Raw genomic sequence first — 57671 nt, forward strand, 5'->3', positions numbered from 1 at the left:
TATTATGCGATAAATACTCTCGGTTCTTTATTCGAATCTCTCGATTCTATTACTCTTATTTCTTTGTTCTAACATCTCTGTTAAAACGGCTGTCAATTCAATATGTCTACGAACGTAATTTCTTGTTTTCCGCTTGTTTCTCAAAGCGGGTGCAAAACTAAAACTTCTTTTTGTTTCCTGCAAGAAAAATTTAAAAAAATTTGAAACTTTTTTTTCGTCTCCTTTTTGTTAATTTCTCTTCCAGTATTTCAATGAGCGTTTTCGTTGTTGCGGGTGCAAAAATAGCACCTTTATTGAGTTACGCAAGCTTTTTTCTCAACTATTTTTATTCTTTTTTTTATTTATTTCTTAACTCACTGGAAACATATTATTTACGATTAAACATTTTTCCTTACCCTGTAGGTTTTTTCTTTGTTTCGCTGTTATTTCTATATTTTCCGCTTGTTTTCTATCTTCGTTTTTATGGAGTTTTTAGTTTTCAGCCGTGCTTTTTTAGTTTTAATATCCTTTTTATCCCCTAAAATTTCTTTTGAAAACTACTGCCCTAGCCCTGATGAGAGGGAAAATCCTTTGGGGCCGGGGTTCGGCCCCAAAGATTGGAAGGAACAGCAGGTATCAGCTCCTTATTATTATTGAAATTCCATTTTTTAAATTCCAATTCAAAATCGCCTTCGTTTGACTCTGATCAAAATTCTTTACATATATAATATGTATTAAAAACTTAACCGATTATTAAGACCTGTTGGCAGACCAAATAGTTCTACTTATATATGTATAAAAATAAAGCTGGATTTTTTGATATATTATATAAGGAAACGAGAAGTTACTTATTAGGTATATCTCGTTATTTTTAGGTAATTCTGAATGCACAGTAAATGAAATTAATCTATTCAATAATTTCAATGCTGATTAAAAATGAAATAGTTTTGCATTTATGAATTTAAATCGAATAGAAATAAAAAAGCATATTCAGAAAATGGAAGATCGAAATTTGTCTTTTCGTGTCTTTGATTTGAATAGCAGTTTTAATCCCGCATATTTACAACCTCATAAAAAAGATCATTTCTGTATTTTAGTAATTGAGGCTGGTACTATGGAAGTACATATAGAAGATCGAAAGCATTTTTTGAAAGCAGGAAAAATTTCGATTGTGTTTCCTGATCAAGTTCATTTTATTTCGAACGCTAGTTCCGATTTACATGGTAAAGTAATCTTATTTGAAGAAGTACTCTTTTGTTCTGATATTCTTAAAAATGAACTCAGCGCATATAACGTAAATCTTTCTGTTCATCTAAACTGCATTTTACTTTCTGAAAAAGAATTTAAAAACAGTCTTAAAATTACAGCAGATATTGAGAACATTTACGATGCTCCAACATTAATCAAAAAAGAACAGGCGCGTTTTTACATCAAGGTGCTTCTTCTTGGACTTATAGAATCTATTCACGGTCAGCATCCTGTTTTACACCAGGAAAAAGAAGCAGATAAAGTAATTTACTTTCGTTTCAAAAAATTATTGAATCAGCATTACAAAACACAGCGAACTGTTCAGTATTATGCAGACCAACTAGCGGTCAGTACAAAAAAACTCAACAATGTTACCAAGAAACATTGTCGCGAAACCGCTATTAATGCAATTCATAACCGAATTTTAACTGAAATAAAACGACAATTGCTTTTTTCAGATCTGTCTCATAAAGAGATTGCTTTTGATTTGGGATTTAGTTCTCCATCTGCATTAAATAAATTCGTTAAAGCAAAACTCAAAGAAACTCCAACCGAGCTACAGCAGGAATTGGCGCAAATTTATATCGCATAGTACTGTTTGTATAACAGCACCGCCTACACCTCTTTTACCTTTGTCTCATAATTAAATTAGGTATAAAAATGAGCAAATTATTTATTGCTTCAGAGGTTTTCCACGGTGCTGGTAGTCTTGAAGAGCTAAAAAACATTAAAGGGAAAAAAGCAATTATCGTTACAGGCGGCAGTTCTATGAAAAAAAGCGGTACTCTTGACAGAGCTGTAGCTTTTTTACAAGAAGCTGGTATTGAAACTAAAATATTTGATGGTGTGGAAGAAGATCCGTCATCTGCAACAAGTCTTAAAGGTGCTGAGGCAATGTTAAAATTTCAGCCTGATTGGATTGTAGGTTTAGGAGGTTGTTCTGCAATTGATGCGGCTAAAACTATGTGGATTTTTTACGAATATCCTGATACCGATTTTGATTCGCTTATTAAACCTTTCAGCGTTCCTGTTTTAAGAAACAAAGCTAAATTTATTGCTATTCCGTCTACAAGCGGAACAGGAACAGAAACAACTGGTTTAGCTGTTATTACAGATCGCGAAAAAGGAGTGAAATATCCAATCGTATCTTACGAATTAACACCAGACATCGCTATTGTTGACGGAGAAATATGCGCTTCAATGCCTGCGCACATTACAAGCAATACAGGTCTTGATGCATTAACGCACTGTGTAGAAGCATTTGTTTCTAATATTGATAACAATTATGCTGATGTGCTTTCTAAAGGAGGTTTAGAAATTGTTTTTAATAACCTGCCAGAAGCGGTTAAGAATCCAGAAAATATCGCTGCACGCCAAAACATGCACGACGCTTCTTTTATGGCTGGACTTGCTTTTAATAATGCTTGGCTGGGTATTGTGCATTCTCTTTCCCATCAAGTAGGTGCTCTTTATGGAATTCCCCACGGATGTGCAAATGCTATTTTCCTTCCAAACGTTATTCGCTACAACGAATCAGCAACAGATAAATATCCGGCATTAGCAAAAGTTATTGGAGAAGAAACTGCTGAAGGCTTAGCAACTGCTATCGAAAAACTTAGAAAAGATGTCAATAATATTGGATCTCTTAAAGAATTTGGAATTTCTAAAGAAGACTGGATCAAAAACCTTGATTATATTGCAGGCAATGCTTTAGTTGATCCTTGTACCGGTTTTAATCCTCGTGTTCCAAGCCTAGAAGATTTAAAAGCTATCTATAATGCTTGTTACGAAGGTATTGTTTATAGTGAAAGTGCAGTTTTAAACTAAGATCTTTTTACTAATTACCATAATAAAGCCTTTCATTTTCAAAGTCGAAAATGAAAGGCTTTATTTATTCAAAGTGCTATCTTATTGCTCATTATACATTCAATAAGTCCGTTATCCTCTAAATATAACTTGAGTTTATTGATTTTATCTTCACTTCCTAATACTTCAAAAATGGTATGCTCTTTTTCTATAATCAAAGGACTGGCATTATATACTTTAAATAATACAGCTGTTAAATCTTTATCCATCACGGTATTTGTACATACTTTAAATAAAGCCGCTGTTATTGAAATTTTGAAATTATAATCTTCTTTCATTTAAATTTTAGTATTGATTTTTCTTAATTTATTTACCTTGATGTCAAAAAAAAACCTTTCTCATTTTGACATTGAGAAAGGTTTGCAAATGGCAATAAAATCCTCATTCGTCATAAAAGACCAATAATGATAATTGCAATAATAATAGTTCCTAAATTTTTCATAGTTGTTTAAAACAAAAAAGCCTCCCAGATTGGGAGGCTTTCAAAATTATATCTTGATTAATTTATACAACGCTCCTTCACATAATTATCTAATGATAATAATGCTGTTAATAATTGCGCTGTTAATTAGGTTTTTCATTTAATACTTATTTGCTTGACAAATATATGCATTTCTTATGTATTGCAAAATAAATTAGAAATTTACAACCCAAAATGTTTTACTCAAAATTTTCTCTTTATCTAACTCTAGAAGTTTATATCAATTCTCATTACTACGGCCGTTTATCTAGATCTATTTATTCCTTAATTGTTTGCAAAACCAGACTTTTTACTCTGTAACTATTAAAAATCATAAACAAAACGGTTACGATTAAAAGCAATGAAAGATCTGCAGCACCAAGCAACAACTGACTTTTTACTTCGAATAAATTAGCAAATCCGTAACTGAAAATAGAACTTATCATATACATTACGCCGCCTGTAAGTCCGCTGGCAACTCCGGCATTTTTGGTAAAACGGGTTAAACAATAGCCATAGACTATATTAAAAATAAAGCCGCCTGCGATGTGAATTCCGATTATAAACCCAATTAAAGTATACAGATTACTAGTATATGAGGAAGTAAAAATCATTAGTAAAACCAAGATAATCTGAATTCCAAACGCTGTTCCTACTTTTTGAGCCAAAGGTTTTTTGATTAAAGATTTAGCGATAATTCCGCCGATCATTAATGAAAAACCAGACAATAGAGAACTATAACCCGTTGTAATTGCCGAATAACCCAAAACGCGTTCTATAATAAACGGACTTGATAAACTGTACACAATTACGATTCCGAAACAAATTCCGATAATAAGAAGACCTAATGTGAAATCAGCAGTTTGGAGCATTCCTTTATAAGTTGCTGCAATTGATTTTAATTTAAATGGCTGATAATATTTTAAAGATTCTCCGCTGTAAATCAATTCTAAAATCAGGAAAGCAAATGATAATCCGCCTAGAAAATAAAAATTAGATTTCCAGCCAAAACTACTTTGCAGATAACCTCCTAAAAATGGAGCCATAATAGGTGCCGTTGCCCAAATAATTGAAAATAAACTAATATAACTTTTTAGTTTTTCGCCCGAAAAAAGATCCACAAAATAAGCTCTTTTACCCACAACAATAAGCGCAATCGTGATTCCCTGAATAATTCTCATCGCATAAATCACATAAATATTTGGGACTAATGCAATCACAAAACTGGTCAAAGAAAATAATCCAAGCGAAACGAGACCAATTTTATATCTTCCAAAACTATCTAGAATACTTCCGATAAAAAACTGGCTTATACCAACACTGAACATAAATACTACCAGCGAAAGCTGTACAGCCGACGCAGAAACATTTAGATCATTTGCCATGGCAGGCAAAGACGGTAAATAAATATCGGTCGCAAAACCAGATAACGGAATCAAAGCCAAGGCCAGTATAGTACTAAAACCTTGGTGATTTTCTTTTAAAATTCTCATTTTTTTTTTTTTCTAAATTATGCTCCGTGTGCTTCTAGAGAAACTGTTTTCCATTCATCAAAACTTTCCAAACGTTGTTTGTACGTTTCTGTTACGGCTGCATAAGCAACTGAACCAAACAATAATCGCAATGGTGGATTTGGATTGTCTACCAATTTTAGAATTACATTGGCAGTCGCTTCTGGATTCCCAAAAATTCCTGGCGCAGAAGATGCTTCATTAAAACCAGCTTTTACAGCATCGTAAACTTCCATACTTTGGGTTTGAAAAGCCGATGCGCCCGACCAATCTGTACTATAGCCGTTTGGTTCTACCAGCGAAACATTGATTCCAAAACCTTTAACCTCTGATGCCAGCGTCTCGCTTAAACCCTCAACAGCAAATTTAGAAGCATTGTAAAGTCCGAGAACTGGAAGTGTAACCAATCCTAAAAAGCTGGACACTTGAATAATATGACCGCTTTTTTGCTCGCGCATAATCGGTAAAACCGCTTGAGATAACCAAAGCACACCAAAAAAGTTTGTTTCCATTTGGTTTCTTGCTTCTTCTTCAGTAGTTTCTTCAACTGCGCCAAACAAACCGTATCCAGCATTATTTATCAAAACATCTATTCTTCCAAAATGATCTTTGGCCGTTTTAACCGCTTCAAAAGAGGCATTTCGATCATTAACATCCAGTTTAAGAGGCAATACCAAATCGCCATATTGTTTTTTAAGATCCTGAAGTGCCTCGGTGTTTCTTCCCGTTGCTACGACTTTATCACCGCGCTTTAAAAATGATTCTGCCCAGATTCTTCCAAATCCTTTTGTGGCTCCTGTTATAAAAATTACTTTAGACATTGTTTTTATATTTAATTATTAAACTTTTATTTTAAAAAAGACCGATCGGTCTAAAATTGAGCAAAAAAAATATGTTATAACACATATCTTTTAAATTCCTCTTTGATACTATCCAAAACGATTACCATTTGTTGATTTCCAACCAATTTACCGCACAAAATCGCTCCTTCAACCATTGCAAAAATCTTGATGCTGAATGCTTCTGGATTTAAATCTACTGCTAATTCTTTGTTTTTAATTCCATCCTCAAGTATTGTAAAAAATCTCTTTTGAGAAGAAAAAGCGGCCTTTTTTACATGTTCTTTCATTACAGGATTCGTGTCATCAGCTTCTGTACCAAAATTTAAAATCGGACAGCCTTCCACCATGTTCATATCATTTTTATAAACATCCATTAAATTAAAAAACTTACTTTGAGCCGAATTTCCTTGAGAAACTGCCAAATCCAATTTGTTGGCTAGATTGGATCTTAAATACAAAAACGCTTCGACACAAATCTCTTCTTTACTTTCAAAATTACCATAGATGCCGCCTTTGGCTAGTTTTGTAGCTTCCATAATATCAGTCAAAGAAGTTCCGGCAACTCCCTTTTTATTAATAATAGGTGCTGATGCTTCGATAATAAATTGTCTGGTTCTTTCTGCTTTACTCATCACTTTCTCATTTTTGACTCTGCAAATATAAGACCGTTCGGTCTAAAATAAAAATTATTTTAACTTTTATTTAATTTCGCATTATTAATTTTGAAGAGAATACCTGCCGAATTATCTTAAATACTACTTTTACAAGATCTAAAAACTTCAAAAATGGATGCAAAAACAATCTTAAAAGAACACGTATTAAAAATTGCATCTTTAACGGATAAAGAATTTGATTATTTCTTTTCGCATTTTAAGCCAGAAACTTTTAAGAAAGGGCAAAGTATTATTACTGAAGGACAAATAGTTGAAAAAGAATATTTTGTAATTGAAGGTTGTCTAAAAGCATTTTTTGTCAACGACGAAGTCAAAATGTACATCTTGCAATTTGCTATGCCAACTTGGTGGGCGTCTGATTATGCTGCGCTTTACAACAATACGAAAGCGACCATAAATGTAGACTGTGTTTCTGATGTTGAAATTCTTTCGCTTTCTAATGCAAATCGTGAAAAACTTTGCAGTGAATTGCATCAGGCGGAACATTTTTTTAGATGGAGAACCAATCGCGGTTATGTAGCTTCTCAAAAAAGATTGCTTTCTTTTATGAATAACGACGCGAAAACAAGATACGAAGAACTATTAAAGCTCTATCCTGCACTTTATAATATGGTTCCAAAACATTTAATTGCTGCTTATCTCGGCGTTTCAAGAGAAACTTTAAGCCGATTATACAACGCTTCAAAATAGTTGTTTACGAATGTGATCTACATCACGTAACCCATCTCTGATATCGCCATTCCTTTGTACTGTAAATTAATAACAATTTAAAAGTACACTATTATGGAAACTCAAAATTTTAAAATTGAAAATGCAAAAAGCAGCGTAAACTGGATCGGTAAAAAAGTAACTGGTTCTCACAACGGAACAATTGCTATCGAAAACGGAAACTTCACTTTTACAAACGGCGATCTTACCGGCGGAAATGTAGTTATCGACACTACTTCTATCAAAATCCTTGACGTAACAGATCCTGCAACCAATCAACAATTTGCTGGACATTTGGCTTCAGATGATTTTTTCTCTACAGACAAATTCAACACAGCGTTTTTAGACATCACTTCTGTAGAAAAACAAACTGCTGACCATTATTTTGTTGAAGGAAATTTGACTATCAAAGCAATCACACACCCAATCGGATTTAATTTAGAAGCAAAAACTGTTAACAACGAACTTAAAGCTTCAGGCAAAATCATCATCGATCGTACCAAATACGATATGAAATTCCGTTCTGGAAATTTCTTTACCAATCTTGGAGACACACTAATCTACAACGAGTTTGAACTTGACGTAGCGCTTACAGCAACTCTTTCTTAATCAATAATTCAAAATCAAAAAGTCATGCCGTACGTAAAAATTGAGGTTACACGCGAAGGCGTTACCAGAGAGCAAAAACAGCAATTAATTGCCGGAATTACCCATCTTATTACCGACGTTTTAGACAAAGATCCCAGCCTCACACATGTAGTGATTCAGGAAATAGAATTAGACGACTGGGGTTTTGCGGGCGAACAAGTTTCTGTTCTCCGCGAAAAAGGAATCACAGCTCAAAAAAATAAGTAATTATTCTAACACATAGAGACATAGTTCTAAAAACTCAAAAAAAAGCGTTTCACTTGTTATAATTCACATAGCTCTGTTTTGTGCAGAAGAAAGAGATTGCTCTTAAATATTCCTTACAAGCAAAAAACTATGTTTCTATATGCTAAACCATTAATACATAAAAAAAATGAAAACAGTAATCATAACTGGTGCTTCAACCGGAATCGGAAAAGCAATTGCCCAGCTGTTCTTAGAAAAAGGACATAATTTAGTCATTAATTCGGCAAACGCAGCCAATCTTGAAAACACTTACAACGAATTAAATAATACAGAAAAAATAGCAATGGTTTCTGGCGATATAAGTCTTATTGCAACTGGAAAAAAACTCGTAGAAACTGCCATAGAACGTTTCGGAAAAGTAGACGTTTTAATCAATAATGCAGGGATTTTTGAACCAAAATCTTTCTTAGATGTCGAAGAAAAAGACTTAGATCGTTTTTTAAGCATCAACCTAAAAGGAACATTTTTTACTAGTCAATCGGCTGTAAAACAAATGCTCAAACAAGGAGAAGGAAATATCATCAATATCGGAACAGTTTTGGTTGATCACGCTATTAACGGTTTTCCCGCAACGGCTCCCATTTCAAGCAAAGGCGGTATTCATGCCTTTACCCGACAATTGGCTGCAGAATTCGGAAAAAACAATATCCGCGTCAATGCCATAGCGCCCGGAATCATCAGAAGTCCGCTTCAAGCAAAAACCGGAGTCGACAACGCCGATTCATTAGCAGGTTTACACTTACTAAATCGCATCGGAGAAACGCAAGATGTCGCCGAATTGGCACTATATCTAGCTGAAAGTAATTTTGTTACCGGAGAAATTATTAATTTAGATGGCGGACACGTTGCCGGACACAGCATTTGATAGCAAAAACATTTAATCTAATTGTCACGCTGAGCGAAGTCGAAGCCCGCAAAGTAGAGCCACAATCTAAAATCTAAAATCTAAAATAATTAGGGCGAGACACCATTAGAAAAAGGGGCATGCCAAACTTTGTCTTCATTTGCCCCTTTCCCTAATGCTGTCGGGCTGTCCGCGCTACTTCGGTAGCTTGCTCCCATCCCTCTCGCGGGCAAACGGTTTCACAAGACGTAATTCGTTCTTTCACAATCCTGTCATCCCGAGGAACGAGAAATACAAAAAAGAGAATAAACTTTGCGTTTTAGCGACTTTGCGAGATTTTATTTCATGCTCCCGATAGCTATCGGGATAAAAAAATTAATCAGATGCAACAGATAATCAATTTAAATCTGCTTTAATCTCTAAAATCTGCTTGAAACAATCAAATATGAATTTCAAATAATCTAAATCAACAATCTAAAATAAAAAATCATGGAAAATTTCAGTACAAGCGCGGCTTTAATTACTACGCTGCTTATGAACTACTTTAACGGAATTTACAATGGTGACACCGCTTTGTTAGAAAAAACATTTCATCCAAAAGCTTTAATAGTGGGAGACATCAAAGGCCTTCCTTATTTTAAAACTGTAGATCAATATCTAGAAGGCGTAAAAAATCGTAAAAGTCCGAACGAACTTGGAGAAAAATTCAAAATGGAAATAATTTCTTTAGAAATCATCAATCATACTGCTGTTGCCAAAGTTAAAGTTCCGATCTTTGAATATAACTACTACGATCAATTAAGCCTTGCTGTTGTTGACGGCAAATGGGTAATCGTAAACAAATTGCTAACACACGTAAACAAATAAGTAATGTGGAATTCAACTAAAATAACCGAATTACTAAACATTCAATATCCAATTTTACAAGGTCCAATGGGCGGTGGTTTTTCAACTCCCGCTTTATTGGCTTCTGTAAGCAACGCCGGAGGATTGGGAAGTTTTGGCGCTTATACATTAACACCAGAAGAAATTCGTCAAGCTGGAAAAGCAATAAAAGAAGTCACCAATAAACCGTACAACATCAATTTATGGGTAAATGATGTAGACAAAACTTTAATCGATTATCCGTCAGAAAAAATAGAAAAAATCAAGCAGCTTTATAAGCCTTATTTTGACGAATTAGGGATTCCGTTACCGGATTTAACTGCAGATATTCCATCAAAATTTGAAAAACAAGTTGAAGTTTTATTCGAAATAAATCCTGCCGTTTTTAGTTTTATTTTCGGAATTCCATCAAAAGAAATTCTCAAAGAAAGCAAGAAATTAGGCATCAAAACCGTTGGAGCGGCAACAACTTTAGATGAAGCGTACGCACTTGAAGAAGCGCAGGTAGACGCCATTGTAGCTGCGGGATTTGAAGCCGGTGGCCATAGACCGTCGTTTCTAAGACCTGCTCAAGATTCTTTTACAGGATTATTTTCGCTTTTGCAGCAACTTAAAGCCAAAATAAAAACACCCATTATTGCTGCTGGTGGAATTGTAGACGCAAAAGGTATTAAAGCTGCATTAACTTTAGGTGCTGATGCTGTACAATTAGGAACTGCATTTATGGTTACAGATGAATCAGGTGCGCATCCGCTTCACAAGGAAGTTTTGTTTTCTGGAGCTTTGAATCATACTACAGTTTCAAAATCCTTAACAGGAAGAATGGGCAGAATGATTAGCAATAAAATTTCTGAAGGTGTTCCTTTTGAGGCAGAAGTTTTGCCTTTCCCCTTACAAACCAAATTAATTGCTCCGCTTCGAGTTGCCGCCATAGCACAAAATAGAACTGATATGATTAGTTTTTGGTCCGGACAAAATAACGGTTCCCTAAAATATCACAGCGCTGATGAATTGATGAAATCTTTGATTAATGAAACTTCTGCTTTGCTTAATCGCTGAGTTTTTTTAACGCAAAGTTCGCTAAGATTTTTTTTTAAGATACTTTGCGTATAGTTTAAGTTCGCAAAGCTTTGCGGACTTAAACTGAGTTCAAAATACTTCAAAAAAACCTTAGCGAACTTTGCGTTAAAATCTCAATAAACTTTGCGTTAAAATCCTCAACAAACTTTGCTGTAAAAACCTCAACAAGCTCCTCTATTTCAAAGGCAATATCCCTTCAAGAGTCGGTTGTACTTCAATTATTTTTCCATTCGCATCAAACTCCAATTTATCAATGCAAACCTCTCGATGAAAACCGCCTGCTCGCCCCATTTTGATGCCTGTTGGATAAGAGAATCTGTGATATACAATATACCATTCGTCTTTTCCCGGAATCTGTAAAACCGAATTATGTCCCGTGGCATAAATTACCTGCTTCGGAATTCCCTGAATAACAATATTATTTTCAGGAATTTCTAAAGGTCCCAGCGGTGAATCTGAAATCCCGTATCTTACTTTGTAATTCGGGCTTCTCGTATCGTCTTCACTCCAAAAGAAATAATATTTCCCGTTTCTGTAAATGACATATGTTCCTTCTCTAAAGCTTTTATTTACTTCAATTATTTTAGTACTTCCCTCTTTTATTGAAACCATATCGGGATTTAATTCTGCAACGGCCATATACATATTTCCCCAATACAAATAACTTTTTCCTGTTTTTGGATCTGTAAAAACATCAGGATCAATTTCCTGACCGTCTTTTATGCCTTCTGGTTTTGAGGCAACAATCGCTTTTCCGCTGTCTTTGAAAGGTCCCGTTGGATGATCCGAAACCGCAACACCAATTTTCTGTGCAGCTGTGAAATAATAGAAGTATTGGTATTTTCCTTTGATTTTTTTCTCCACAATACAAGGCGCCCATGCATTTCTGTTTCCCCATGGCACGTCTTTTTTTAGATCCAGAATTATACCTTCGTCTTTCCAATCTACTAAATTATCAGACGAAAATGTTTTGAAATAATAGCCAGACCAATCATTAAATCCGTCGCTTGTTGGATAGATATAATATTTTTTTGTTTTGTTTGAATACAGAATTTCAGGATCTGCGTAATAACCTTCTAAAACCGGATTATTATTTATTTTTGGAAGCTGTGACGGCATTCCCCATTTTGCAGTAATTCGTTTTAATTCAGAACGCGTTATCGGTAGAATCGTTCCGTGACGCGGTTTAAAATCCATTGAAATATCATTGTCTATAACCGTAAAATTTTCTAAATCTTTGGTTTTCGTAAATTGATATTTCCCTTTTGAATACAAATCGTACATCAAAATATATTCATCGGAATTATTGCGTTTAAAAATACTCGAACCTTCTACTTTTTCTTTGGTTTGCTGCAGATAATTATCATTTTCAGTCCAATTTCCAGAAGTCAAATCAGTGGTTACGGCAGTTTTTATTCCTGCCGTTTCCGATTCTGTTTTATAAAAAAGATGATAAACTCCATCTTTCAAAATTATGTCGCCATCAATACAAGCGCCTTTTGATTTTGGAACGAAAAGCAGTTTTGGAGCACTTTCTAAAGCCGTGAAATCTGCATTCGCGTAAGCGTAATAAATTTTATCTGGCTCATTACCATGTTTCATACTAAAATAAATCATGTATTTGCCCACTTTTGCATCGTAAATAGTCTGTGGCGCCCAAACTCGTTTTAAATCTTCATTTCCCAAAAATGCTTTTTGAATATTAACCACACTGCTTTTCCAGTTTACCAAATCGGTACTTTTCAGCAAAACCATTGCACGATTGCTGTCCCAGCCTTTTGAAGAAGTCATATCGGTCAAAACCATATACAACGTCTTCCCGTCTTCACCACGCAAAATATGCGGATCACGAACGCCGCCCGTTGAACTGATTATTTTACTGTCTAAAATTGGCTTGTTATTATTCAGGCTGTAATAATGATAACCGTCTGTGCTTACAGCATAATTTACCGCTTCTTCTTCGATTTTATTTCCGACAAAATAAACGAACAAATAAGCTGTCAAATCTTTCTCTGCAAGGGCTGGCGGAGCATCTTTTACATTATTCTGAGCTTGACAAAAATTAAAAGCGGCGAATAATGAGAACAGACTAAAAAATATACTTTTCATTTATTTTTTACTTTTTAATTGATATAAAACAGAACTGTGCGGTTTTAAATCGGCACCAATTTCTTTTGAGGTTACTTTTGATTTTCCACCTGTCCACATATTTATAACTTCTGCAGAACCTACAATTCCAAGATCTGAGAGATTTACAGAGACTTTTTGCGAAGCATTGTCAGCAATATTAAATAATGCGAGATAGATACTGCCGTCTTTTGCTTTTGAAGTCACAGCAATTTTTCCGTCTTTCTGAAAAAGTTGTTTTACATCTGTGCTTTCGTTATGCATTTTCACGACTTCTTTATTCGTTAATAATGAAAGTGTAAAAGCATCATTACTAGGTAAATCACCTCCAAAAAATAATGGTGATTTGAAAATATTGAAAAACGTAATTAAAGTATATTGTTCGTCTTTTGTTAAACGCGTCATTCGATCTTTTCCGCGCTCGCCTCTGATTGAAATTCTTCCTAACGGAATCATATCACAATCCGGCCATGTTCCCGGCGCGATATACGGATACCATTTTTGGGCCACATCCATTAAATGGGTGATGTGAGGCCATGTATCCCAAACATCGTCTACCATACGCCACATATTAGCATGCGTGCTTACGTGTTGAGCTGCAGAAATCGGTGTTTCTCCCGGCGAAGTACTTAGGACAATTTTACGCCCGCATTTGTCAATGGCGTTTCGAATTAAATTGATTTCGCCTTCGTGATATGGTCTTGATAAATCATCAATTTTAATGAAATCTACGCCCCATTGTGCGTACAATTCAAAAATAGAATCGTAATATTCCTGTGCACCTGGTTTGTCTGCCAAAACAGTATAATTATCTCGTAACCACTCACATTGTAAAGCTGTTGTATAAATCTGGTCAGCTGTAATTCCGTTAGCGCCTTTAATTGGTAATTTATCTTCAACCGCTTTTTTAGGAATGCCGCGCATGATATGAATTCCGAATTTTAATCCTTTTTTATGAATATAATCGGCTAACGGTTTAAAACCCTTTCCGTCTTTCGCTGATGGAAAACGATTTACTGCTGGCAGATATCTCCCGTATTGATCTATTACATATCGCGGATCGGTTTGGTTGTAACCTCCTGCTTTATCATTTTCGACAAACCATCGAATATCAACCACTATATATTCCCAGCCAAATTTCTTAAGCTCTTTTGCCATATAATCGGCATTGGCTTTTACTTCATGTTCTTCGACTGTTGGTCCGTAACAATCCCAGCTATTCCAGCCCATTGGAGGCGTTTGCGCCCATTGTTTAAATTCTTCTTTTTGAAATGTTTTATTTTGCGAATGTGAAGCGATCGAAACCAAAATGATTCCTAATACCAATGTTATTTTATTTTTCATAGTTGATGAGTTAATAAGACATTGAGCTCTGGATGAGCGTTATATATGTAGTTGATTAATCTATTCGTTTTAAAAAGCTCCACGGGAGCGACATATCATCCCGCTGGAAATCTGCTCTTTACCTATTTTATTTCTATAAATATTTAATCCCTCTGGGATTTTGACCTGCGAGTTCTTCTCACAGGAAGTTTTAATTATTTTACATTAATGGTAACCTCAACAGGTTTTAACCATTGACTTGTGAATTTCACTTTAATTGGTTCTGTCGAATCGCCATTTGCCTGAATATATGCTGCAATATGTCCATGAAAAACACGCTGAACATTATCTGTATAATCGGTCATGTCGCTGTTGTTTCCCGCTTCTAGACCTAATAAAGTTGCAGAGCCCGAAATCGTACAAGTTATTTCATTGTCTGAAAGCATAACGGGAAGTCCGTTTTGGTCTTTTACTTGAACCATGATTTTTGCCACTCCTTTGTCTTTGCTTATGCTAATATTTTTATCCGCAATCGTTAATTCAAAAGGCTGTTGTGTGGAATTAATTGCATAACGGCTTACTTCTTTGTCATTTTTATCCAATCCAACTGCTTCTAATTTTCCTGATGTAAATGGAATATCCCAATAAATAATTCCAGTTTTTTCATCGTATAATTTTGTTTCGCCGACAACTTTTCCGTTCAATTCCAAACGTGCTTTTGTTGCATTCGTATAACAAACCACACGGATTTTTTGTCCTTCTTCGTAATTCCAAATTGACCACGCATCTTTCGAAATATCTTTTTCATTTATAAGCGGATAAGTTCCCAAATAAATCATTGGTTTATCGGACCATAACGACTGACGGAAATATCCTCGCGGTTTAATAACGCCCGCAAAATCAACCAAACCAGAATAAAATCCTCTAGAGGGCCATTTTCCTGATTCTCCCAAATAATCAATTCCTGTCCAGAGAAACTGTCCGAAAATATGTTTGTTGTTTTTAACTGCGAGCCACGGCTGCATGTCGTGTGTATTTTCACTTCCGTAAATAACGCGATTTGGATATTTCTCGTGATCTGACTGGTATTTACTTTCGGTATAATTATATCCCGTAATATCCAAAGCGCCTGGATATTCTGTTTCGTTAGACATGGCCACTCCAGCCAAACCTGCCGTTGTGGGGCGTGATTTATCGTATTTCTTAACTGCTGCAACCAGACGTTTTGCAATTGCTCCAAGACGCATGGCATCGGGAGCATCTTTTTTGTATCCGCCGTAAGTGGCTTGTCCGAAACCATCTTTTCCTTTGTCTAAAACTGGATGCGAATACGGATCGTTTGGATAATCTACTTCGTTGCCAATACTCCATGCAAAAACCGAAAGATGGTTTCTGTCGCGTCTCACAAAATCTTCTAAATCTTTTTCTGCCCAATCGGCAAAAATATCAAACGAGCCTTCATAACCCGGCGTACCGTAATTCCAGCCTTGTAACCATTTGCGTTTTGGAAATTCCCATTCGTCATAAGCTTCATTCAAAACCAATAAACCCAATTCATCACAAAGTTCATAGAAATCCGGCGCCTGCGGATTATGACTGGTACGAATGGCATTTACGCCAATTTCTTTCAATGTTTCTAATCTCGTTTTCCAAACTTCTCTTGGAACTGCCGATCCTAAAACGCCGGCATCGTGATGCAGACAAACGCCTTTCATCTTCATCCATTTTCCGTTAAGGGCAAAACCGTTATTGGCATCGAATGTAAAAGTTCTAAAACCAGTCTGCGTTTCGGTTCTATCGATTTCTTTTCCGTTTTGCAAAATCGTAGTTTTTAGCTGATACAAATTCGGATTGTCTAAATCCCATAACTGTGGATTTTTAACCGAGATTTTTACTGCTATTTTTCCATTTGCATTAGCCAAAACTGCTGTCTTTGAAGAAACTTTTGCAATAGATTTTCCTTTAAAAAATAATTCATTTACAACGGTTAGAGCTGTTTTTACAGCAGCATTATTTTCTACTTCCACTTCAACATTCAAAATTCCGTTTCCATTTTGTACTTCAGGATAGGCATAAACTCCCCATTGCGCTATGTGAACCGGATTTGCGTACACCAGCCAGACATTTCTGTAAATTCCAGAACCGCTGTACCATCTTGAATCTGCGCTTTGACTGTGATCTACACGAACCGAGATACTATTTTCACTCCCAAATTTGACAAATTCTGTCGCATCATAAGCAAATGAAATATATCCGTTTGGACGTTTTCCTAACGAATGCCCGTTGATGAAAACTTCACTTCTGTTATAAACGCCTTCAAAATACAAATACACTTTTTCTCCCGCTTTGCTCTGCGGAATATTGATTGATTTTCTGTACCAAGCAATTCCTCCCGGCAGATAACCTGTACAACTTGCCAAAGTCGGACTCAATTGTCCTTTTACGCTCCAGTCATGCGGCACATTTACTTGTTGCCATTTGCTATCGTCAAAAGTGCTATTTTTAGCATCGGAAATATCCTGAAGGTTAAATTTCCAGTTGTCATTTATTTTCTTTGCATCTCCAAACGAAATTTGAGCTAACGCCGAAAAACACGTAAGAAAAAGTGCGGGCAGTAAAATTTTATTTTTAAACACTCTATATTTTTTTTAGTTGTTAAATGAAAGTTTATTAAAGAGATTTTATGATATAAGAAATGCCTTTTTTGGTCTCAAAAACAGCGGTATACCCAATAGCTGATTTTTCGCTTTTGATATTCAGTTTTTCAATTACGAAAGGTTCTGCAGATCTTATTTTACAAGTACCTCCCTTATTCGATACGATTTTGGTCTGACTCATTTTACCATCATTCCATTTTATATCTACAGTAAAATTGCCTTTAGCTTTTATACCTTTAATTTCTCCATCTGTCCAAGCGTCTGGTAAAGCAGGAAGCAAATGAATTTCATTGTTCTGGCTCTGCAGCAGCATCTCGATTACGCCTGCCGTGCCCGCAAAATTTCCATCGATTTGAAATGGCGGATGTGCATCAAACAAATTCGGGTAACAGCCTCCCTGTCGTTTGTACTTAGGATCATTATCTTTTGTCAATCTCAACTGATTCTTAAATAATTTATAAGCATGATTTCCGTCTAAAAGTCTTGCCCACATATTTACTTTCCATGCTAAACTCCAGCCCGTTCCATCGTCTCCGCGAAGTTCCAGCGTTTTCTTAGCAGCACTTGCTAACTCTGGTGTTTTAAGAGGCGAAACTAAATTAGCAGGATGCAAAGCATAAAGATGCGAAGTATGTCTGTGATGCGGATCTTCATCTTCAAAATCTTTATACCATTCCTGAAGCTGTCCTTTACTTCCAATTTTAAATGGTAATAATTGTTCTTCCGCTTTACTTACAGTTTGTCTGAAATCAGCATCAGTATTTAGAATTTTAGAAGCTTCAACTGTATTTTCAAATAAATCTTTTATAATACCAATATCCATTGTAGACGCAGTTGTGACAACACCTCCTTTTTTGCCATCATAATAATATTTGTTTTCTGGAGAAGTGGATGGCATTGTTACCAAATATCCATCTTTATCTTTTTGCAGCCAATCTAAACTAAATGCAGCCGCGCCTTTCATGATCGGATATACTTTTTTGAGATATTCTTTATCACTTGTATATTGATAATGTTCCCATAAATGCCTGCTTAACCAGTTGGCCCCCATATACCAGTTTGCCCACATTGGGTCTCCTTTTCCAAAATCTCCAACGGGATTTGTTGTAGCCCAGATGTCTGAGTTATGATGCAAAACCCAGCCATTGGCATGATAATAACTTTTGGCTGTTTCGGCTCCTGTTACAGAAACATTTTTTACAAAATCGTCAAGCGGAAAAAACAATTCGGATAAATTTGCCGATTCAACGGGCCAATAATTCATCTGAAGATTAATGTTCGTTGTATAATTACTGCTCCAAGGCGCACGAAGTTTATTGTTCCAAATTCCCTGTAAGTTCGCTGGTGCGTTGTGTGTGCGAGAGGAAGAAATTAATAAATAACGACCGTATTGAAAAAATAAAGCCTCTAATCCAGCATCTTTTTCTCCTTTAGCATATTGTTCCAAACGAATATCTGTTGGAAGATTGGATTTACTATTTTCTTTTTCATTTAATTGTAAAGATACTCTATTGAATAATTTTTGAAAATCTTGAAGATGTTCTTTAACTAAATTATCATATTTTTTTACTGATGCTTTTTTAATTTGATTTTCAGCAAAGGCATGTTCGTCTTTTCCCTGACTATCTGGACATTTATCGAATCCGTTAAAACTGGTTGCAGCCGAGATAAAAAGTACTATTTCTGAAGCATTTTTAATCACGATTTTGTTTCCTTCATAACTTACCGTTCCTTCTTTTACAATTGGTTTTACGATTAATTCAAAACGCATTCCGCGGCATCCAGTTGGATCATCATAAATAACAGGTTCTTTATTGTAATCGATATAATTTGGATCGGCGTGTGAAGGTGCTTTTCCTTTTAAAACCAAAGATTTATCGTTTATTGATTTTTCATTTCTTAAAAGACTGGAAGCATCAAGTGTAATTGAAAGTTTCTTTGTTTGATCTGCCGAAAGTTTCAAAACAATACATTGTGCAGGTGCAGATGCGAAGATTTCTCTTTTATAACTTACGCCGTCAACTTTAAAATTGGTTACGGCTAATCCGGTTTGAATATCCAAACTTCTGTTATAAGAATCTGCTTTTTTTCCACCGAAATCTTGTTTTAAAATCAGATCTCCTAAAGGCATAAAACTCTCACTGTAAGCGCCCTGCATATTTTTGGTCAGATTATAAGCTTTGTCAAAATCTTCCGCTTTAAGCGCTTCTCTAATTAAAGCAAGGTTTTTAAAAGCATCCGGATTTACGTTTTTCTGTACAGGTCCGCCACTCCATAAAGTCGCCTCGTTTAGTTGAATTAATTCTGAATCTACTCGGCCAAAAACCATTGCACCAAGCGTTCCATTTCCAATTGGAAGCGCTTCTGTCCATTCAACCGCAGGCTGATTGTATTGCAGTTTTAAATCCTGCGCATAGCCAGAAAGTCCAGCAAGTACAGCGGAAAATATAAAAAGCTTTTTTAGAAAATGATACAGCATGTATTTTTAATTTATAATTAAATGTATGGAGTATTAATTTTCAACACATAGAGACATAGATTTTTCTACTGCAAAAAAGGGAATTAAAAGAAACTCGTTTCTCACACATAGCTATGTGCATTAATGAAAGTGAAACGTCTTTTTTTAAGACTCTAAAAACTATGTCTCTATGTGTTGAAATTTTATAATTAAATTGTTTTCAGTTTCAAAACCGTTACCGAATACGCTGGAAGACTCAATTGCTGTTTTCCTTTCGTAATTTTATATTCACTTGTTTTTGGACTTATTTTTTTAGGTTCTGCAAACGTATTTTCGTCCTGAACATTCGAACTCACAAGTGTAATCATACTTCCTTTTGAACCTAATTTTTCTCCTTTCAAATCGATTGCAACTTCCTGATTGGATGCAGCAGTATTAACCAATTTCACAATAATTTCTTTTATATTGACATCTTTTACAGCCGATGCATACAAATTATTTTGTCCAATTAAAGCTTTACCATCTTGTGTAATATTCAGTAGATCTGTTCCTTTATTAGTTGAAAATAATTGCTGTACATAATAATTTGCCGAACCATAAGATTGGAGATTATTGAACCAAATCATATCTGGTGTCCATTGCCAAGCGTCTTCGTGAGCCATTAACGGTGCATACGAAGTCATATTAACCACTTCTGCATTTCGTTCTAATCCTGTCATAAAAGCGGCTTCAGAAAATGCACATTCCCAATTGTTTCTGTTGTTCGGATTGGCACCTGAAACACTTTGTGCTGCATATTCTCCCGCAAATATTTTTGGCCCTTTTCTGTCGTAATTATCATAACGTCCCGCATTTTCTCTAAACCATTTTGGACTTTCGTAATAATGCTCGTCTACCAATTCTGCGTTCAGTTTTTTTAGTTCTGTCATCGCATAATCAAAATGTTCTCCTTTTGGAGAAGGTCCAGTTCCCGATACAATGATGATTTTTGGATATTTTGCTTTTATGGCTTTTTCGAAAACTTTGTATCGGTCAATATAGTCTTTCCCCCATTGCTCATTTCCAACTCCAATATATTTTAGATTGAACGGTTTTGGATGTCCCATATCCGAACGAAGTTTTCCCCATTTTGTATTCACATCGCTATTTGCAAATTCAATCAAATCTAAAGCGTCCTGAATATACGGATCGAGTTCGTCCATTGGAGCTAATTCTCCTGTATTATACTGGCAAGCCATTCCGCAGCTTAAAATGGGTAAAGGTTCTGCTCCAATATCTTCTGAAAGCTGAAAATATTCAAAAAATCCCAATCCGAAACTTTGAAAATAATCGGGAGTCTGTTTGTGGTTGAATTCGACATTCCAACGGTTCATCATTGTTTTTCTTTCCTCCACATTTCCAACCGATTTTTTCCATTGGTAACGGTCTGACAATGTTCTTCCCTCAACAATACAACCGCCCGGAAAACGTAAAAAACCTGGTTTTACATCATATAAAAGTTGTACAAGATCTTTTCTGAGTCCGTTTTTTCTGCCTTTCCAAGTATCTTCAGGAAAAAGCGAAATCATATCCAAATCGATAGTTCCGTTTCCTTCAAAAGTGATTTTTAGTTTTGCTTTTGCTTCCGTCTGACTCGCTGTAAACTGGGATGTATACGTATTCCATTGCTCCGAATTTGGAACAATACTCGTTTCTCCAATTACTTTCAGATCTTTATCAATCAACTGGAAAATAATTTTTTTAATGGCTCCATTATGATTGGCAGCTTTTAATGAAAGATTGTATTTCGCCTCTTTCTTCACTCCCATTCCTCTAAATCCTTCATTGACTAAAGTATATCCTTTATCATTGTTGATTTCAACCCTGCAGAAATTAGAATTGTTTTTTTCTTTCGAAAGATTAATTGGCAAAGCACTACCCGATTCTTTGTTCATTGACGATCTTTTGGTATTTGGCTGTTCCCAACCCATCATCGGTTTATCAAATTCAAAAGATCTGTTTTTAATCATTTCGGCATATAAACCACCGTCTGCAGCAAAATTGATATCTTCAAAAAACAACCCAAACATTGTAGGCTGAATTTTGGTAATCGTTTTGGAAGCATCGACTTCTAAAGTTGCTTTTTGCGCATTGGTATAAAGACTGCTCAATAATAAACAGCCAAAAATGGATTTAGAAAGGAAGTTATTTTTCATAGTTTTTTGGAAATAGTCAGATGCTTATTTTTTTACAGCTTCTAGTTTTTCAGGAAAAGCCGCATGTCCATCTAAATTAGTAATAATTATAGAATCTACATTTTTACTTTCAATGGCATATTTAAAATAATCTGGTTTGTTTTTACCCCACTGCACAGTACAATTCTGTACTTTAATACGTTCGGCATTTTCAAAATAAAATCCTGAAGTGCTTCCTTTTACAAAACCTTCCACATTTGCAGGACGTCTATCGTATAATCCACCAGGAAAAGAAGTTGTTTTGTCTATAAAAACACTCACATTGTCAAAAACAATATTTTGGATTTTATCTTTTGATTCGCCGCTTACAAACACCCCATTTTCTCCTGTACATTGAATATTAGAAAAATAGATGTTTTTAATTTCGCCCACTTTTCCTTCTGTTGCCCCTTTTGGAAAACGCCAATTGGCATCTTTATGATTTCCTTTTGCCCTGCTAAAAGCTGTTACATAAATCGGTTCTGCTTTTCCCCACCAAGTATCGGTGTTCAATTTACTTTCGATAATAATATTAGAAAAAATAACATCACTTACAGTTCCCTCATCTCGGTTCTGAATTCCTAAAGCACGGTTGCTGTTTTTAATGATACAATTATTGAAAACAACTTGTCTGATCGCATCCATATTTTCGGAACCAATTTTAATCGCGCAGCTGCTGCTTGTCATCGTACAATTGGTAACTGTAATATTTTCGCAGGCACCAAATTCTTCAAATTCTCGGCGGTTTTTCAAGCAGATACAATCGTCACCGCTTTCGATATAACAATCGCTGATTCTAACATTTTTGGAATGATCCAAATCGATTCCGTCGCTGTTACGGACTTTTAAACTGTTCAATAAAGTAATTCCACTGATAACAACATCATTACAGCCAACCAAATGCACCGTCCAATAGGCCGAATTTCCAATATGAACATCTTTTATCCTGATATTTTTTCCGCCAATAATTGTCAAAACGTGAGGTCTTGGATCTAGAACATTAAACGGTTTCAAAATATAAGCGTCCTCTTCTTCTGCTCCCATGAAGGAAATTCCGTTTCCGTCTATTTTTCCGCTTCCGCTAATGGTAAAATCTTCTATATTTTCTCCTCCAATCCAAATCGTTCCTTCTCCGGGATTGGTTCTAAAAGCACTTTTCGTGTACAATTTTTCATCTGGACTTGCCAATAATTTAGCGCCCGCTTCGATATGTAAATCGACTTTTGATTTCACGTCAATTGGTCCAGCTAAAAAAGTAAATGGTGCCGGAATTAAAACTCTTCCTCCTGTTTTAGTGCAGGCATCAATTGCTTTTTGAATGGCTACCGCATCATTGGTTTTTCCGTCTCCTTTTGCTCCGTATTGTTTAACATCGTATACTTTTTGAGCCATTAATGTAAATGACATACAGAAAAAAAGTATCGTGATAATTGCTTTATTTTTCATCTCTTTTTTATTTATTATTAATCTCGCAAAGGCGCAGAGTCGCAAAGTTTTTCTCTTAAGCTTTTTTTAATAAACTTTGCGACTCTGCGTCTTTGCGAGCAATTTTCGGCACTGCATAAAAAACTTAAAAAACTACCTTGCAGGCAATTCAAATTTATTCTGTTCTGGTTCTATTTTTCTTTTTGCAGCTTCGCTGTCCAAATTGCTTGACAAAACATCTTTAAAAACAATCTGATCGTTTTTATCTGATGGAATATCAATCGCTTTCATGGTTAGATTTTTAACATCATCAAAAACAAAAGCGGGACGGAAATCCTCTTTATCCAAAATCAATTTGATGTTTTTCATTTCAATTCCGTTGACATGGCGCACATAAAATCCCCAAGAAGGCAATTCTCCAAACATCGTAAATTCAGGATAACCGTTGATGTTTTCTTTTACATCTTTCAATCGGCTTAACGGATGATATGCCATTCCTTTAGAAGCTCTTCCCGGATATACAATTTCTATATTTTCTAAAGTTACATTTTCTATAGAATGTCCCGGAATTCCTGCAATTGAAGATGGGAATGGATTATGAAAATAATCTACTTCTGGTCCGCGCATGTCGTAATCAATATCCGGACGACCAAACGGAACTTGTACTTTTACATTTTTAACTGATACATTTTTGATATAGCCGGCTTTTTCTCCATTTCGATGCCCTAAACGAATTAATATTGCATTTCCAGTATTTACAGCTGTAACATCTGAAACTTTGATATTTTCGATTTCTGCCCCATCAACAGATTCAATTGCAACCGCCGATCTAAAAGTGTCAAAAACTTTGATATTTTCAATCGTTACATTTTTAAAACTTCCATAAGAACCTGTACCAAATTTTACTGCATTCGCACTTGATCTAATCGTGCAATTTCCAATGTAAATATTATTATTGTGCAATCCAGGAATTTCCGATTTTAAGCAGATTCCGTCATCGGCTGCGTTTACGTTGCAGTTTGTTATTCTAACATTTTCACAGCCATCAACATCGATTCCGTCATTGTTCCAATAGGCTCTGCTTTCTACTTTCATAAAATCAACTACAATATTTTTGCATGCTCTAAAACACATTGTCCAGCCTGGACTATTTTTTAATGTAATATGAGTCATGGTAATCGAATCGCATTTTACAAACGAAATCAGTTTTCCTCTTCCGTCTTCAGGACGCATTCTTCTGTAGTTGTATTTTGGATCAATTCGAACTCCCGTATGATGCAGAGAATCAATTGCCAGAGCCAATTCTCTTCCTTGTCCGTCAATAGTTCCTTTTCCGTTTACGGCAATATTTTTAGAACCATTAGCAATAATAAAAGCTCTGATTCCTTCATATTTTGGATAATCATCTGGATTGGTACTTCCTAACAAAATCGCATCATCTTCAAAAAACAATTCCACATTATCTTTTAAAACAATGCTTCCGGATAGAAAAGTTCCTTTAGAAAAAACAACTTTTCCGCCTTTGTTTTTATTGGCTGCATCGATTGCTTTTTGAATGGCCTTTGTATTTAGGGTTTTCCCATCTCCTATGGCACCGTATTTTTTAATATCAAATAACTTCTGTGCCGAAACGCTGAGGGAAAGGCAAAAGATAATGAAGGTAATTATAGATTTCTTTTTCATTTGTTTTTATTTTTTTTGTTTCACGCAGATTTTTCAGATTTAGGCAGATTAAATTTGATTTTTTTTTAATATCTGCAGAATCTGCTTAGATCTTTTTAAATCTGCGTGAAACAAAAATCTTTTAATCATTTAATTTCTTGACTAACTTTAAAACTTACCAGAAAACAGTGTACAAAGCCACTAATATTCCACAAATAATAAAGGATCCTACGATAAACTCTGATGAGACTTTAAACATAGCATTATCAACTTCTATCGCATGATTTTTTTCTTCTTCATCTAAAACAGGTTTTGCCAGACTGATTCCAACCATTAAAAACACAATGATGAAGAAAACAATCGTCATTCTATCTAAGAAAGGATAATCAGGGAAAGCACCTTCTGTCCACATGGGAAGGAATTTTAAAACTGCTGCAATCGGCACTGTCAATAATGCGCCCGCCAATCCAGCTGTTGGTGTTGTTTTTTTCCAAAACATTCCTAATAAGAAAATCGCTAAAACTCCAGGTGAAAAGAAACCAACATATTCCTGAATAAATTGATATGCTTGATCTAATGATTTTAATGCCGGAGCTACAAAAGCTGCAATAATCATACAAACGACAACGCACCATCTTCCAGTGCGAACCAGTTTCTTTTCTGATGCCTGCGAATTGAAATATTTTTTATAAATATCTAAAGAGAAAATAGTCGAAATACTATTGGCTTTTCCAGCTAAAGAAGCTACAATTGCTGCAGTCAAAGCGGCTAAAGCCACACCTTTTAATCCAGCAGGCAATAAATTCATTAAAGTCGGATACGCGTGATCTGGTTTTAAAACGCCTGTTGCATCGACCATTTCTTGTTGAAATGTTCCATTTTGATGCATTACAAACATGGCAATTCCGGGTAAAACGGCAATAATTGGCACTAATAATTTTAAGAAAGCAGCAAATAAAATTCCTTTACGGGCCGTTTTTAAATCGGCTCCTAAAGCTCTTTGAACTATATATTGATTACATCCCCAATAGGCCAAGTTATTAATCAGCATACCGCCGACCAAAACCGACATTCCTGGTAATTCATTATAATGCGGATTCGATTCGTCTAAAATCATATGCAAATGATCTGGCGCCTGATCTGCTATTACGGCAAGTCCTTTTAGAATATCTTTTCCAAAACCAAACTGATCTGAAAGTAACGTTAACGCTAAATAAGTGGTTACTAATCCGCCCAAAATCAAAACGATAACCTGAAACATATCGGTATAACCAATCACTTTCATTCCGCCTAAAGTTACGATTACCGAAAATAAACTCAAACCAATAACACAAAACTGAAAACTCACTGGTGCAATAGATGAAATCGCCAAAGCGCCTAAATAAATAATCGAAGTTAGATTGACAAAAACATAAATCAACAGCCAGATAATCGCCATAATCGTACTCACGGTGCCACTGTATCTTTTTGCCAAAAACTGAGGCATCGTGAATATTCTGTTTTTAAGATAAATGGGCAGGATAAACATGGCTACGATAATCAAAGTAGCGGCAGACATCCATTCGTAAGAAGCAATCGCCAATCCGATCGCGAAACCCGAACCGCTCATTCCGATAAAATGCTCTGCTGAAATATTAGAAGCGATTAAAGAAGCTCCAATTGCCCACCAAGTAAGCGATCCTTCGGCCAGGAAATATTCGTTTGAACTCGTTGCAGCGGTTTTTTTGCTTCTGTAAATATACATTCCATAGGCTGTGACTATGACAAAGTATATGAAGAAAACAATGTAATCTGCGGTTTGTAATACATTCATAATGGTGTGGTTAGGTTTGGTTTGGTTAGTAAGTAAAATGTATTTTTTTGAGAATTGTTGAAACACATAGATTATAACTCATAAAAGGCATTTTGTTTAAATGCATCCCGATAGCTATCGGGACTATGGGTTAGAAACTAGTTTCTTTTTATTCTCTTTTTATATTAATGCATCATAAAATCTATGTCTCTATGTGTTAAAAATCTACGGTTTCCTTAAATTTTTAGAAACCATTTTCTTTTATATAAAAAGTACAGTAAAATAAGCTGTACGACGGTTACGGATAAAGCAGCAAAAAAAGGCTGCCAAACGATCGGCGTAAAATTTATAAGTCCGCCGAAAACATAATCTGCTGTGTGTTTAAAATCGATTAAACCTTCTGCAGCGATGTAGATTAGGATTGAATTGGAACCGATTAAGATTAACGGAAATGCCCATTTATGAAAACCAAACAAATCAATTATCACATAAAAAAAGACAAAAAACAAAATACTGAATCCGCCGACAAAACATACAAAAGAGCTTGTCCATAAATGTTTATTGATTGGAAAACTAATATCCCAAATAAGGCCTGCAAAAATCAAAATCACAGCCGCTAAAGCCATTAACAATAGTCTTATTTTTATTGAAAAAGAGCATTTTACTTTTAGAAAAGTTCCGATAAAAACACCTAATAAAGCGGTTGAAACAGCAGGAAGAGTCGAAAATATTCCTTCAGGATCATACACAGTACTATGCAGTCTGCCTGGTAAAAGCAATCGGTCAATATAACCTTCGAGCGAACCTTCTTTGGTTAAAACTCCTGCTCCAAAATCAGGAACTGGAATCCATTTCATTGCCACATAATAACCAATTATAATCCCGAAAAACCAGATTAACTGTTGTTTGAAATCAAAATTCAGATAGATAATTCCGGCAAAAAACCAAGCCAGTCCGATTCTTCCTAAAACACTTGCCAAACGTGTTTGATCTAAACTTTCAAATCGGAGTAAACCATTCACTACAAATCCCAAAACTAATAAGATAGCAGTTCTTCGGAGCATGGATAAATATATTTTTCGCTTTTCTTCTTTAGGTAAATCTTTTGCCGATTTTACGCCAGCCAAATGTATTTTCTTCTCAAAAGAAAACGGCATCGAAACCCCCGCTACAAACAGAAAAATTGGAAAAATCATATCGTAAAATGTGATTCCGTTCCATTCTGCATGATGCAATTGTGATGACATCCAGATAAAAACCGGAATCGGAGCCGCTTTAGCCAGAGCGTGAATAACATGCTCTCCGCTCATAATCCAAAACATCACAAAACCGCGCAGGGCGTCTAAAGAAATTAATCTTCCAGTTGTATTGTTACTCATTTTTTTAGTATTCGCTTTTGGGTTAGTCTTTATTCCCAGTGCAGTTTTCAGTACCAACTGTGACTGAAAACTGAGACTGAAAACTAAAGCAACAGGTTATATTTAAAGTGGTTTTATGACAAATCCGTAGCTGTATTCACTTTGTTTTAATTGATATTGCTCGTGTGGCGGCAATCCCCAGCTGTTATCACCTCCAAGTCCGCGTTGCGTTAAGTCGACGCATACCACAACTTCATTTCTTGGTGTGATATCACTGGAATGAATATTCTTTTTCGAAATTCCGCCGTCAAAATCACTCGGATAATTATTTAAAGTACTCATACCTAAAGGCTGCAGACCTTTTATTTCAATGCCGTTTCCTTTATTCGCTGATAATTTAAACCAACGTATATCTGTCTTGTATCCATTTTCTTGTGGGCGTGTATAAGGCACATATTGGTCTGCAACTTTACTAGTATAAATTCCTTTTAATGAAGATGTTTTTCTGTCCGGATAATTTTCTAAAGGTCCTCTTCCATAATAATCCAGATTTTCTAAGCTGTTTTTTAAAGTGAAAATCATTCCGAAACGCGGTAATTCTGGTACCGGATTATTTCCTTTTTTATAAGATGCCTGAATTTCTAAAGCCCCATCATTTCCTAACGCGTATTTGATCGTGTAATCTGAAGCAACATCATTCAGTTTTAATTTGGCAATGATGTATTTTTTACCGTTTTCCTCTGTTTGCTGAATGCTTTCTAACGAAATATTTTTTCCAGCCGTTCTCCAAACATTCGTTCTAACCTGCATTTTGTTTCCAATATCATTATCGGTTGGTGCTCTCCAGAAATTAGGCTCTGGATATTGTTTGAAATATTCTTCGCCTTTGATACTGTAATACGAAATCAATCCAGTTGATTTACTGATTTTAACGGTAACATTCTCCGAAGTCAAAACAAACTGATCTTTTTCGTCCTGTACTTTTGAACTTCCAGCGTTTTCAGATTTTGCAAAATATTTATCGTCTTCAATTACAAACTGTTCTTTCGCAATTTCGAAGTTCTGAGGCAATAATTCTGAACCTGTTTTCGTATTTGCAAAAACATTCAATAAATATTCTGTTCCTTCTTTTGATTCTAATTTTGGTAAATCAATTTTAAATTGTTTTTTTGATTTTGGATCTAAAGCAACATTCAGAGTTCCTTCTTTAATTACTTTTCCATTTTCTAAAACTTCATATCTAAAATTGTATTTGTTCAAATTGGTAAAACCAAAATCGTTATTGATTTCAATAACTCCATTTTTGATGTCAACCGCTTTGAATAAGATATTCTGATATACTTTCTTCACTTCAAAAGCACCTGGATGCGGTGTTCTATCAGCATAAACTAAACCGTTGTGACAGAAATTTTCATCATTTAAATAATTCTGACTTCCCATGTCGCCACCATAAGCCCAGTATTCTCTACCCGCTTCATCTTTTCTTTTATACCCTTGATCGACCCAATCCCAGATAAAACCGCCTTGCATGTTTTTGCTGCCGCGAATGATATCCCAGTATTCTTGAAAATTTCCACTGCTGTTTCCCATTGCATGCGAATACTCACACATGATATACGGACGACTCACTTCTTTTCTTGCCGCATATTCTTTCATATATTCAATCGTCGGATACATTGGGCAAACGATATCTGTATTTTCATTTTCTTTTGCCTGCTCAAACTGAACCAATCTAGTAATATCTCTCTTTTTGATCCATTTGTAAGCTTCGTGAAAAACGGGTCCGTTCGCACTTTCATTACCTAGTGACCAGATAATTACAGACGGCATATTTTTATCTCTTTCTACCAAACTGTAAATTCTGTCCAAATGTGCTTCTCTCCATTCTGGAAGAAAACCTGGGTTCGTTTTTGGATTCATCCAAATTAACGGCTGTCCTTCTACTCCCATTCCGTGGCTTTCGATATTGGCTTCGTCCACCAAAAACAATCCGTATTTGTTACAAAGTTTTACCCATAAAATATTGTTCGGATAATGACTGCAGCGAACTGAATTGATATTCAGCTGTTTCATCATTTTGATGTCTTTCATCATCGTTGCTTCGTCCTGATAATGTCCTGTTTCTGGATTGTGTTCGTGAATATTAACTCCATGAACCATTAATCGGACTCCATTTACCAATAATTGGCTTCCTTTTAATTCGACTTTTCTAAATCCGATTTGTGTTCCAACGGTTTCTACAATATCACCTTTTGCATTTTTTAAAGTCAAGACTAAAGTGTACAAATTAGGTGCCTCACTGCTCCATAATTTTGGACTCGCTACATTTTGAGAGAAATTTAAAGTCTGAGTTTTTGCCCCTTCTAAATTGACATTCAATTCTTTTACAAAAACATTTTTCCCAGAAGCATCAACCAGTTTTGCAACTAATTTTTGATTGTTAACTGAAGTTGAAGTCAGATTTTTCAAACTTACGTCAACATTCAAACTTCCGTTTTTATATTTCGCATCTAAATCTGGTTTGGCAAAAAAGTCTGCAATGCGCACATTAGCTGTACTGTACAGATAAACATTTCGGTCAATTCCAGAAAGTCGCCACATATCCTGATCTTCCAGATACGAACCGTCGCTCCATCTGTAAACTTCTATCGCTACGTCATTTTTTCCAGCTTTTAAATATTTAGAAATATCAAATTCTGCTGGACTTTTAGTGTTTTCTGTGTAACCCACTTTTTGTCCATTTACCCAAATATACATGGCTGAAGTTCCTGCTTCAAAATGAAGAAAAACATGTCGGCCGTTCCAGTTTTCTGGCAAAACAAAATCTCTTTTATAAGATCCAACCGGATTATCCCAATGATTGATAAAAGGCGGATTTTTTTCGAAAGGATAGGTAATATTGGTATAAATCGGAACACCGTAACCATGCAGTTCCCAATTCGAAGGCACTTGAAGTTCTTTCCAATGCAACGTACTGAAATCCGTTTTATAAAAATCCTTCGGACGCTCGTCTGGTGTTGGCGACCAAGAAAATTTCCATTTACCGTTTAACGAAAAATACCACGGTGAGTTTTCATATTTATCAATTATAACAGAAGTTTCATCCGCATACGGAAGAAAAGCAGCGCGAGCAGGTTCTCTGTTGATTTGAAATACAAGTGGATTTTCCCAATCATTACGGTCTTTTTCTTGAGCCGAAACAACTGCAACACAAAGCTGCAAAAGGCTTATAAAAAATATTTTGGTTTTGGTTATCTGCATTATTTTGGTTTTAGATAGCTGTCAATTATTTTTTTAAACACATAGAAACATAGATTTCACTTTTCTTGAAAAGGTTAATGAAAGAAACTAGTTTCTAACACATAGCCTCAGAGTTTGTCATTCCGATGAAGGAGGAATCTTCGCAAGTAGCTCTACAAAGATTTTGGATTCAGATTGAGGAATTTCTCGCGAAGATTCCTCCTTCGTCGGAATGACAAGATTGTGTGAACTGTGTTTGTTTAAACAAATGAAACACATTTCCACGAGACGAATAAATATGTTTCTATGTGTTTATATAAATTTTTAAAACTTCAATTTTTCTGGCAAATACTTCGCAACTAATTCTTTGTAATAAGGAAGTAATGCTTTTACATCTGGTTTAACGGGTGCTTTTGTGTACAAATCGTATGGATTAAATTTTCTAACCCAGTCAAACATTTCGATGTCTTTTTCATTCATTAAATGTAAATATGCATTTTCTTTATGCTGTGAATAAAATGAATGGTAACGAATCATATACAAAGCTGGATCTGGAAGATAATCTTTCATAATCTGATACAAATATTCGTCGTGACCCCAGCTCATTTTTACATTATCAAGTCCGCAGTTTTCGGTGTAAACGCCAAATTTAGTATTGAATCTTTCGTCTGTAAAATCTGGATTTTCTTTAAAGAATTCTGAATAGACAATTTTATCCGAATACGCACATCCAACAGGAAATGTATCTCCAACCACCGCCCATTGCGGTTCTCCAAACAGACATAAAACTTTTCCTAAATCGTGAATAAATCCTGTCAATACAAACCAATCGGGATGACCGTCTGCGCGAATAGCTTCTGAAGTCTGTAAAAGGTGTTGTGTTTGGTCTAAGTCAATATCTGGGTCACTGTCGTCTACAAGCGTGTTTAAAAACTCAACAGCTTCCCAGATTGACATTTCTTTTCTATTAAACTGCAGAAAGTCTTGTTCTTTACTGCATACAAAGTCATAAGTTTGATAGGTGTGGTTTATTCTGTAAAACTCTTTAACTGTTTCTACTCTTTCTGAATCGACATAATTTCTAAATTCTTCTTTCTGCTTTTCTTTTACCTCTTCATTATCTTCAGATGGATCTGGATATCGCATGAGCAAATCATCTTCCCACTCATCTAAATTATTCAACGGATTGTCTGTATCTATATGCTTTTTCATAATGGTAAATAGTTAAAAGTTAGAAGACAAAAATAGAATTACATCTACTTTTCAAAATGGATTAATACATCAAAAACATGGATAAAATTGATTATTGTAGGATTTTTACGCAATTAATTAGACAAAGATTGCTCCGTCTTTGAATATAGCCCAAGGTTTCAACCTTGGGGACGCGCAGGTTGGAAATACATTGTGTACCCAAGGTTGAAACCTTGGGCTATGTTTTGAATATTATTTCGTTAAAATCTATGTGGAGTTTCTTGCGGAGATTTGCTTCGCCTATTCGCTAGCGCTCGGGTCTCCTTCGTCGAAATGACAAACTAGGTGTAAATCTTTGCCAAAGTTTTAAACTTTGGCAAAGATTCCATCTCAAATAAATTTGTGCCAATTTGTGTAATTTGTGGCAAAAGAAAAAATCCTTATAATCTGTATAATCTGTGGCGAAAAAAACTTAATTAATCAATTTGCTCGGCGGGAAACCAAACTGCTTTTTAAAACAACGACTAAAATACAAAGGGTCATTAAAGCCAACCAAATCTGTTACTTCAGAAACATTGTATTTTTTGGTTTTGAGCAGTTCTGCCGATTTTTTTAAACGAATCGTTCTGATAAATTCGTTTGGAGCCAAATCTGTCAATTCTTTTATTTTTCGATATAATTTAGAAGAACTAACACCCAGCTTATCACACAGAAAATCGGTTGAAAGCTCCACATCGCTTAAATTATCGTTGATTAAATTGGTAACTTTTTCCATAAATTCCTCGTCGATTGGAGAATGTGTCAGCATACTTACATTACTTTCGACTTCTCCAGAGAATTTTTGTTTGAGTTCCAATCTCGATTTGATCATATTTTCTATGACCGTTTTCAGCAATAACGGCTCAAAAGGTTTCACCAAATAGCCATCGGCACCAATGTCATAACCTTTTACTTTGTCCATATTTTCACCCAGCGCTGTAAGCATCACTACTGGAATATGACTGATAAATTCATCATTTTTTAATTGCTGGCAAAACTCTAATCCGTCCATAACGGGCATCATTACGTCTGTTACACACAAAATAGGTTTTATTTGTCGGCAGATTTTTAAGCCTTCTTCCCCATTTTCGGCATCGTAAACTTTGTAGTAATCCGATAAATAATCGACCAGATATTTTCTGAGTTCGGAGTTATCCTCAATAACCAGAATCTTTTCTTTCAAATCGGTATTCTGAATGATTTTCTTCGCTGCTTTTTCTGGAATCAGCATACTCAGATTATCATTTTTCAATGCATATTCAAATACTTCTTTATGCTCGTATGAATCACGGTCAATCGGAAGTTCCACTTTAAACGTGCTTCCTTTTCCTGGCGTGCTTTCTACAGCAATAGTTCCTTTATGAATAGCTACCAAAGATTTTACCAACGACAATCCGATTCCAGACCCCGTATTGTTGGCTTTACTATTGGTTGCTTGATAAAAACGCTTGAAGATTTTCTCCTGACTTTTCACTGGAATACCAATTCCGTCATCGGTAACTTCAATAACCAAAATATCTTCAACAGTATCTTTCAATCTCACATACAAATCGACATTGCCGTTTTTATTGGTAAACTTTAAAGCATTAGAAAGTAAGTTGTATAAAATTTTATCATACTTATCATTATCCAGCCAGCCTTCGATTGCTTCGTCTTCGGAAATAAAATTCAGCTTAATTTTTTTGTTATAAGCCATTTCTTTAAACGAATCAAAAATATTCTTTGAATACGATAAAATGTCCGTTTTGGTTACTTTTAGTTTTAATTCACCCGACTGTGCTTTTCTGAAATCCAACACCTGATTCACCAGATTTAATAGTCGACTGGCATTTTGATAAATTAAATTATATCGGCTTTTTTCGTAATCCGTAGCATTATTGTTTTCATCCAAAAGTTGTTTGGCAGGACCTAAAATCAGAGTTAAAGGCGTTCTTAATTCATGCGAAATATTCGTGAAGAAACGCAATTTTTCATTGTTTAATTTCACGTCATGTTCTCTGTTTACTTTCTCAGTAAGCAGTTCTTGTTTTAAACGAATTCTGTTTTTGATTTCTTTTCTGATGAAATAAAATACTCCAAATAAAATCGCGAAAAACAATAAAAACGAAGTTGGTGTCAACCAAAATGGAGGCAGGATTTTTATTTTATAAGAAACCGTTTTACTCCAATATCCGTCACTGTTGCTAGATCGGATTTTAAAAGTATAATTGCCCGGATAAAGGTTGGTATACTGTACGATTCTGGACAAGCTTGTCGTTGTAATCCAATGTTTATCAAAACCTTCCAGCATATATTGAAACTTATTCAGCTTTTCATTTGCAAAAGACGGAGCCGAAAACTGAATCGAAAAGTTGCGGTTTTTATGACTTAATTCAATCTCTTTTCCATAATTCAAGTCGGTTAAAAGCGGCACTTCTCCATTGATTTCCATTTCTGGATAAACTTCTTCGTTCTGAATTTTAAATTCGGAAATAACGGGTTCCGGCGACCATTTATTTCTTTTCATTTCTGGAGGCGAAAAAGAAATGATTCCGTTTTTCCCGCCCAGAAAAATATTCGAATTATTAAAATAAAAGAAGCCGCTTGCGCTAAAAACATCCAATCTGTTACCACTGTTTACATGATAAATACTGATGTCTTTTAAATTCGATTTAACGAAAGCAATATTATTATTGTTGATATTCAGCCAAAGATTTCCATTCGCATCCGACAAAATATCAGTAATCCATTTTCCTGAAAGTTCTTTTAGATTCTTAACCGGTTCAAATTCATTTTTTTTCGGATTAAACAAACACAAACCAAAACGTGTTGAAGCCCAGATTTTTCCTTTTACATCGACCAAAACATCGCTCACATTTTCGTCATGCGGCACTCCTTTTTCTTTAATAAATAAAGACGAATAGGTATCAATTTTTCCTGAAGCAATACCATATTTTACAACTCCTGTTTCTGTCGCAAACCAAATATTATTTTTTGGATCTCTTTCAATTGCATTGATCTGAAAACCAGGCAATAGTTTCCCTTTTGAATTGTCTACTTGTAACGTTTTCGTATTCAGGATTACTGCGCCTTCACCAAAAGATCCGACGATCATCAAATCATCCGAAATTTTATTAAAAGCAAAAACCGGCGATTTTTCAAAACCCGCACTTATTTCTCTGGAAGAATTGGTTAGATAATTATAAACCAGAATATTGCCGTCCCAAAGTCCGCAATAGAAAATCTTTCCATCTTCAGAATAAATACTGGCAATATCTTTTCCAGTGTTGTGCAAAGGCGTTGAACTTTTGGTATTCGAAAGATAAAGTCCGTTGTGGTAAGTCGCTACAATAATTTTTTGGTCGTAAGTTTTGGCAAAACCACGAATTCTCGGCGCCTGATTGCCAATAGAGCGCGAAATATCTTTGTTTAAAGTAAATTGATTTTCATACGGATCGTATTTATCCAAACCGTCTTCTGTACCAATCCACAATACGCCCGAAGCGTCAAAATAAAGTGCAGAAATTAAGTTATCGATAAGCGATGTATCATCTGAAAGGATCGAATAATACCATTTGTAATTGCCTTTTTGAATGTCTTCTAACTGATCGCAAACCAATAATCCACCCAAAGTTCCAACCCAATATTTTCCGTCTGGAGCACGTGCAACCGATAAAAAATACGGACCTAAAGCGCCACGAATCTGCTTGTTTTCAATGTATAAATTGACAAACTGATTTTTAGCTTTATCCAATTTGTACAAACCTTCGCGTGTTCCGACAAAAATGTCCGATTTGGCATCTTCGTAAATAAAATTCAGGTACGGATTTTTGATGTTTGAATTCGGTACAGCAAGCGTATACGTGTTAATTCTGACGATTGCGCCTTTTGCATCGAGCGTGATTTTTACCACACCACTTTTCTCATAACTTCCTACCCAAATATTGCCTTTTTTATCTTCAAAAATCGACTTTACGTAATCAAAACCTTTAATATCGATTTTTTCGAATCGGTTTTCATTCAAAAAGAACAAATACATTCCTTTTGTTTTCGTTCCAACCCAGACTCTTTTAAATTTATCTACGTAAACAGATCGTACCTCATCATCAGGAAGGCTGTTTGGATCATTTTTTTTATTGAAAAAAGTGGTAAAAACATGCGTATCCATTTTGAAAAGCGTCAAACCTTTTCGCGTACCAATCCATAAATGATTGGAAGTTTCATCCAATTCTAAAGCCGTAATATCGTCGTTGTAAAGTCGGTTTTTCCCTGGCGTAGAACTCATGTAGTTTTTGAACTGATAGCCGTCAAAACGATTTAATCCAGAGAAAGTTCCAAACCACATAAATCCTTTTTTATCCTGCACAATATGGCGTACCGAATTGTGAGACAATCCATTATTGTCATTATAATGCGCAAATTTTATATTCTGTGAATACGAATGATAAAAGAAGGCACCTAACAAGAATAATAAAAAGGTTTTCTGACGCATGGAAATAAATTATAAATGCAATTTAACCTTTTTGTTTTAATAAATATCAAATTTATTTAACAGATAAATTGCCAATTATGTTATTTTTCAAATCAATTTTAAAATGATCGGAAGGTTTGCCGTTCTTGGTTTTCAAAAATATTTCGCCCCATAAAACTAGTTTGGGATTATTTGATTTTTTTAACTGTTTGCAGATCAAATCATATTGCTTTAATCTGTTTTTTCCAATTTCAGGAAAAGCGAGTTCATCGGCATTCTTTAATCGGTAAAAATCGAAAATCATGTCAAATCCTGTCCAAGATTCAAAATCAGAAAGTTTCAGCGAATTCTCTTTCAAATCTTTAGTCGTTTCTACAGCATTTTTATTTATTTCTAATAAATCCTTTCCTGATAATTTTTCAATTGATTGTAAAAAATCAGCCGAAAAATCTTCGGGAAGAAATCGTAAACGCACTAATTCTTTTAAATGCCAATTGATAAAATCTTTATAATTTTTTGCTTTTAGAATTTCTTTGTCCCAGATATCTTTATTTTGAATTTCTTTTAAATGCGCATATTCCTGTTCGTAAAAAGGGAACAAGCTATTGAAATTTTTCACTTTACCAACCACAATAGTTTCAATCTCTACTTCATCTTTAGAATGAATTGTCAAAATTTTATACGCAGGCATGTACGCAGCAAGCGAAGGTGTTTGAATGTTAAACAACGTATTTCCTTTTGCCGATGTTCGTACACCTGTATCGTTGATGTGCATGTGCCCGCCAAAATGAATCTGGATTCCAGCATCGGCAAACTGCTGCGCTACTTCTTCGTCTGGAACGCGTTGCAGCTGCATTTTATTAGCACCGAAAAGCTGTTTTAATTCTGGCGAAGCATTATCGTTAAACTCAACCATCGGATAATGACTGAAAGCAATCAACGTTTTACCTCTTTTTTTGGCTTCTGCCGAAACTTTTTTTACCCAGTTTAGTAAATGACTTTTATAAATCAGAACGTTATTGTAACCTGTATTCGCTCCCGAAAAATCATTTGGATTGTTGGGCTGTCCTGATAATTTCTCATTCGGAACATAGGCATTAGCATCGATTGCCAACAACCAGACTCCTTTAACAGGCTCTACCAAATAACTCGCATCGGGCAGATACAAATTGGTATTTTTTATTAGATACGTTCTTTTTTCTAAAGCGGATTCTTTATGCGCTTTTTCGAAATTATAATCGTCATAATTATAGTCTGAAAATGGTGTTTCCCAATACAAATAATTTTTGTTGGGAAAGAAACCAAAACTGCTCATTTCCTGAATCGTTTCTTTGTAACCCCAGTTTTTTATATCGGCTGTAATAATCGGTTCGAGTTCCGCTTTATTTTTATTGAAATTAGCTGCTGAACTGCTGATAATCTGCTCTTTTCCATCTTTTCCAAGAAAATCAGTTTTCACTGCATCTTGCGCAAAAGGCTTTACAACATCGTGATTTCCTGTTGTAACAAAAAAGGAAACTCCGTATTTTGAAGAATATTCGTTTAGTATTTTTCGAAGTCCGCGTACGTGAACTGGCTGTCCGTCGTCACTGAAATCGCCTGGAAGCGCCACTTGTTTAATACCTCTTTTTACAATATCATTTAAAGCTTCTAAAAAGGCAAAATAGTTTTCGTTGAAAATTCTGGTAGAATGCAACTGCGAATTCATCGTTCTGATATTGGCATATTCGCCCGTTTTCGGATTTTGAATTCCTTTGTAATCGTTGTCTTCAAATTTGGCAAAGATATCTTGTAAATGGGCATCGGCTATAAAAGCAATCTCAACGGGTTTGCTTTTCTGTGCTTGTGCTGTTTTGCAAGCCGTAATTGTAAATAATAGAACTAATAAACTTGATGTTTTAAATAAGCGGTTCATATTTTTATGTTTAAAATCTATTTTTTTGATGCTTTTTATGGTATTGTATTATTATAAATGAAAGCACTTTAATTTTGACACGGATAAAAACGGATTCGTTATCACGAAAACGCGGATTTAAGCGGATTTTAAATAAAAAAATCCGTGTAAATCCGCGTCTTTACGAAGTAAATCCGTTTTATCCGCGTTTAATTTTACACAAAGTGTATCTAAAAGCTAATTTAATTTTTATCTACCACTTTAACCAGCGTCCAGTTGATTCCCAACGGATTTTTAGTCACTTTACAGATCAACGGAAACTCCGGATTTTTTACAATCCACATTTCGGTCTCGTCGATTTGGGCTTTTATGTGAAAGGCTTCTACCAATTTTCCGTCCAAAAAAACATCTGTATTGGGGTCATTTGCAACTAAATCATAAGTCGTATTGTTATATAAAAACTTTTTATTTTTAACTAAATCCTGATAAGCTGACTGTGAAATCATAAAAAAGGTTTCAGTTGGTTTTAAATTTAAAACCGGCGAAAATTCTCCTTGATTATAACTTAAAGTATTTCCATTTTTTAATCCTTCTTTTGTGGTTACAATACTGCTTTTTACGCCTCTAGTTTCTAATTTAAAAGTGACTCCATCATTTACTAAAGCTGCAATTAAAGACAGCGTTCTGGTTTGTCCGTGCAGTTTGCAGACATAATGCAATTCGGTATTATTTTTAAGATTTGGAATTGTATTTTGTGCCTTTCCAATTTGAGAAACCGCACAGAATAGAAGGAATAAAAGTATTTTTTTCATCTTTTGAAATTTTATTTTGACGGCGGTAAAATCGTTGTTCCCCAAGCTGAAGGTTTCGAATCCATTTCTAAAATTAATTCTCCTCCGTTGTTAATATCATCGTGCGAAATCCAGGCTTTGTTGTATGCTTTTCCGTTTAAATAAGCAGTTTTTATATACTTATTTTTATCACTCATTTTCTTTGCTGTGATTTTAAAACTTTTACCGTTTTCCAACTGCATAGTGCTTTCTGTAACCAAAGGCGAATTGATCAGGTAATACGGCTGTCCGGCATTTGGATACAATCCCATCATGTGGAAAGCCAGCCACGAAGACATTGCCCCAGAATCGTCATTACCAGGAAGTCCTTGTCTTGAAGTATTGAAATTTTTCTTAATAATCGTTCTGATTCTGTCACTGCTCAAATACGGTTTTCCAATCCAGTGATACAGGCACGGCGTCAGGAATGAAGGTTCATTAGCAACATTATACAATTCTGAATCGAATAAAATATTTAATCTGTTTTCAAATGCTTTTTCTCCGCCTGATTTTTTTACCAATTCTGGAATATCATGTGGAATACTTAATGAATATTCCCAAGAATTGCCTTCGTAGAAAAATACGCACCAATGACAGACATACCAAGGTGATTCGATAATCACAGGCGTATATTTAAAAGTTGGTTTCTGGATTTTTGATTCTCCAAACACAACATCATCCAGCCATTTTCCGTCTTTGTCTTTTGGCATAATGAAACCTTTTGCACCATTATTTTCATAATCAGCACGCCAAAGATTTTGCCAGCTGTCTGCCTGTTTCATGTATCGATTATACAAATCCATTCTGCCCAAACCTTTTGCAACGACGGCAATATTATAATCGTTGTATGAATAGTCGATAGTTCGGTTTCCGGCGCGGTCTGTGCCGTAAGGAACGTAGCCCAATTTCAGGTAATCGATAAGTCCGCCTCTTCCTTCTCTTTCTTCATTTCCTCCCGGCGGCACTGTGGCGTCCTTAAGCATTGCCTGCAAAGCCAATTCGTAATCGATTCCTTTTAAGTTTTTTACAAAAGCATCGGCAATTACCACTTCTCCGTTAGATCCGCCTTGTGTTCTTCCGTTGTCGTTTCCGCTTCTTCCTTCAGGTAAAAAACCTTCTCTTTTGTAAATATTCAGCATCGCGTTGATGATGTCTACTTTTCGTTTAGAATCAATCAGCGTAATTAATGGACTTGAAGTTCTAAATGTATCCCAAATGGTATAAAAGTCATCATAATACGGTTCGTCGTTTGTCCATAATGGGTTTTCTCCTGTTCTATCAACCGGCATAATCATGGTGTGGTACAAACCCGTATAGAACATCTTTTTGTATTCTATTGAAGTATCTGGTGAAAGCTGAATTCTGCTTAATAAATTTTCCCATTTATTTTCCAGAGAAGCCAAAATGGCATTAAAATCCCAATGTGGAATTTCGACTTCGATATTGTTTTTGGCTTTTAATTCACTTAAAAAAGAAATTCCGATTTTGACATAGACTTCTTCTTTTCCTGAATTTCCGAAAGATAAAAGCGCCGCTGTTTTTTTGCCTGAATCGAACTGTGCTTTTTCATTTGGATAAAATTTACCATCTTTAAAAGTGACATATTTTGCAATCGGCTGATCAAAAACTGCCCAGAAATAAACAGTGTAAGCGCGTCCGTTGTTCCAGCCTCCACGGATTCTGCTGTAACCGCGAACTTCGGTATCTGAAACAATTTCGATCTGTGAACCTACAAATTGCTGTGCTTCTCTGGCATCTGGAACTTTTTCTTCACCAAGGAAAAATCCTGGATCTATTTTTAATTCCTTGGATTTATTTTTCGGATAGGTAAATCGGTAAAAAGAGACTTTTTCTCCTGTTGTGATTTCTGTTTTGATTTGATTTTCTTTGAAAACCATTTCATAATAACCCAGTTTTACGTTCTCTTCAGATCGAAAAGAAGTTTGATCGATTTTATCTAAGGTTCCTGAAAACGGCATAATAGAAATATTCCCGTATTTTGGTCCGCCTCCTGTACCGCTTACGTGCACCTGACTGAATCCGGTTACTTCTTTCGGAATGGGAAGCCAGCCGCTGTTGGGACTCGACGTACAATCGGGACTTGGTTTTACCATTCCGTACGGACATGACGGCCCGATAAAAACTCTTCCAACGCCTTCTGAACCAATCATTGGATCGACAAACTGATGAACAGTTTTCTGGGATTGAATGGTTATTGTGAATAAAAATGATATTCCTAAAAGTATATTTTTACTATATATTTTCATTACTTATTATTTTAAACTAAAAGTCACTTTTGTAATCAAATCGGTGAATTGGGGTTGTAATTTTAATACTTAGAACTATAGAAACATAGGTTTTATGGTTAAATAAAAGTTATCAAAAAGAAACATGCTTCTCAAGTATTTCTATATGTGTTTTAATTTCTGAAATGCGTTTTTGTGTGTGCTATTTTTTTTCTTTTTTATCACCCATTAAAGGATTAAAATGATTTTTTATTCGATTTTCAAATAAAAAAATAATCCATTTAATCTTTGAAATCTGTGGCAAAAAATAAACTTTTACTTTTCTGACATCTTTAAAATTAATTCTCCGCCATTTGTAATTTCTTGGTGCGACAGCGTAAAATCTTTTACTGGTTTGTTGTTGTATTTTATGTCTTTGATATATACATTTTGATCATTATTATTTTCTGCTTTAATGATAAATGTTTTCCCTGAATAATATTTTGGATTTAACTGAATCGTTATTTTATTGAAAATAGGGCTTCCGACCTGGTAAACAGCATCTTGATCTGTTCCTCCATTCATTTGAAACAATCCTAATTTAAGCAAAACGTTCAAACTTCCCATTAATCCTTGGTCTTCGTCTCCGTTGTAACCTGTTGAAGGCGATAATCCGCTGAAGGTTTCTTTTACTACGTTTCTTGTCCAATATTGTGTTAAATCGGGTCTTCCTAAAACGGTAAAAATATTCGAAGTCTGCATCGAAGGCTGATTACCAAAATTGACTGGAATTCGGCTAAACTCTGGATGCAATTCTGCATCATGCGATGTACCAGAAGTATATTTTTGCTTTTTTGCGGTTTCAAATTGTGCATTTAGTTTTGTTACTGCTTTTTCTTTTCCTCCCATTAAATTGGCCAAACCTTCAATATCATGTGGCACGAACCAAGTAGATTGTGCTCCATTTGATTCTATAAATCCATTTTCATATTGATAGGGATCGTAGTTTTCACGCCATTTTCCTTCTGCATTTTTCGGACGCATCCATCCAATTGATTGATCAAAAACATTTTGATAGTTTTCGGATCTTTTCATGAAGTACTTATAATCTTCTTCATGATGGAGTTTTTTAGCCAATTGCGCCAAAGTCCAATCCTGATAAGCGTATTCTAAAGTCTGACTTGCTCCGTCTTCATGACTTCCAAAATTACCTTCTGGAAGCGGATACGGCACATAGCCTTTTTCTAAATAATATTTTAAACCACCGCCAATATTGGTTTTGTGTTCGTATCCGGCTTTTTCCATAATACCGCCCGGCATATGATTTTTCTTTAAGGCAGTATAAATTTCTTCTAAATTTTCTTTTACAATTCCTTTTTGAATGGCACTTACTATAAATGGCGTTGCCGAAGCTCCTGTCATTACGTACGTATCATTTCCGCCCGAAGGTCCGCGCGGGATCATGCCGCCGTCTTTGTAATATTGCATTAAAGAATACACAAATTCTTCCATAATTTCAGGATAAACCAATCCCCAAAGGTTATTAATTGTCCATTGTGCGCCCCAAAAAGCGTCTGAATTATAGTGATTGAATTTTGGTTTTCCATCGGCATTTAATGGCAAATGTCCTACCCTGAATCTGTCCCCCGAGTTATCAGGATAGGCTCCGTTTGCGTCACTGATCATTTTTCTCCCTTGCAGAGCATGCCATAGATCAGTGTAAAATCTTCTTTGATCGGTTGTTGTTCCTCCTTCAATTTGTATTCTTCCTAATAAATCGCTCCATTCTTTTTTGGAATCTGAAACTGTTTTCTTGAAATCCCAATGCGGTAACTCGGTTTCAATATTGTTATTGGCGTTTTCAATTGAAGTGTAGGAGATTCCGACTTTCATCAATACTGTTGGATTTTTTTCATTAAAATGAACTAAAAAGTTTCCTGTAGTATTATCTTTTTCTACCGACGTAATCGGCTCTTTTGTTTTAATTTTAAAAAATACGGTTAAAGGTTTTGGACGTCTGAAATTGGTACTTAAAACTAAAGATCCTGAAAGCTCGTAATCGTTGTTTTTTTCTAATTTACCGTTGGTGTTTTCGCAAGGCCCCAAAATGGTATTTACATTAAAGAGAACAGCTTTTTGTCCTTTAACTGGAAATGTATATTTATGAAAACCAACTCTTTTGGAACTGGTTAATTCTGCTGTAATCTGATATCGATCTAGTTTTAGCGAATGATATCCTGGTGTAATGATTTCAGTTTTATGACTGAATTTTGAATAAAAATCTTTAAAAATTGCCGCTTTATTTTCTTTCGAAATGGTTACGGGCATTACCGATACGCCCGACATCTGCCATTCGTGAACGTGGCTGAAACCTTTTACTGTATCTGTAGTATATTTATAACCGCCTCCCCAATCGCCTTTTATTTCGGTATCGGGATTTAAATTAACCATTCCAAACGGACGGCTTGCAGACGAAAAGTAAAACCATCTTGAATTTTCGGTGTCCAACAACGGATAAACCAGATCTGAAACTTGTTTCTTTGAAGAAACCGCTTTCTGGGCGTTGCATGACACTGAAAAAATAAGTGTTATACTAATTGCAATTTGTCCTATTATCGAGATTTTATTTAGCTTCATTTATTCTTTTTGTATTGATGGGGCAATAGTATTTGAGCAGGATTTTTTATATCATTTAGTACTAAATCAAAAAATATAGGCACAGGAATTCCCTGTTGGTTATGAAGTATTTTCAAAACCTAAATAGATTGAATGTTACAAAACTTGATCTTCCCTTGATTTTCCGAAACGCATTCAATCAAGCTTTGTGTTCATTCAAAAACAAAAAATAAAACCGAACTGATTTTCATGAGCAACTACGAAATCAGTTTTCTTGTAGTAAAAAAGGAGAAGAGTTTTGCTCTCCTCTCCTTTTAAAATTAAAATGCATACAAGGCGCATACTAAACTAAATTCTTAATTTTTATATTAATATCCGTCGTTCTGAGTCAGAGCTGGATTTAAAACCATTGCATTTGTTGGGATTGGGAAAACACGACGGTAAAGATCTGTGTTCGTTTTGTATCCCCATGTTCCTTCGTATTTTCCAAAACGAATCATATCATTTCTATGCCAAGCTTCTTGTGCAAACTCTCGGCTTCTTTCTTGATAAAGCTGTTCTAAAGTTACTCCGTTCAACGCAGCAGATGTTGTTCTGTTAGAACGAACCATGTTTACTAATGCATCTGAACCTTGTCCTAATGTAACTGCTCCTCCACGTAAAATGGCTTCTGCTTTCATTAAAAGAATGTCTGAATAACGTAAAAATGGTACATCATTATTTTGATTACGGCTTGTTGATGTGTTGTCTGGGTAGAATTTAATGTTTCTGTAACCCATATTCCAAGCGATTTCGTCGTTACCTAAATCAAACAACGTAGCGCTCTGGCGTGGTACAATATTTGGCGTCAAATTAACTTGATACGTATAAGCTGCACTTCCGTCTGATCCTGTATAAAACTGATCGTAACCTTTTTTGGTTGTTGTAACCATTACTGGAGTTACACCGTCATTCATGAATTGTAAACCTGTCAGCCATTGTCTGTTACGAATATCGTTTGCATCATTAAAATAAGCATAGAATTCTGGCAAGGTGCTTCTTGGCGCACTAGGCGTAAAAGGCAGACCAAATTTTGTTCTTTCAGAACGAGGCACATCATAACGTGCGTGGTACATTTGTCCGTTGAAACCTACTGTAACGGCTGCTGGATCGTAAGGAATGGCAAAAATGAACTCTTTCATCTGCGGTCCGTTATTCGGATAAAACATCTGAAGGTAAGTTGCTCTTGGCTCAATTGAATATAATCCTGAATTAATTACTTGATCACAGGCTGCAATACAATCGTTGTTACGTTCTGTTCCTGTATACACTGTCGCATTCAAATATAATTTTGCAAGCATTGCATTGGCTGTTTGTTTATTCGGTCTTCCGTAAGTTGAAACTCCAGTAGCGGCATTCAAATTCGGAATAGCTTTCTTTAATTCTTTTTCAATAAAATTAAAAACCTCTTTTCTTGGTACTTTAGCATGAGCTGTAAAATCTCCGTAAACAGTGTCCAACGGCACATCTCCATAGCTGTCCATCATCATAAAATACGAAATGGCACGCATGGTTTTTAGTTCTGAAATCAATGTTGCTTTATCAGCTCCTTCCGGCATTGACTGGTTCAAAATTGAAATAGATTGATTGCTTAATCCGATTACTTTTGAAGTCCAATCCCAAAGACTGCCTACAATTCCGTTATCGGCATTCCAATCGTGAAAATGCATTGCAATATAATTTCGGTTATCAAACCAGTTTCCTCCTCTTGCCGGAAGTATCGCTTCGTCTGTAGACAGCGACTGCGACCACCACCAGGCAAATGAAAACTCACCTCTAAATGCGGCATAAACCGGACCTGTTGTCTGAATATATTGTGTTGAATTTTGAGGAAAAACTTCTGGTGTTAACTGCGTTGTAATAGGCACATCAAGATCTTCGCACGACCATAACAAACCAGCTGCAAGTACTGGGAGTCCTAAATATTTTAATATATTTTTCATGATAATTTCAGTTTACTTTTTAGAAAATTACGTTTAAACCAAACATAAAAGTTCTGGTTTTAGGATAAAAGTTGTTCGAATCTACACCCGGAGCGGTTCCTCCTTGTTCAACTTCTGGATCAATTCCCGAATATTTGGTAATTACAAAGAGGTTATTTATGGTTTCATAAATACGCACATTTTGTATAAATCTGCCGACTTTACCAAAATTGTATCCTAAAGTCATATTATCTAATCTTATATAACTTCCGTCTTCTATAAATCTTGACGAGTATTTATAAGAGTTCAAATCATTTGGCGATTCGTCTTGCGCATCAACCAAAATATTTGTGGTCATTGCAGTACTCGGCCTGAATAAATCGGCACGGGTTGCATTGAAAATTTTGTTTCCGAATACTCCTCTGAAGAAAACATTCAAATCAAACTTTTTGTAAGTAAATGTATTTCCCCATCCTAATAATAGTTTTGGCTGTGCATCTCCTACATAATGGTAATCTACTCCGTTTAAAGGTGTTGTAGTTAAATTGTTGTTTTTGTCATAATACTGAGAAACACCATTTGCATCTTTTCCAGCATATTTAAGTGTAAAGAATTGTCCTAGAGGTCTTCCTTCTTTAAAGATCTGTAGTGTGCTTCCTGTTTGTCCGCCTCCGTCAGGCTGTACTCTTCTGATAGAATCTCCTCCAATAAACAACGGATTTGTCAATTTCACAATTTTGTTTTTGTTGCTTGCCAAGTTCAAGTTTGTAGACCAGCTGAAATTTGCTGTTTTAATTGGCGTTGCTCCTAAACTAACCTCGATACCTTTATTAGACATCGTTCCTCCATTTGCTACAATTGTTCCTACTGGTACAAGTACTGGATTTACAGCATAGTTAAAAATCATATCGGTTGTTTTCTTGTCGTACACATCAACAGAACCTGTAATTTTTCCTTTCAAGATAGAAAAGTCAACCCCGATGTTTGCTGTTGCTGTTTTTTCCCATTTCAAATCTGGATTTGCTGCCTGATTTGGTCCGTAAGCTCCGATTTGTTGTCCGTTGTAATAGAAAGTTCCAACACTTCCTGAGATAAACTGCGCTGTATAAGCATTAAATCCTGATGAGTTTCCTGTTACACCATAACTTCCTCTGAATTTTAAATCCGTAAAAAGGTTTTGATTTTTCATGAAGTTTTCTTTGTCAACTCTCCAAGCTCCACCTACAGAAGGAAAATATCCCCAGCGGTTATTAGCTCCAAACATAGAACCTCCGTCTCTTCTTAATGTTCCTTGTAAAAGATATTTGTCATTAAAACCATAGTTTAAACGAACGAATTCTCCAATTAAACGTGTTTTTTGATAGGCTTTACTATCTCCAAAATTGACCACATATCCGTTTACAGAAGTATAGTTACTTAATGCAAGGTTATTGTACCCAACATTATCTACAGGGAAATTTGTTGCTGTAGCTTGGAAACCGTCACCATAAGTGTTTTCCTGCCATGAATATCCTAAAACGGCTTTTATTTTATGGCCGCCCAAAGTTTTATCCCAATTTAAGAAACTCTCAATAATGTTGTTTGTGTTTTCGTATGAATTTCTTAAAGCAGAACCATTTACACCAAAATTGATTAATGCTTTTGTTTGAGGCGGATCTGGGTTATTGTAAAAATTCGCACTATTATATCTTGAATAATAACTGTCATAGAACTCTCCGTGAGATGTTGATAATCTTTGGTGTGCTACATTTAAGTTATACGTAAAACCCCAAGGAAGTTTTAATTCTGCTGTAATGTTTCCAACAAGATTATTCGTTTTCGTTTCATCAGTTCCGTGCTCGATTAAAGCAACTGGGTTGAAATATCCTGTACTTACGAAGTTTTCGAAGAAAGTTCCGTCATCATTTCTTACTGGTGAAACTGGAAGGTGATTAATTGCTTGTAAAAGAACAGTATTACGTTGTGGAACATTGATGTATTTACTGTTTGAGTTGGTAACGTTAAGACCTATTTTAAGTTTATCATTAAAAGCATATTGATCTACAGATAGACGGGCAATAACACGAGAGAAATCACTTTTTAATAAAACTCCTTCTCTTTGGATCGAAGTAATACTTGCTGTATAATTTCCGTGTTCGCCGCCACCGCTCATAGATACGTTATGGCTGCTAGAAACGGCACGTCTTGGTCTTAAAATTTCTTTCTGCCAATCTGTGTTAGCTCCTTTATCATTTTCTGGCGTAAAGTTCAGATTGTTTTTTGTGGTAAAAGCTCTAAGCTGATCTGCATTCATCATATCTAACTGATTAGAAACCTCTTCAAAACCATAGTAGCCATTGTAAGCAATCTGAGTTCTGTCTTTGCTTCCCTTTTTAGTCGTTACCATGATCACTCCATTTGCAGCACGGTTACCGTAAATGGCAGTTGCAGCAGCATCTTTTAAAACGTCAATTGTAGCAATATCATCTGGAGAAATAATCGAAATATCTACTCCTGGAACTCCATCAATTACATAAAATGGCCCTTGTGAACTATTTAATGTAGAAGCTCCACGTAAAACTACAGAAGCCGATTTTGTTGGATCACCGCTGGAAGAAATATTCAAACCAGAAACTTTACCTTGCAAAAGCTGTCCGACATCGCTGATCGCACCACGATTTAGCTCTTCTGCTTTTATCGAAGTTACCGCAGTTGTCAAGTTTTTACGAGAACCTTTACCATAACCAACAACTACCACTTGCTCTAGATTTGTAGTACCCGATTGTAATTTTATTGAAAGATTCGTTTTTGTTCCGTCTAATTTTACAGGCTGATCGTCAAATCCTATAAAAGAAAATATTAGCGTTGCATTTTTGTTTGAAACCGAAATTTTAAATTTCCCATCAAAATCTGTTGTTGCAGTATTAGTTGTACCTTTTTCTAATACGTTAGCGGCTGGAAGTGGAAGTCCTTTGTCATCTAAAACTACACCAGACACATCTGTTTTTTGTGCCCAGGTATTAATGGAGAAGCCAAAGAAGAAGGCTAATAATAAAAGTTTAAGTTTTTCCATTTTAATATTTGGTTAATTGGTTAAATAGTATTGACGAAATTAATGGTAAAGAAATGTTAACAAATGGACAAGTTATTCATAAACATGGATAAAATCAATAAAGTCAATGATAATAAGGCTTTGCAAAGTTATTTTTCTAAAATTCTATAGTTAAAAACTTATTAATTAATCGATTTCGTAAAATTTCATTTAATATATTTTAAGATTCTGGTTTAGAGTTCTTTGTTTCTGGTTTAGAGTTGATTCGTATTTTGTTCATTTACGTATTTTTTACAATTACAGTATCCAGATTATTTGTTTTCTGTCCATTTAATTTCCCAGTTTTTGATTAACTCTCTTTCTTTTGTTTCATCAAATGGCGTGTTATTAACTGTTGATTTTTTTAAAGCTTCTAAAAACATTTTCCATCTTGGCCAGTAAAAACCTTTGTACATTCCCTGCCATGATCTTGAAGCGTAATCATTTAAATGACCTTCTCCGCCCCACAACGTAATTAATGTTTTAGCATTTTTTACATATAATTTAGAAACTTCAGGTGTGCTTCCGTATTCTGAAGCCGATTTAACCCAATAATTCAAGCTGTTTAACGGCTGTCCAGACATTAATTGATCAATTTCTAAAGCTTGTTTTTCTATCTTTTTAAATAATTGATCGCCTTTTACAATGTCTTTCTGCTGATAGGCTTTTACACATTCGATCAAATCTTCATCTATACACAAGGAATAATAATGTCTCGAAGCATCGATTACATCGTATTGAATGAAATTCTTTTTATCGTATTTTTTGGCTTCTGCTTTTAAAATATCCACAGCCTCTTTTAATTTATTCTTATCGCCAGGATTTCCTTTAAACTCGGTAATTGTCGCAGTTGGTCTTTTAAACAACAAATACGCCCCAGCCCTATCATTCCACCAGCGGGTTTCCCAATATTTGGTACTGTAAACCGATTCTAATAATAATTCCCAAGCCTTAAAAACAGAATTTGATGTTTTTTGCTCATATCTCGCATTCAAATAATTGGTAAGCCAATCTTTTATAGACTGCTCACCCTTACTCCACGGAAGATCATAAATAAATTCATAAACAATAGAATTGTTGTTCAAACCTTCTGGCATGGCACCGTAACCCACTACATTTCCTCTATGCGGATTTTTAAGCAGACTTGTCAATTCATTTTTATAGAAATTCAAATCTCCATATACAGGATTCGATCCTCCATAATTATGTACATATCCGTAAGTCCATTGTTTGCCATAAAATGCTTCCTGATTTTCCCAAACCTTATATCTGTCGTTGGCATAATCCTGAACCATTAATCGGTCATTTGGCACTTTACTTAAAAACGCACTTGTAGCTTCTTTTGTCCAGAAATTTTTGTTGTCGCCAAAAAGCCAACCCTGCATTACCCAGACAGCGCCGGGCGCCGCTTCTTCAATAGTTTCATAAATGGCACTTCCGTAATTGGCAAGTTCTTCATATTTATTATGTTCAGAAACCGGCGGTTCAATTTCGTTAAAAGAATCAGCCAGATAAAAATTAGACTTTCCGTACATTTTGGTGTAGATTTCGATAAATCGTTTTCCAATTTTTTTAAACAAAGGGTCTTTTGAGTCTAATAGAAAAGTACTTTCGAAACCACCGCCAGACCAAGAATTTAATTCTGTTATTTTGGCTTCTGGGTGTTTTTCGGCGAAAACCTTAGGAACATAGCCGCTAAAAGCCGGTACAACAGGATGCATATCTAAGGCTCGCATTCTTTCTAAAATTCTCTTTTGGAGTTCTTCTTTTTTACTAAACCATTCTTGCGGTAAAGGTCCTTCTAGGCTGTTGATATTTCCCATACGCTGCCATGGCAAAAATGCCGGTCCAGCAAAATGTGCCTCTAACTGGTTATTTGTTAATCCGTATTCTTTCCATAATTCCTGCCACACAGCTTCCTGACCTTCCATTGCAGTCGGAAGATTGATTCCGTGCAATGCCATCCAGTCGATTTCCTGTTCCCAGCGTTTCCAATCCCACCACGGAGTTGTGTAACCAAACGTACAGGCGTTTAGATATTCTCTATATTTAAATGGTGTATCTCCTTTTTTAGAATACTTCGGCCATGACTTAGGCAGATTAACTTTGTTTCCTTCCCAACTGACTAAAACGGCTCCGATATCTCTCAGAAAATTGTACGCAGCATAGCAAATTGTCGTGTTGTTTGCTGCTTTAATTTTTACAAGATTGTTTGTGGTTTCAATTTCAAACCAATCCTTATTCTCATTATTATTTTGAATAATATGCAGCTCAAATTCGCTGACACGACTGCCAACAAGTCTTTCTATAACTGCCTCTGCACTTTTTGTCTTTTCATCATTTTTACTGTATCCATTACTAGTGCAAAAAAATAACAGCATTAAAAAAGGCATTGTATGCTTTACGAAATTGCCTGTTTTAATTTTAAAATTCATTCTTCTCATATATTCCAAATTATAAATTATCACTCTAAAATGTTTCAAAAAAAAGGGAGATTAAATTTTAATTAACCTCCCATTTAATAACAACTAACAAAATATTTATTACTAATCAATAACCTTCAAATTCTTCGCAATTTTATATTAATCGGGTTTTTAATTAAAAATAAAATTATAGAGAATAGCCATCTTTTGAATGGACAGATTAATCAAAAGCATAGACAAAATATATAATTCGTTAAGTAATTTAAATTTTGTTTAAGAAAGTTCTTCACTTAGTCTCAAAACCGTTCTTTTTGATACTTTTTTTGATTCATTACATAAAGAAAATGAAAAGTCAAAAACTTGTAGTATTACGATTTATTAGCGATGTATTCTCACTATTTAAGCGGTTTTAGCTATCGATGTATTATGCATTAATAATTAAATTCCAAAACGATCTTTTCAAAACTCATTAGTGTTAATTTTTTCTTAAAATTAAATTCACTATTAAACTTACAAAAACACTTTAAAACATTAGTTATCAAAAGATAGAACACAATTATTTCATTTATTAAATGAGGTTGATTTTTCACACGTTTTTACATTTTCCAGAGCAATTGTAAATAAAATACTATTAGTATATCTTAAATTACTATTTTTACACAGTCTAAATAAGAATAATAATCACGAACTCTTGTGCAGAGAATCGGATAAAAAACAAATGAAAAGTAAAAGTTACCAACGTTCCAAAAAGAAATCGATCCTTACAGGTTTTATTTTATTGCTGATAAACATTATTCAAGCTCAAAATAACGGCGAGATAAGCGGTTCTATTTTTCACTCAAAAGAACCATTATCGCAAGCAACCGTTGAGTTAGAGCCGTCGGGCAAAACTGTAAAATCGGATGGCAACGGGTTCTTTTCATTTTCTGGTTTAGCAAATGGAAATTATACCATCAAGATTACTATCATGGGTTATAAAAATTTCATACAAAAAGTACATGTAACTGGGCAGTCACAATCACTTCGCATTCAGATGGAAGCCGGAATTGATTTGGAGGAAGTCAGCATCAACAATAATCCGAAAACAAAGAAGAATCCTGAAAACTTAGTCAACGCCCAATATAGTGCAATGCCGGTGACAATTATCGATCGCAAAACCATAGAGCTTATGGGAAGCAGACGACTTGACGAGGTTTTGAAAGAACAGACTGGAATTGCAATTGTAAACAATATTTCGGGCGGTGCAAGATCTGTAGGCGTCCAAATGCAAGGTTTTGGAAGTGAATATATTATGGTTCTTATTGACGGACAGCCGATGGTGGGAAGAAATAACGGAAATTTTGATCTTTCGCGAATCAGTGTTTCGAATATCGAACGAATTGAAATTATAAAAGGCGCTTCTTCAAGTCTTTACGGAAGCGAAGCTTTGGGCGGCACAATCAATATTATTACACGTCACGGCGTTATAGAGCCGCAGATGCAGGCTTCAGTCAACTATGGTTCTTTAAATATTGTTGATGCCACTTTAGAAGGCGAAACACCATTTCTTGATAATAAAGGAACTGCCAATCTTGCTGCTAATTATTACAGAACTGATGGTTTTAATACCAATTCAAAATACATAAAAGGCACCACTTCACCGCCTTATGACAATTACAGTTTACAGGGAAGATCGCGTTATCAAGTTGCCGACAAAAGCTTTTTGGCTTTGAGCGGACGTTACGGGCTCCGTCGTTCTTTTATGCAGAAAGATTTTGGTCTCGGCCATATTTCGGGCGATCACCAAGATGAGTCTGATCTGAGTCTTGCCCTTTCGTTTGATCATCGTTTTAACAGCAAAATACGAAGCATTACAAAATATTACTTGACTTATTATAATGCGGATATGAATGTGGCTTGGCAGCAAAATAATAGTTCGGTAAGTCAGGATGTTTTTAAACAAACGCTTCATCGTGTTGAAGAACAATTTTCATACAGCTCTAACAATACATATCAACTCGTCGGCGGTTTTGGTGGCAGTCTCGAGAATATGAATGATAATGCGCTTACCGATGTAAATTCATTGAAAACTTTTTTCTCTTACGCTCAAGGCGAATGGACTCCATTTGAAAAACTAAAAGCTGTGGGTGGCCTTCGATACGATTACACAAATAATTTTGGAGGAAGACTAAATCCAAGTTTTGGACTTCAATATTTTGTAACGCCCAAAATTACTTTTAAAGCCGGAATGGGAACTGGTTTTAAAGCACCAGATTTCAAAACCAACTACCTTATATTTTACAATGCCAGCAGTAATTATATGGTTATCGGAAATGCGGTTCTCGCTCCCACTCTCCAGCAATTACAGAATGACGGTCAGATAAGCGAAATCAGACAATATGTTCTCAATCAAGCGGCGGGAAATCTTCAGGCAGAAAAAAGTACTTCGTACAATGCCGGCGTAGTTTTAGAACCTTCGAAAAAAATCAAAGTTGATATTAATGCTTTTTATCATAAAATAAGTAATCAAATTAATAGTATTCAGGTTGCTACAGGCACTAATAATCAGATTATTTATACCTATCAAAACCTGCCGCAAGCTGTAAATAAAGGTTTTGAGCTTGCGCTGAAAATAAGTCCGCTAAAAAATCTGGAATTAAGCGCTGGATATCAATATCTAATTGCAAAAGATTTGAGTGTAAAAGACAGTATTCGAGCAGGAAAATGGCCGTACAGCCAGAATATTCATGATCCAGCAACTGGAAATTCATACAAACCCCGCCCTTCTGATTATTGGGGAATCGAAAATCGTTCGCGTCATATGGCTAATGCAACGCTTTTCTATCATAATGAACCTTGGAAAATCAATGCAAATATTCGAGTGAATTTTAGAGGTAAATATCCTTTTGGAGACCGCAACGGAAATCAGTTTATTGACAAATATGACATTTTTGTTCAAGATTACTGGCTGACGAATGCAAGTATAGAAAAACGTCTTCTGAAAGATCATTTAAGTATTCGATTTACAGCCGACAATATTTTTGATTATACCGATCCGCTTATGCCTGGACAGCCCGGACGGATTCTTCTTGTGGGCTTGAGCTATCGCTTTTTTAAAAACCAATAATATACTAATACTAAATACTCTTAAATGATAACAACGAAAACAATAACGAACTGCTGTACATTAATCCTATCCTTTTTTATGATAGCAATGACTTCTTGCAGCAGTAATGAAGAAGATACATCTGCATCATTGGCAGATGGAAAAAGTACCGTAATTACTGATTTAGCAGGAGATACCGGCGCCTCTATGGGCGACGGAACAAATGGTAAAGAACAAAGAAGTTTCCACACTTTTCTTTTTCGTTTCAGCGATCAAAAACAGATTTGGCTTCATACAAAAGCAGATTCTCTTCAATACATGAAAACAAAAGATTGGGATATTGCTTTTACAGGTCCTTACAACAGCGAAGTTTTTGTAAACAGTGCCAAATATCAGTACAATCCAGGTTTTGAAGGCCCTGCAACAAATACTGCTGTAGTTTTAATTAGTGATGCTTATAAAAATGTAACTCAGGCTCCTGCAGACAGCGAGTTTGATAAAAGCGAAATCACCAAAATCGGCTGGTCATCTTCTGAAAGTTCTGCCGGATGGTTTTATTATAGTTTGAGTTCTCATATTATGCAGGCAATTCCAGATCGTACGTATGCCATAAGACTTCCGAATGGAAAATATGCAAAACTACAGCTTGTAAATGCTTACAAAGGAAATCCGCCTGCTGTTACCGACTTAAACTGGCCTGCACCTTATTTCACTTTCAGATATTTTGTTCAAAATGATGGAAGTAAAAATTTAAATACCAAATAATACAATCCTATGAAAAAAATTAAATCCTTAATCAAAGAAATACCACAGGGAATTATTACACTTTTCCTAATTGCTGTAACCCTAACAGCTTGTTCTTCTGACGACAAACCAGCAGAATCTGAAAACGGTGAAGAACCTGGTACTGAAATACCTGATACGAGTCTGTATAATAAATTGATCCATGTAAAAAATTATCAGGGAAGTACTTCTGATGCTAATCCGACTGCTCCATCCGCAACTTTATATTACAGTCTTGAAGAAAATAAAGCAGTAGACGGTTCTTATAAAAAAACCAAAAAATGGGACTTGGCTTTTGGCGGACTTTACGCGAGTTTCTTGTCTGGCAATAACGGAAGCAACTCTCAAAATAATGGTTATCTAGCTGGCGGTGTCGGTGGTGTTGTGATTGTTGCGAAGCATTTTAATGATGTTGTTGATGTTCCTGCTGACAGCGAATTTAAAACAGGAATTGACCTTATCGGAACTGACGACGCAGGTTCTTTTGGTAACGGAACTGGATGGTATTTATACGATTTTGGAGGTGAAGTTGTTACTGATGGAACGAATCCGCAGAAAGCGCACGTGGCTTACGCGCTTGGCGAACCGCTTAAAATTAATAACGGATCTACTATCCCTGCAAGAACTGTAATCTTAAAAACGGCAAACGGAAATTATGCTAAAATTAAAATGATTTCTGTTTACAAAGATGTCTATACCTCGTCTGAGTGGTTTAAAGATACACCGCATATGTACTACACTTTTGATTATGTAATGGTACCAAAAGGAAGTACAAAGTTTGAAATTAAATAACCAATCCAAATACCAATAAATGAATACTAGAATCAATAAATTTAAAACGCCTTTACTTTTTACTGCTTTTGCATTAGTAAGTCTTTTTACTTCTTGTGATAATGAAGAAGAGAGATGGACCGATGTAAAAGAAGACGCTACAACAGAAATCATTACCGATCGTGATGCGAGGAGAATTGTCTCTTTTAAAGTGACCAATCCAGGAGAAAATCAGGCTATTTACAGTGCTGTAAATAATCTGGACAGAACGATAACTGTTTATCTGCCGTCTTATTACGAATATGAATATCTGGAAACATCAATAGTAGTGCCTGAAAAAACTACTATTTCTCCTGCGGCAACCGAGCTGATTCCTGTATTTGGAAAAACGCCATTTCTGTATACCACAAAATCGGCAGACGGATCTACCGCTGTATATACCGTAAAAATTGTGATTCAACAGCCTCAATTGATTCTAAAAGAATTATCTACAGAGACAAGTACTTTTACCGTTCAGGCTGGAGGAATCTTAAATGTGACTGGAGAGAATTTTATACCGTCTTACGAAGTGACCAAATTGTTTGCTGTAGATGCACAGGGAAACAAAAAATGGCAGTTTAAACAGTATAATGACGGACTGGATATTTTTAATTTCTCTATAAAATATGTGTTCGGAACTGCTGTTTCGGATATCACTTTAGAACCTAATACCGATTATTGGTTACTGATGGAAAGTTATAATTTATCCGTTAAAATGAAGTACCCAATTAGAATTACAAAATAAAAAATGCCTGTGTTTTCTGCCTGAAGTAAAAAAAGCCATTAATCTATTAAATGTAAATATATTATGAAAAAAATAATTTTATCACTTGTAGTATTGGCTGCTATTTCACTTACATCTTGCAGCAATGATGAACAAATTACTGACTCGCAGTCGGCAGCTCAAGAACAGCAATTAACTAAAAAAACTGCGAAAAGCGCATTAGCACTTTGTGATGCTACTTCTACTTCAGTAACTGTAAACAGATGGCAGGCGCCGTCTTCTACTTACACTAACTGGACACCTGTAAGTGCAACAATTGGAAGT

At 35.4% G+C, this 57671-nt stretch carries 36 protein-coding genes (1 of these 36 running past the window's edge); 13 read left to right on the forward strand and 23 right to left on the reverse strand.

The features are described 5' to 3' along the window. The first annotated feature begins 934 nt into the window (after positions 1–934). Positions 935–1819 carry an AraC family transcriptional regulator gene (locus ACFSC2_RS05340; RefSeq protein WP_379816371.1) on the forward strand — a complete coding sequence of 295 codons (885 nt, stop codon included), beginning with the start codon at positions 935–937 and terminating at the stop codon, positions 1817–1819. Positions 1820–1887: 68 nt separating this feature from the next. Further along, positions 1888–3054: an iron-containing alcohol dehydrogenase gene (locus ACFSC2_RS05345; RefSeq protein WP_379816372.1), complete on the forward strand. Its 1167-nt coding sequence runs from the start codon at positions 1888–1890 to the stop codon at positions 3052–3054. 68 nt (positions 3055–3122) lie between these two features. Here the strand turns inward: ACFSC2_RS05345 and ACFSC2_RS05350 are convergent, their stop codons facing one another. The 4 genes from ACFSC2_RS05350 to ACFSC2_RS05365 form a co-directional block, all read right to left on the reverse strand. Continuing rightward, positions 3123–3371: a hypothetical protein gene (locus tag ACFSC2_RS05350; protein WP_379816373.1), complete on the reverse strand. Its 249-nt coding sequence runs from the start codon at positions 3369–3371 to the stop codon at positions 3123–3125. Positions 3372–3831: 460 nt separating this feature from the next. Then, positions 3832–5046 carry an MFS transporter gene (locus ACFSC2_RS05355; protein WP_379816374.1) on the reverse strand — a complete coding sequence of 405 codons (1215 nt, stop codon included), beginning with the start codon at positions 5044–5046 and terminating at the stop codon, positions 3832–3834. A gap of 17 nt (positions 5047–5063) precedes the next feature. After that, positions 5064–5885: an SDR family NAD(P)-dependent oxidoreductase gene (locus ACFSC2_RS05360; RefSeq protein ID WP_379816375.1), complete on the reverse strand. Its 822-nt coding sequence runs from the start codon at positions 5883–5885 to the stop codon at positions 5064–5066. 74 nt (positions 5886–5959) lie between these two features. Further along, positions 5960–6538 (reverse strand): TetR/AcrR family transcriptional regulator, encoded by a 579-nt coding sequence (locus tag ACFSC2_RS05365; RefSeq protein ID WP_379816376.1) that lies wholly within the window; start codon positions 6536–6538, stop codon positions 5960–5962. A gap of 153 nt (positions 6539–6691) precedes the next feature. On the opposite strand from ACFSC2_RS05365, the gene ACFSC2_RS05370 reads away from it, so the two are divergent. From ACFSC2_RS05370 to ACFSC2_RS05395, 6 genes are all read left to right on the forward strand, one after another. Then, entirely contained in the window at positions 6692–7270 is a 579-nt protein-coding gene (locus ACFSC2_RS05370) for a Crp/Fnr family transcriptional regulator (RefSeq protein ID WP_379816377.1), read from the forward strand. Between the two features lie 93 nt (positions 7271–7363). Further along, positions 7364–7897, forward strand: coding sequence for a YceI family protein (locus ACFSC2_RS05375; RefSeq protein ID WP_379816378.1), 534 nt, complete (start codon positions 7364–7366; stop codon positions 7895–7897). 24 nt (positions 7898–7921) lie between these two features. Continuing rightward, positions 7922–8143 (forward strand): tautomerase family protein, encoded by a 222-nt coding sequence (locus ACFSC2_RS05380; protein WP_379816379.1) that lies wholly within the window; start codon positions 7922–7924, stop codon positions 8141–8143. A 166-nt stretch (positions 8144–8309) separates the two neighbouring features. After that, the gene (locus ACFSC2_RS05385) at positions 8310–9047 is read left to right on the forward strand and encodes an SDR family NAD(P)-dependent oxidoreductase (RefSeq protein WP_379816380.1); all 738 of its coding nucleotides are present in this window, start codon (positions 8310–8312) and stop codon (positions 9045–9047) included. A gap of 468 nt (positions 9048–9515) precedes the next feature. Next, the gene (locus tag ACFSC2_RS05390) at positions 9516–9893 is read left to right on the forward strand and encodes a nuclear transport factor 2 family protein (RefSeq protein WP_379816381.1); all 378 of its coding nucleotides are present in this window, start codon (positions 9516–9518) and stop codon (positions 9891–9893) included. Between the two features lie 3 nt (positions 9894–9896). Then, positions 9897–10970, forward strand: coding sequence for an NAD(P)H-dependent flavin oxidoreductase (locus tag ACFSC2_RS05395; protein WP_379816382.1), 1074 nt, complete (start codon positions 9897–9899; stop codon positions 10968–10970). Positions 10971–11165: 195 nt separating this feature from the next. Here ACFSC2_RS05395 and ACFSC2_RS05400 read toward each other — a convergent pair whose 3' ends face one another. From ACFSC2_RS05400 to ACFSC2_RS05490, 19 genes are all read right to left on the reverse strand, one after another. Continuing rightward, complete coding sequence (locus ACFSC2_RS05400) at positions 11166–13100, reverse strand: glycoside hydrolase family 43 protein (RefSeq protein WP_379816383.1); 1935 nt, start codon at positions 13098–13100, stop codon at positions 11166–11168. Then, positions 13101–14462: a glycoside hydrolase family 27 protein gene (locus ACFSC2_RS05405; RefSeq protein ID WP_379816384.1), complete on the reverse strand. Its 1362-nt coding sequence runs from the start codon at positions 14460–14462 to the stop codon at positions 13101–13103. It lies immediately after the preceding gene. Between the two features lie 194 nt (positions 14463–14656). After that, complete coding sequence (locus ACFSC2_RS05410; RefSeq protein WP_379816385.1) at positions 14657–17077, reverse strand: glycoside hydrolase family 2 TIM barrel-domain containing protein; 2421 nt, start codon at positions 17075–17077, stop codon at positions 14657–14659. Positions 17078–17111: 34 nt separating this feature from the next. Further along, positions 17112–19577, reverse strand: coding sequence for a glycoside hydrolase family 95 protein (locus ACFSC2_RS05415; RefSeq protein ID WP_379816386.1), 2466 nt, complete (start codon positions 19575–19577; stop codon positions 17112–17114). Positions 19578–19765: 188 nt separating this feature from the next. Next, positions 19766–21751: an alpha-L-arabinofuranosidase C-terminal domain-containing protein gene (locus tag ACFSC2_RS05420; protein WP_379816387.1), complete on the reverse strand. Its 1986-nt coding sequence runs from the start codon at positions 21749–21751 to the stop codon at positions 19766–19768. Between the two features lie 24 nt (positions 21752–21775). Next, complete coding sequence (locus tag ACFSC2_RS05425; RefSeq protein WP_379816388.1) at positions 21776–23215, reverse strand: glycoside hydrolase family 28 protein; 1440 nt, start codon at positions 23213–23215, stop codon at positions 21776–21778. 132 nt (positions 23216–23347) lie between these two features. Continuing rightward, complete coding sequence (locus ACFSC2_RS05430) at positions 23348–24877, reverse strand: glycoside hydrolase family 28 protein (RefSeq protein WP_379816389.1); 1530 nt, start codon at positions 24875–24877, stop codon at positions 23348–23350. A 154-nt stretch (positions 24878–25031) separates the two neighbouring features. Next, on the reverse strand, positions 25032–26669 hold the full coding sequence (locus ACFSC2_RS05435) for a sodium/sugar symporter (protein WP_379816391.1): 1638 nt from the start codon (positions 26667–26669) through the stop codon (positions 25032–25034). Between the two features lie 215 nt (positions 26670–26884). Continuing rightward, positions 26885–28027 (reverse strand): acyltransferase family protein, encoded by a 1143-nt coding sequence (locus ACFSC2_RS05440; RefSeq protein ID WP_379816392.1) that lies wholly within the window; start codon positions 28025–28027, stop codon positions 26885–26887. Positions 28028–28129: 102 nt separating this feature from the next. After that, positions 28130–31267, reverse strand: coding sequence for a beta-galactosidase, LacZ type (gene lacZ, locus ACFSC2_RS05445; RefSeq protein WP_379816393.1), 3138 nt, complete (start codon positions 31265–31267; stop codon positions 28130–28132). Between the two features lie 303 nt (positions 31268–31570). Continuing rightward, positions 31571–32458, reverse strand: coding sequence for an inositol oxygenase family protein (locus ACFSC2_RS05450; RefSeq protein WP_379816394.1), 888 nt, complete (start codon positions 32456–32458; stop codon positions 31571–31573). 451 nt (positions 32459–32909) lie between these two features. Next, on the reverse strand, positions 32910–36947 hold the full coding sequence (locus ACFSC2_RS05455; protein WP_379816395.1) for a hybrid sensor histidine kinase/response regulator transcription factor: 4038 nt from the start codon (positions 36945–36947) through the stop codon (positions 32910–32912). A gap of 52 nt (positions 36948–36999) precedes the next feature. Continuing rightward, positions 37000–38841 carry a metallophosphoesterase gene (locus ACFSC2_RS05460; RefSeq protein WP_379816396.1) on the reverse strand — a complete coding sequence of 614 codons (1842 nt, stop codon included), beginning with the start codon at positions 38839–38841 and terminating at the stop codon, positions 37000–37002. Between the two features lie 221 nt (positions 38842–39062). After that, a complete protein-coding gene (locus ACFSC2_RS05465; RefSeq protein ID WP_379816397.1) occupies positions 39063–39632 on the reverse strand; it encodes a hypothetical protein in 570 nt (189 codons plus the stop codon). Between the two features lie 11 nt (positions 39633–39643). Then, positions 39644–41917, reverse strand: coding sequence for a GH92 family glycosyl hydrolase (locus ACFSC2_RS05470; protein ID WP_379816398.1), 2274 nt, complete (start codon positions 41915–41917; stop codon positions 39644–39646). Positions 41918–42211: 294 nt separating this feature from the next. Continuing rightward, positions 42212–44512, reverse strand: a complete 2301-nt coding sequence (locus ACFSC2_RS05475; RefSeq protein ID WP_379816399.1) for a GH92 family glycosyl hydrolase — start codon at positions 44510–44512, stop codon at positions 42212–42214. A gap of 347 nt (positions 44513–44859) precedes the next feature. Further along, complete coding sequence (locus ACFSC2_RS05480) at positions 44860–46473, reverse strand: RagB/SusD family nutrient uptake outer membrane protein (protein ID WP_379816400.1); 1614 nt, start codon at positions 46471–46473, stop codon at positions 44860–44862. A 19-nt stretch (positions 46474–46492) separates the two neighbouring features. Then, positions 46493–49504: a SusC/RagA family TonB-linked outer membrane protein gene (locus tag ACFSC2_RS05485; RefSeq protein WP_379816401.1), complete on the reverse strand. Its 3012-nt coding sequence runs from the start codon at positions 49502–49504 to the stop codon at positions 46493–46495. A gap of 290 nt (positions 49505–49794) precedes the next feature. Beyond that, complete coding sequence (locus ACFSC2_RS05490; protein WP_379818582.1) at positions 49795–51903, reverse strand: alpha-N-acetylglucosaminidase; 2109 nt, start codon at positions 51901–51903, stop codon at positions 49795–49797. Positions 51904–52663: 760 nt separating this feature from the next. Between ACFSC2_RS05490 and ACFSC2_RS05495 the strand changes: the two genes are divergently transcribed. From ACFSC2_RS05495 to ACFSC2_RS05515, 5 genes are all read left to right on the forward strand, one after another. Then, entirely contained in the window at positions 52664–55051 is a 2388-nt protein-coding gene (locus ACFSC2_RS05495) for a TonB-dependent receptor (RefSeq protein ID WP_379816403.1), read from the forward strand. A gap of 24 nt (positions 55052–55075) precedes the next feature. Continuing rightward, positions 55076–55795, forward strand: a complete 720-nt coding sequence (locus ACFSC2_RS05500) for an HmuY family protein (RefSeq protein ID WP_379816404.1) — start codon at positions 55076–55078, stop codon at positions 55793–55795. Between the two features lie 9 nt (positions 55796–55804). After that, a complete protein-coding gene (locus ACFSC2_RS05505) occupies positions 55805–56605 on the forward strand; it encodes an HmuY family protein (protein ID WP_379816405.1) in 801 nt (266 codons plus the stop codon). Between the two features lie 19 nt (positions 56606–56624). Further along, positions 56625–57368 carry a hypothetical protein gene (locus ACFSC2_RS05510; RefSeq protein WP_379816406.1) on the forward strand — a complete coding sequence of 248 codons (744 nt, stop codon included), beginning with the start codon at positions 56625–56627 and terminating at the stop codon, positions 57366–57368. A gap of 63 nt (positions 57369–57431) precedes the next feature. Beyond that, positions 57432–57671: the start of a hypothetical protein gene (locus ACFSC2_RS05515; RefSeq protein ID WP_379816407.1), read on the forward strand. Its footprint extends 426 nt past the window's final position; the window shows 240 of its 666 coding nt (coding positions 1–240); it begins with the start codon at positions 57432–57434; its stop codon lies beyond the right edge, outside the window.

Origin of the sequence: Flavobacterium artemisiae (assembly GCF_042678225.1) — a bacterium.
In the GTDB taxonomy this organism is placed as follows: Bacteria; Bacteroidota; Bacteroidia; order Flavobacteriales; family Flavobacteriaceae; genus Flavobacterium; species Flavobacterium artemisiae.

What these genes read in the sequence shown, in the direction of transcription:
- ACFSC2_RS05415 (WP_379816386.1), bottom strand. Translation starts at nt 19,577, where the DNA reads ATGCTGTATCATTTTCTAAAAAAGCTTTTTATATTTTCCGCTGTACTT.
- ACFSC2_RS05470 (WP_379816398.1), bottom strand. Translation starts at nt 41,917, where the DNA reads ATGAAAATATATAGTAAAAATATACTTTTAGGAATATCATTTTTATTC.
- ACFSC2_RS05440 (WP_379816392.1), bottom strand. Translation starts at nt 28,027, where the DNA reads ATGAGTAACAATACAACTGGAAGATTAATTTCTTTAGACGCCCTGCGC.
- ACFSC2_RS05345 (WP_379816372.1), top strand. Translation starts at nt 1,888, where the DNA reads ATGAGCAAATTATTTATTGCTTCAGAGGTTTTCCACGGTGCTGGTAGT.
- ACFSC2_RS05495 (WP_379816403.1), top strand. Translation starts at nt 52,664, where the DNA reads ATGAAAAGTAAAAGTTACCAACGTTCCAAAAAGAAATCGATCCTTACA.
- ACFSC2_RS05395 (WP_379816382.1), top strand. Translation starts at nt 9,897, where the DNA reads ATGTGGAATTCAACTAAAATAACCGAATTACTAAACATTCAATATCCA.
- ACFSC2_RS05455 (WP_379816395.1), bottom strand. Translation starts at nt 36,947, where the DNA reads ATGCGTCAGAAAACCTTTTTATTATTCTTGTTAGGTGCCTTCTTTTAT.
- ACFSC2_RS05475 (WP_379816399.1), bottom strand. Translation starts at nt 44,512, where the DNA reads ATGAAGCTAAATAAAATCTCGATAATAGGACAAATTGCAATTAGTATA.
- ACFSC2_RS05490 (WP_379818582.1), bottom strand. Translation starts at nt 51,903, where the DNA reads ATGCTGTTATTTTTTTGCACTAGTAATGGATACAGTAAAAATGATGAA.
- ACFSC2_RS05385 (WP_379816380.1), top strand. Translation starts at nt 8,310, where the DNA reads ATGAAAACAGTAATCATAACTGGTGCTTCAACCGGAATCGGAAAAGCA.
- lacZ (WP_379816393.1), bottom strand. Translation starts at nt 31,267, where the DNA reads ATGCAGATAACCAAAACCAAAATATTTTTTATAAGCCTTTTGCAGCTT.
- ACFSC2_RS05460 (WP_379816396.1), bottom strand. Translation starts at nt 38,841, where the DNA reads ATGAACCGCTTATTTAAAACATCAAGTTTATTAGTTCTATTATTTACA.
- ACFSC2_RS05400 (WP_379816383.1), bottom strand. Translation starts at nt 13,100, where the DNA reads ATGAAAAGTATATTTTTTAGTCTGTTCTCATTATTCGCCGCTTTTAAT.
- ACFSC2_RS05500 (WP_379816404.1), top strand. Translation starts at nt 55,076, where the DNA reads ATGATAACAACGAAAACAATAACGAACTGCTGTACATTAATCCTATCC.
- ACFSC2_RS05435 (WP_379816391.1), bottom strand. Translation starts at nt 26,669, where the DNA reads ATGAATGTATTACAAACCGCAGATTACATTGTTTTCTTCATATACTTT.
- ACFSC2_RS05430 (WP_379816389.1), bottom strand. Translation starts at nt 24,877, where the DNA reads ATGAAAAAGAAATCTATAATTACCTTCATTATCTTTTGCCTTTCCCTC.
- ACFSC2_RS05370 (WP_379816377.1), top strand. Translation starts at nt 6,692, where the DNA reads ATGGATGCAAAAACAATCTTAAAAGAACACGTATTAAAAATTGCATCT.
- ACFSC2_RS05355 (WP_379816374.1), bottom strand. Translation starts at nt 5,046, where the DNA reads ATGAGAATTTTAAAAGAAAATCACCAAGGTTTTAGTACTATACTGGCC.
- ACFSC2_RS05340 (WP_379816371.1), top strand. Translation starts at nt 935, where the DNA reads ATGAATTTAAATCGAATAGAAATAAAAAAGCATATTCAGAAAATGGAA.
- ACFSC2_RS05365 (WP_379816376.1), bottom strand. Translation starts at nt 6,538, where the DNA reads ATGAGTAAAGCAGAAAGAACCAGACAATTTATTATCGAAGCATCAGCA.
- ACFSC2_RS05465 (WP_379816397.1), bottom strand. Translation starts at nt 39,632, where the DNA reads ATGAAAAAAATACTTTTATTCCTTCTATTCTGTGCGGTTTCTCAAATT.
- ACFSC2_RS05375 (WP_379816378.1), top strand. Translation starts at nt 7,364, where the DNA reads ATGGAAACTCAAAATTTTAAAATTGAAAATGCAAAAAGCAGCGTAAAC.
- ACFSC2_RS05360 (WP_379816375.1), bottom strand. Translation starts at nt 5,885, where the DNA reads ATGTCTAAAGTAATTTTTATAACAGGAGCCACAAAAGGATTTGGAAGA.
- ACFSC2_RS05485 (WP_379816401.1), bottom strand. Translation starts at nt 49,504, where the DNA reads ATGGAAAAACTTAAACTTTTATTATTAGCCTTCTTCTTTGGCTTCTCC.
- ACFSC2_RS05405 (WP_379816384.1), bottom strand. Translation starts at nt 14,462, where the DNA reads ATGAAAAATAAAATAACATTGGTATTAGGAATCATTTTGGTTTCGATC.
- ACFSC2_RS05380 (WP_379816379.1), top strand. Translation starts at nt 7,922, where the DNA reads ATGCCGTACGTAAAAATTGAGGTTACACGCGAAGGCGTTACCAGAGAG.
- ACFSC2_RS05450 (WP_379816394.1), bottom strand. Translation starts at nt 32,458, where the DNA reads ATGAAAAAGCATATAGATACAGACAATCCGTTGAATAATTTAGATGAG.
- ACFSC2_RS05390 (WP_379816381.1), top strand. Translation starts at nt 9,516, where the DNA reads ATGGAAAATTTCAGTACAAGCGCGGCTTTAATTACTACGCTGCTTATG.
- ACFSC2_RS05480 (WP_379816400.1), bottom strand. Translation starts at nt 46,473, where the DNA reads ATGAAAAATATATTAAAATATTTAGGACTCCCAGTACTTGCAGCTGGT.
- ACFSC2_RS05350 (WP_379816373.1), bottom strand. Translation starts at nt 3,371, where the DNA reads ATGAAAGAAGATTATAATTTCAAAATTTCAATAACAGCGGCTTTATTT.
- ACFSC2_RS05505 (WP_379816405.1), top strand. Translation starts at nt 55,805, where the DNA reads ATGAAAAAAATTAAATCCTTAATCAAAGAAATACCACAGGGAATTATT.
- ACFSC2_RS05425 (WP_379816388.1), bottom strand. Translation starts at nt 23,215, where the DNA reads ATGAAAAATAAAGCAATTATCACGATACTTTTTTTCTGTATGTCATTT.
- ACFSC2_RS05510 (WP_379816406.1), top strand. Translation starts at nt 56,625, where the DNA reads ATGAATACTAGAATCAATAAATTTAAAACGCCTTTACTTTTTACTGCT.
- ACFSC2_RS05420 (WP_379816387.1), bottom strand. Translation starts at nt 21,751, where the DNA reads ATGAAAAATAACTTCCTTTCTAAATCCATTTTTGGCTGTTTATTATTG.